This is a genomic window from Serratia sp. CoH_122_TC_1 (genome assembly GCF_058191755.1).
Genome location: NZ_JBXWLA010000003.1, coordinates 115344 through 173014, shown reverse-complemented (window position 1 = coordinate 173014; position 57671 = coordinate 115344). Strand labels below are relative to the sequence as shown.

Annotated in this window: 49 protein-coding genes and 2 pseudogenes (1 of these 51 only partly in view); 30 read left to right on the top strand and 21 right to left on the bottom strand. The window is 53.8% G+C overall.

The window, feature by feature from the left end:
• The 4 genes in view from AC2FC2_RS05175 to AC2FC2_RS05160 are tightly spaced (at most 19 nt apart) and all read right to left on the bottom strand, a layout consistent with a single transcriptional unit that may run on beyond the window.
• Nucleotides 1-804: the 5' portion of a carbohydrate kinase family protein gene (locus tag AC2FC2_RS05175; RefSeq protein WP_209633192.1), read on the bottom strand. Its footprint begins 150 nt before the window's first position; 804 of the gene's 954 nt are visible here — the first part of the coding sequence; its start codon is at nucleotides 802-804; the stop codon falls past the left edge of the window.
• 19 nt (nucleotides 805-823) lie between these two features.
• Nucleotides 824-1663 (bottom strand): carbohydrate ABC transporter permease, encoded by an 840-nt coding sequence (locus tag AC2FC2_RS05170; RefSeq protein WP_209633194.1) that lies wholly within the window; start codon nucleotides 1661-1663, stop codon nucleotides 824-826.
• The gene (locus tag AC2FC2_RS05165) at nucleotides 1653-2561 is read right to left on the bottom strand and encodes a carbohydrate ABC transporter permease (RefSeq protein ID WP_265556913.1); all 909 of its coding nucleotides are present in this window, start codon (nucleotides 2559-2561) and stop codon (nucleotides 1653-1655) included. Before AC2FC2_RS05165 ends, AC2FC2_RS05170 begins: the two co-directional genes overlap by 11 nt.
• 9 nt (nucleotides 2562-2570) lie before the next feature.
• The gene (locus AC2FC2_RS05160; RefSeq protein ID WP_490658889.1) at nucleotides 2571-3821 is read right to left on the bottom strand and encodes an extracellular solute-binding protein; all 1251 of its coding nucleotides are present in this window, start codon (nucleotides 3819-3821) and stop codon (nucleotides 2571-2573) included.
• Nucleotides 3822-3921: 100 nt separating this feature from the next.
• Here AC2FC2_RS05160 and AC2FC2_RS05155 point away from each other — a divergent pair, with 100 nt between their 5' ends.
• The 5 genes from AC2FC2_RS05155 (at nucleotide 3922) to xdhC (ending at nucleotide 11310) form a co-directional block, all read left to right on the top strand.
• The gene (locus AC2FC2_RS05155) at nucleotides 3922-5094 is read left to right on the top strand and encodes an ROK family transcriptional regulator (protein WP_209633201.1); all 1173 of its coding nucleotides are present in this window, start codon (nucleotides 3922-3924) and stop codon (nucleotides 5092-5094) included.
• 314 nt (nucleotides 5095-5408) lie between these two features.
• Nucleotides 5409-6740, top strand: a complete 1332-nt coding sequence (gene guaD / locus AC2FC2_RS05150) for a guanine deaminase (RefSeq protein WP_404759675.1) — start codon at nucleotides 5409-5411, stop codon at nucleotides 6738-6740.
• Nucleotides 6737-8167, top strand: coding sequence for a xanthine dehydrogenase small subunit (gene xdhA / locus AC2FC2_RS05145; protein ID WP_490658888.1), 1431 nt, complete (start codon nucleotides 6737-6739; stop codon nucleotides 8165-8167). The genes guaD and xdhA overlap by 4 nt, the downstream gene beginning before the upstream one ends.
• Nucleotides 8160-10553 (top strand): xanthine dehydrogenase molybdopterin binding subunit, encoded by a 2394-nt coding sequence (xdhB, locus tag AC2FC2_RS05140; RefSeq protein ID WP_490658887.1) that lies wholly within the window; start codon nucleotides 8160-8162, stop codon nucleotides 10551-10553. Before xdhA ends, xdhB begins: the two co-directional genes overlap by 8 nt.
• Nucleotides 10546-11310 (top strand): xanthine dehydrogenase accessory protein XdhC, encoded by a 765-nt coding sequence (gene xdhC / locus AC2FC2_RS05135; protein ID WP_490658886.1) that lies wholly within the window; start codon nucleotides 10546-10548, stop codon nucleotides 11308-11310. The genes xdhB and xdhC overlap by 8 nt, the downstream gene beginning before the upstream one ends.
• Nucleotides 11311-11350: 40 nt before the next feature.
• Here the strand turns inward: xdhC and AC2FC2_RS05130 are convergent, their stop codons facing one another.
• Complete coding sequence (locus AC2FC2_RS05130; protein WP_490658885.1) at nucleotides 11351-12646, bottom strand: alginate export family protein; 1296 nt, start codon at nucleotides 12644-12646, stop codon at nucleotides 11351-11353.
• A gap of 51 nt (nucleotides 12647-12697) precedes the next feature.
• Nucleotides 12698-13594 (bottom strand): VOC family protein, encoded by an 897-nt coding sequence (locus AC2FC2_RS05125; RefSeq protein WP_490658884.1) that lies wholly within the window; start codon nucleotides 13592-13594, stop codon nucleotides 12698-12700.
• Nucleotides 13595-14202: 608 nt separating this feature from the next.
• On the opposite strand from AC2FC2_RS05125, the gene dcp reads away from it, so the two are divergent.
• On the top strand, nucleotides 14203-16401 hold the full coding sequence (gene dcp, locus AC2FC2_RS05120; protein ID WP_490658883.1) for a peptidyl-dipeptidase Dcp: 2199 nt from the start codon (nucleotides 14203-14205) through the stop codon (nucleotides 16399-16401).
• 63 nt (nucleotides 16402-16464) lie between these two features.
• Here dcp and hpxO read toward each other — a convergent pair whose 3' ends face one another.
• Complete coding sequence (hpxO, locus tag AC2FC2_RS05115; protein ID WP_490658882.1) at nucleotides 16465-17622, bottom strand: FAD-dependent urate hydroxylase HpxO; 1158 nt, start codon at nucleotides 17620-17622, stop codon at nucleotides 16465-16467.
• 151 nt (nucleotides 17623-17773) lie between these two features.
• A complete protein-coding gene (locus AC2FC2_RS05110; RefSeq protein ID WP_037414954.1) occupies nucleotides 17774-18268 on the bottom strand; it encodes a DUF1003 domain-containing protein in 495 nt (164 codons plus the stop codon).
• A 238-nt stretch (nucleotides 18269-18506) separates the two neighbouring features.
• Here AC2FC2_RS05110 and AC2FC2_RS05105 point away from each other — a divergent pair, with 238 nt between their 5' ends.
• The 3 genes from AC2FC2_RS05105 to AC2FC2_RS05095 are packed head-to-tail and all read left to right on the top strand — an operon-like array spanning nucleotide 18507 to nucleotide 22503.
• On the top strand, nucleotides 18507-20714 hold the full coding sequence (locus tag AC2FC2_RS05105) for a xanthine dehydrogenase family protein molybdopterin-binding subunit (protein ID WP_490658881.1): 2208 nt from the start codon (nucleotides 18507-18509) through the stop codon (nucleotides 20712-20714).
• Between the two features lie 14 nt (nucleotides 20715-20728).
• Entirely contained in the window at nucleotides 20729-21187 is a 459-nt protein-coding gene (locus AC2FC2_RS05100; RefSeq protein WP_209633236.1) for a (2Fe-2S)-binding protein, read from the top strand.
• An 11-nt stretch (nucleotides 21188-21198) separates the two neighbouring features.
• Nucleotides 21199-22503 carry a c-type cytochrome gene (locus AC2FC2_RS05095; RefSeq protein ID WP_490658880.1) on the top strand — a complete coding sequence of 435 codons (1305 nt, stop codon included), beginning with the start codon at nucleotides 21199-21201 and terminating at the stop codon, nucleotides 22501-22503.
• A gap of 33 nt (nucleotides 22504-22536) precedes the next feature.
• Here the strand turns inward: AC2FC2_RS05095 and AC2FC2_RS05090 are convergent, their stop codons facing one another.
• Entirely contained in the window at nucleotides 22537-23706 is a 1170-nt protein-coding gene (locus tag AC2FC2_RS05090; protein ID WP_404759659.1) for a cupin domain-containing protein, read from the bottom strand.
• A 581-nt stretch (nucleotides 23707-24287) separates the two neighbouring features.
• Between AC2FC2_RS05090 and AC2FC2_RS05085 the strand changes: the two genes are divergently transcribed.
• Genes AC2FC2_RS05085 through licT form a run of 3 tightly spaced genes read left to right on the top strand, consistent with a single transcriptional unit; the run spans nucleotide 24288 to nucleotide 28429 of the window.
• A complete protein-coding gene (locus tag AC2FC2_RS05085; RefSeq protein ID WP_490658943.1) occupies nucleotides 24288-26153 on the top strand; it encodes a beta-glucoside-specific PTS transporter subunit IIABC in 1866 nt (621 codons plus the stop codon).
• Nucleotides 26150-27565 (top strand): glycoside hydrolase family 1 protein, encoded by a 1416-nt coding sequence (locus tag AC2FC2_RS05080; RefSeq protein ID WP_490658879.1) that lies wholly within the window; start codon nucleotides 26150-26152, stop codon nucleotides 27563-27565. The genes AC2FC2_RS05085 and AC2FC2_RS05080 overlap by 4 nt, the downstream gene beginning before the upstream one ends.
• 24 nt (nucleotides 27566-27589) lie before the next feature.
• Entirely contained in the window at nucleotides 27590-28429 is an 840-nt protein-coding gene (gene licT / locus AC2FC2_RS05075) for a BglG family transcription antiterminator LicT (RefSeq protein ID WP_209634196.1), read from the top strand.
• On the opposite strand, the gene AC2FC2_RS05070 is transcribed toward licT, so the two are convergent.
• A complete protein-coding gene (locus AC2FC2_RS05070) occupies nucleotides 28426-29346 on the bottom strand; it encodes a LysR family transcriptional regulator (protein ID WP_209633246.1) in 921 nt (306 codons plus the stop codon). The two genes, licT and AC2FC2_RS05070, sit on opposite strands and share 4 nt — an antisense overlap.
• Before the next feature lie 98 nt (nucleotides 29347-29444).
• On the opposite strand from AC2FC2_RS05070, the gene AC2FC2_RS05065 reads away from it, so the two are divergent.
• The gene (locus tag AC2FC2_RS05065) at nucleotides 29445-30017 is read left to right on the top strand and encodes a chromate transporter (RefSeq protein WP_490658878.1); all 573 of its coding nucleotides are present in this window, start codon (nucleotides 29445-29447) and stop codon (nucleotides 30015-30017) included.
• Nucleotides 30014-30535 (top strand): chromate transporter, encoded by a 522-nt coding sequence (locus tag AC2FC2_RS05060; protein WP_209633250.1) that lies wholly within the window; start codon nucleotides 30014-30016, stop codon nucleotides 30533-30535. Before AC2FC2_RS05065 ends, AC2FC2_RS05060 begins: the two co-directional genes overlap by 4 nt.
• 56 nt (nucleotides 30536-30591) lie before the next feature.
• On the opposite strand, the gene AC2FC2_RS05055 is transcribed toward AC2FC2_RS05060, so the two are convergent.
• The 5 genes and pseudogenes from AC2FC2_RS05055 to AC2FC2_RS05035 form a co-directional block, all read right to left on the bottom strand.
• Entirely contained in the window at nucleotides 30592-30951 is a 360-nt protein-coding gene (locus AC2FC2_RS05055; RefSeq protein ID WP_209633253.1) for an AprI/Inh family metalloprotease inhibitor, read from the bottom strand.
• A 205-nt stretch (nucleotides 30952-31156) separates the two neighbouring features.
• Nucleotides 31157-31816, bottom strand: coding sequence for a dihydrofolate reductase family protein (locus AC2FC2_RS05050; RefSeq protein WP_490658877.1), 660 nt, complete (start codon nucleotides 31814-31816; stop codon nucleotides 31157-31159).
• 75 nt (nucleotides 31817-31891) lie between these two features.
• Nucleotides 31892-32896 (bottom strand): alpha/beta fold hydrolase, encoded by a 1005-nt coding sequence (locus tag AC2FC2_RS05045; RefSeq protein WP_209633256.1) that lies wholly within the window; start codon nucleotides 32894-32896, stop codon nucleotides 31892-31894.
• 125 nt (nucleotides 32897-33021) lie between these two features.
• Complete coding sequence (locus tag AC2FC2_RS05040) at nucleotides 33022-34182, bottom strand: pyridoxal phosphate-dependent aminotransferase (protein WP_490658876.1); 1161 nt, start codon at nucleotides 34180-34182, stop codon at nucleotides 33022-33024.
• A gap of 5 nt (nucleotides 34183-34187) precedes the next feature.
• Nucleotides 34188-34492, bottom strand: a pseudogene (locus AC2FC2_RS05035) (recombinase family protein); the annotation flags it as partial.
• Nucleotides 34493-34597: 105 nt separating this feature from the next.
• Here AC2FC2_RS05035 and AC2FC2_RS05030 point away from each other — a divergent pair.
• The 4 genes and pseudogenes from AC2FC2_RS05030 to AC2FC2_RS05015 all read left to right on the top strand — a co-directional run bounded on the left by AC2FC2_RS05030 (nucleotide 34598) and on the right by AC2FC2_RS05015 (nucleotide 37754).
• Nucleotides 34598-35473: a hypothetical protein gene (locus AC2FC2_RS05030; protein ID WP_490658875.1), complete on the top strand. Its 876-nt coding sequence runs from the start codon at nucleotides 34598-34600 to the stop codon at nucleotides 35471-35473.
• A complete protein-coding gene (locus AC2FC2_RS05025) occupies nucleotides 35473-36081 on the top strand; it encodes a hypothetical protein (protein ID WP_490658874.1) in 609 nt (202 codons plus the stop codon). Before AC2FC2_RS05030 ends, AC2FC2_RS05025 begins: the two co-directional genes overlap by 1 nt.
• Nucleotides 36082-36495: 414 nt before the next feature.
• Nucleotides 36496-36996, top strand: coding sequence for a cysteine peptidase family C39 domain-containing protein (locus AC2FC2_RS05020; protein ID WP_490658873.1), 501 nt, complete (start codon nucleotides 36496-36498; stop codon nucleotides 36994-36996).
• Nucleotides 36997-37149: 153 nt separating this feature from the next.
• Nucleotides 37150-37754, top strand: a pseudogene (locus AC2FC2_RS05015) (recombinase family protein).
• A gap of 243 nt (nucleotides 37755-37997) precedes the next feature.
• Here AC2FC2_RS05015 and AC2FC2_RS05010 read toward each other — a convergent pair.
• Complete coding sequence (locus AC2FC2_RS05010) at nucleotides 37998-38894, bottom strand: LysR family transcriptional regulator (RefSeq protein WP_490658872.1); 897 nt, start codon at nucleotides 38892-38894, stop codon at nucleotides 37998-38000.
• 104 nt (nucleotides 38895-38998) lie between these two features.
• On the opposite strand from AC2FC2_RS05010, the gene AC2FC2_RS05005 reads away from it, so the two are divergent.
• A complete protein-coding gene (locus AC2FC2_RS05005; protein WP_490658871.1) occupies nucleotides 38999-40234 on the top strand; it encodes an alpha/beta fold hydrolase in 1236 nt (411 codons plus the stop codon).
• A gap of 89 nt (nucleotides 40235-40323) precedes the next feature.
• Here AC2FC2_RS05005 and AC2FC2_RS05000 read toward each other — a convergent pair whose 3' ends face one another.
• Nucleotides 40324-41229: a DMT family transporter gene (locus AC2FC2_RS05000; protein ID WP_490658870.1), complete on the bottom strand. Its 906-nt coding sequence runs from the start codon at nucleotides 41227-41229 to the stop codon at nucleotides 40324-40326.
• Between the two features lie 179 nt (nucleotides 41230-41408).
• Here AC2FC2_RS05000 and AC2FC2_RS04995 point away from each other — a divergent pair, with 179 nt between their 5' ends.
• Both AC2FC2_RS04995 and AC2FC2_RS04990 read left to right on the top strand, forming a co-directional pair.
• Nucleotides 41409-42278 carry a helix-turn-helix domain-containing protein gene (locus AC2FC2_RS04995; RefSeq protein WP_490658869.1) on the top strand — a complete coding sequence of 290 codons (870 nt, stop codon included), beginning with the start codon at nucleotides 41409-41411 and terminating at the stop codon, nucleotides 42276-42278.
• Between the two features lie 20 nt (nucleotides 42279-42298).
• On the top strand, nucleotides 42299-42736 hold the full coding sequence (locus AC2FC2_RS04990; RefSeq protein ID WP_209633267.1) for a VOC family protein: 438 nt from the start codon (nucleotides 42299-42301) through the stop codon (nucleotides 42734-42736).
• Nucleotides 42737-42804: 68 nt separating this feature from the next.
• On the opposite strand, the gene AC2FC2_RS04985 is transcribed toward AC2FC2_RS04990, so the two are convergent.
• Entirely contained in the window at nucleotides 42805-44001 is a 1197-nt protein-coding gene (locus AC2FC2_RS04985) for a multidrug efflux MFS transporter (protein WP_490658868.1), read from the bottom strand.
• 555 nt (nucleotides 44002-44556) lie between these two features.
• Between AC2FC2_RS04985 and AC2FC2_RS04980 the strand changes: the two genes are divergently transcribed.
• From AC2FC2_RS04980 to AC2FC2_RS04950, 7 genes are all read left to right on the top strand, one after another.
• Complete coding sequence (locus AC2FC2_RS04980; RefSeq protein WP_209633272.1) at nucleotides 44557-45429, top strand: MurR/RpiR family transcriptional regulator; 873 nt, start codon at nucleotides 44557-44559, stop codon at nucleotides 45427-45429.
• 18 nt (nucleotides 45430-45447) lie between these two features.
• A complete protein-coding gene (gene ddpX / locus AC2FC2_RS04975) occupies nucleotides 45448-46011 on the top strand; it encodes a D-alanyl-D-alanine dipeptidase (protein ID WP_209633274.1) in 564 nt (187 codons plus the stop codon).
• Between the two features lie 35 nt (nucleotides 46012-46046).
• Nucleotides 46047-47597, top strand: a complete 1551-nt coding sequence (locus tag AC2FC2_RS04970) for an ABC transporter substrate-binding protein (protein ID WP_490658867.1) — start codon at nucleotides 46047-46049, stop codon at nucleotides 47595-47597.
• A 258-nt stretch (nucleotides 47598-47855) separates the two neighbouring features.
• Nucleotides 47856-48872, top strand: a complete 1017-nt coding sequence (locus tag AC2FC2_RS04965) for an ABC transporter permease (RefSeq protein ID WP_209633278.1) — start codon at nucleotides 47856-47858, stop codon at nucleotides 48870-48872.
• A 5-nt stretch (nucleotides 48873-48877) separates the two neighbouring features.
• Nucleotides 48878-49765 (top strand): D,D-dipeptide ABC transporter permease, encoded by an 888-nt coding sequence (gene ddpC, locus AC2FC2_RS04960; protein WP_265556919.1) that lies wholly within the window; start codon nucleotides 48878-48880, stop codon nucleotides 49763-49765.
• On the top strand, nucleotides 49765-50769 hold the full coding sequence (locus tag AC2FC2_RS04955) for an ABC transporter ATP-binding protein (protein ID WP_265556891.1): 1005 nt from the start codon (nucleotides 49765-49767) through the stop codon (nucleotides 50767-50769). The genes ddpC and AC2FC2_RS04955 overlap by 1 nt, the downstream gene beginning before the upstream one ends.
• Nucleotides 50759-51706 carry an oligopeptide/dipeptide ABC transporter ATP-binding protein gene (locus AC2FC2_RS04950; RefSeq protein WP_265556890.1) on the top strand — a complete coding sequence of 316 codons (948 nt, stop codon included), beginning with the start codon at nucleotides 50759-50761 and terminating at the stop codon, nucleotides 51704-51706. Before AC2FC2_RS04955 ends, AC2FC2_RS04950 begins: the two co-directional genes overlap by 11 nt.
• 86 nt (nucleotides 51707-51792) lie before the next feature.
• On the opposite strand, the gene AC2FC2_RS04945 is transcribed toward AC2FC2_RS04950, so the two are convergent.
• Both AC2FC2_RS04945 and AC2FC2_RS04940 read right to left on the bottom strand, forming a co-directional pair.
• The gene (locus AC2FC2_RS04945) at nucleotides 51793-52479 is read right to left on the bottom strand and encodes an ATP-dependent Clp protease proteolytic subunit (RefSeq protein WP_209633284.1); all 687 of its coding nucleotides are present in this window, start codon (nucleotides 52477-52479) and stop codon (nucleotides 51793-51795) included.
• A gap of 187 nt (nucleotides 52480-52666) precedes the next feature.
• Nucleotides 52667-52948, bottom strand: coding sequence for a YjcB family protein (locus AC2FC2_RS04940; RefSeq protein WP_209633285.1), 282 nt, complete (start codon nucleotides 52946-52948; stop codon nucleotides 52667-52669).
• A 294-nt stretch (nucleotides 52949-53242) separates the two neighbouring features.
• On the opposite strand from AC2FC2_RS04940, the gene mrdA reads away from it, so the two are divergent.
• Nucleotides 53243-55168, top strand: a complete 1926-nt coding sequence (mrdA, locus tag AC2FC2_RS04935; RefSeq protein WP_265556888.1) for a penicillin-binding protein 2 — start codon at nucleotides 53243-53245, stop codon at nucleotides 55166-55168.
• A gap of 102 nt (nucleotides 55169-55270) precedes the next feature.
• A complete protein-coding gene (locus AC2FC2_RS04930) occupies nucleotides 55271-56989 on the top strand; it encodes a penicillin-binding transpeptidase domain-containing protein (protein ID WP_209633289.1) in 1719 nt (572 codons plus the stop codon).
• A 313-nt stretch (nucleotides 56990-57302) separates the two neighbouring features.
• On the opposite strand, the gene osmB is transcribed toward AC2FC2_RS04930, so the two are convergent.
• Nucleotides 57303-57515 carry an osmotically-inducible lipoprotein OsmB gene (osmB, locus tag AC2FC2_RS04925; protein WP_037415059.1) on the bottom strand — a complete coding sequence of 71 codons (213 nt, stop codon included), beginning with the start codon at nucleotides 57513-57515 and terminating at the stop codon, nucleotides 57303-57305.
• Between the last annotated feature and the right edge of the window lie 156 nt (nucleotides 57516-57671).

Genomic DNA, 57671 nt, shown 5'->3' with positions numbered 1-57671 from the left:
GTTAAAACTGTCGCCGGCACCAATGGTATCGACGACCTTGATCGGATGCGCCGCTGCTTGCAACAGGCGCTCTCCCCACCACATGCGAGCGCCGTCAGGGCCGCATTTCACCACACAGGCGGCATCGGTCGGTTGCTGCCGGTTCAGCGTGCGGGCGGCGGTGTACAGGTCTTCATGACCGGCCATACCGCAGGTCTCCACTTCATTAAGCAACAGAATGTCGCAGAACGGCAGCCAGTCGGCGATCTGCCCGCGTAAAGCATCGCTCCAGCCCTGAGGTGGCCAGCCGGTATCCACCGCAATGCGGTAGCCGCGCTGGCGCAAGGTTTGCAGCAGCGCCGGATATTCCGCCATCAAGGTGGTGCACAAAAACGTGCCGCACAACAACACCGTGTCGCCAGTGCCGGCGAACAGCGGGATCTGATGCAGCACGTCGTCCTGGCTCAGGCGGGTGATATGGCCCTGATTGCTGAAAAAAGTGCGCTCGTTATCGGGGTGCGTTACACCGAAGGTCAGAGAGGTTTCACAACTGTAGGTCGGCCAGTACAGCGAGCTTTCCGGGAACAGCTGTGCCAGCCAGGGGCTGAAATAGTCGTTGCCCTGGTTGGCCACCAGCCGGTAAGGGGTTTCCAGCGCCGCCAGCGCCAGTGCGCAGTTGCCCGCCGAACCACCGGGGCGCAGTTCGCTGTGATCCAGCATCGCCTCGGTGCCTTTTTGCGGCCACTGTTGCAACGTGCTCATGATCACGTCGACGTTGATATTGCCAACCACGTACAGTGTGGGTCTGGTGTTGGTGTTCATCATGTTAATTTCCCTGAATAAATTAGCCCTTGCTGCCGCCACTGGTTAAACCGCTAACCAGCGTTTTTTGCAGCCAGATGGCAATAAAAAGAGGTGGAATGGCGGCCAGAATGCCGACGGCGGCGATCAACCCGTCATCGGTGGCGCGCCCGGCAGTGAAGCCAGCAATGGTGACAGGTAGCGTCTGTGCCTGAATATTGCTGGTGAACAGCAATGCATAGAAAAATTCGTCCCAGGCCAGCAGCCAGCCAAACAGCGCGGAGGCGCCCAGTGCCGGTTTGGCCAGCGGCAGGGTGATGCGTAACAACACCTGCCATTGCCGCAGCCCATCCAACCGCGCCGCCTGTTCGATATCTATCGGCAAGGCGTCGAACTGGTTTTTTAGCATCCAGGTGAGAAACGGCAAGATCAGTGAGCAATAGACCAGCACCAAACCAATATGGGTATTCAACAAGGCTAACTGTTGCAAAATAAAGTACAGCGGCAAGACAAAAGCCACGGGGGGCACCATGTAAATGGCCAGGCTGGCAAACAGCCAACCGTCGCGTCCTGGGTAGCGTGAAAAGCTGAACGCTGCCGGGATCGCCAACAGTAATGAAATTAGCGTAGCGCCACAGGCCACCAGTAGGCTGTTGAATAGCGCGTGCAGAAACAAGGTACCCGGCTGGCCGGGCTGCAATGACAGCAGGCTGCCGTAGCGCGAAAAGTCCCACTGACGTGGCAGCCACTCCAGGGGCACTCGCGTCAGATCGGCCGAGGCACTGACGCTCATCAGAAACAGCCACAGCATGGGCGCAAGGATTGAAACTGCCAGCAGCAGCGCGGCGCTGTAGCGCAGCACCAAACGAATGTTACGCTTCATCGGCGAGGCTCCTTCGGCGCTGACGGAACAGCATCAGCATGTACAGCGCGATCAATAACCCGCACAACAGCGTCATCAACACCGCATAGGCGGCACCGCTGCCGGCGCGCAGATAACTGAATGATTCCTGATACACGAAGAAACTGAGGGTTTTGGTACTGTCCATCGGCCCGCCGCGCGTCATCACGTAAATAATGTCGAACACCTTGAAGGCGTCAATGGTACGCAATACCAGAGCCACCGCCAGCGGTGCCAGAATGGCGGGCAGGGTGATGGCGCGAAACCGCCGCCAGGCAGAGGCCCCGTCCAGCCGCGCAGCCTCGTACAAATCGTCTGGGATGGATTGCAACGCCGCCAGCGTCAGCAGGGTAATCAGCGGGTAATTCTTCCAAATATCCGCCAGCATCACCGCGTTAAGTGCCGAAGCGGGATCGCCCAGCCAACTGCGGTAGTGATCAATTACGCCAAGCTGGGTCAACAGTGCGTTGATACTGCCGTAATCCGGGTTGAAATTCAGCCGCCACATGGTGGCATTAACGATGGTGGGTAGCGCCCAGGGCAGAATAACCAGTACCCGCAGAAGGTTACGCCCATGGAATTTTTGGTTAAGCAGCAACGCGACCAATACGCCAATCACGCCTTCAAATGCCACTGACACCAGGGTGAAATACAATGTACGCCACAAGGCAGCCTGGAAATCCGAATCGGTCAGCGCATAAAAAAAGTTGTCCATACCGACCCAGGCCGGCGTTACGCCATCGCCCACCAGCGCCGCATCGGTAAAGCTCAGCCATAGCGTACGGGCCAGCGGCCAGGCGGTTAGCAGCAGCATCATCAGTAGCATGGGTGCTAACAGCACCCATGCCTGACGCCGCTCACGTTGGGGAAAAGTGAGCATTGTCATTCCTTAACGCAACCGCGCAGCGCTTTGGGTCGCGGCGTCCAGCCCGGCCTGCGGCGTGACTTTACCCTGCAAGATTTGCTGCAGCTCCTGCTGCAATCCGTTGGACAAACGGGAGTAATCAGCGGTTTCAGGGCGCGACAGCATCACGTTCAACGACTGTTTGGCTGCGGCAATCAACGGCTCCTGGCCTTTCTGTACCGCCGGATCGTCGTAGGACGCCTTCCAGATCGGCAGGCTCAGTTTGGCGTATTTGTCTTGCACCGGCTGTGAGGTCATATAACTGATGTACTGCCAGGCTTGGTCAGGGTGGGCGCTGGCTTTGGCGATGCCCAGCCCCATCGACCCATTCACCGCGGAGACCTGGCCTTCCACCGAGCCAGGCGCAGGGACGATCCCGACGTCACCGGCCACTTTACTTTGCTTCGGATCGTTGGCCATGTTGTACATGTAGGTCCAGTTGAGCGCGAAGGCGGCGTCACCGTTGGAAAACGCCTTACGCACGTCTTCCTCCAGATACTCGCGGGAGTTCGGGTTGGTTAACCCTTTGTCCAGCGACGCTTTCATATAGTCGACAGCCTGCAGCGAACCTGGCGTAGAGAAGGTGATTTTCCCTTGCTGGATAAACTGCCCCTTAAAGGCAGACACCAACGTGGTGTAGTCGCATACCAACGCCTCGGCCTGTGACCAGCTCCACACCAGCGGGTACTTGACCACGTTTTTCTGTTTCAGGATTTCGGCCTGTTGCGCCAGCTCCTGCCAGGTTTTCGGCGGGGCTGCGATCCCGGCCTTGGCCAGCATGGCTTTGTTGTAATACAGGTATTTGGTGTCCAGGATCCACGGCATACCCCAGCGTTTGTCTTTATAGGTCACGGTGGTCATGGCACCGGCAAAGATTTTATTGCTGTCGTCGGCACTAATGCGCGCAGTGACGTCTTGCAACAAGCCGAATTTGGTGAATTCCGCGGGCCAGATAGCGTCAAACAGCACCACATCATAGCCGTTACTGCCAGCACCGCGCGCGGCAACGATTTTATCGTGCAGGGCTTCGTAAGGAACAAACTCCAGGTTAACGGTGATATCCGGGTGCTGTTTGCTGAAGTCCGCGGTCATCGCGCGGATATCGTTTTCACTGTAGGCCGCCTGGGTCATAAATAACGCATTGATTTGCGTTGGGGCGGCATAGGCGGATGACAGGCTGAGGGCCAGAGCAGAAAGGGTACAGACTGCCGTAGCGGCAAGGGTATGGCTTTTCATTGTGCGTTCTCCGGTGTTAAAAAGATTCTTAAATCAATTTGATTGCTTTATTAGAGGGCACCATACTGCAAAGACGATTTCCCTTTCTGCATAGGCAGTTATGACGACTTCCGGCACTAACCTTGAACATGCTCGTGCACACAACCGGCGCGTAGTGATAGAGGCTATCCGTCTGCACGGTGAGCTGACCCGTGCCGAAATTGCCCGGCTGACCTCACTGACGCCGCAAACCGTTTCAAACATTGCAACAGAACTGGAACAGGCCGGTATTCTCTCCTCGCACCTGCCGCGTCGTGCCGGCGGGCGGGGCCAACCGGCCACGCCGTTGACCCTGAACCCAGACAGTGCGTATTCCATCGGCATCCATCTGGATCATCAGTCACTGCTGATCATCGTCGTTGATCTGTCAGGCAGCGTTCGTTTCCACCGGCTGATTATGGTGCAAAAGCCGCAACCTGCTGCGACCTTGAAACTGATTTGTGATGTACTGCAAGAAATGCGCCAGCAGCCGGATCTGAGCTGGGGAAAAATGTTGGGGATCGGCGTTGTGATGCCGGGGCCGTTTGGCGTCGAAGGTATTTCCTCCGTTGGGCCGACCACGCTGAACGGCTGGGAAAATATTGATGTAGTGGCCGAACTTAACGCGCAGAGTGGCCTGCCGGTGACGCTGGAGAACGACGCCACCGTTGCGGCGATTGGCGAGCGTTTGCACGGTATCGCCAGGCAGCTTAATTCGTTTATTTATTTGTATCTTGGCACCGGGCTGGGGGCGGGGATTTTCACCGACGGCCGAATTTATACCGGCCATGCGCACAATGCTGGTGAGGTCGGCCACATGATTGTGCAACCGGGTGGCCGGGCGTGCTATTGCGGCAACCAGGGGTGCCTGGAACGTTATGTGTCATTACAGGCGGCCTATGAGAGCTGCGGGTTGGATCCGATGCGCGCCAGACCGCAGGACTTACTGGCATTGCCGCAGGGGCAGATAGACACATGGCTGGATTCGGCGGTGCCGGCGTTACGTCAGGCGATCAACATTATTGAGTGCATGTTTGACGCTGAAGCCGTGATTATTGGCGGTCTGATGCCGGAAAGCCTTGTCGAGCAGCTCATCAAGCGGCTTGCGCCATTGCACCGCTCGGTACGCAGTAAATACCTTGACGGTCTGCGGGTGCGGCTGGGGACGACGGGCGCGGATACTGCCGCATTAGGCGCCGCAGCCTTGCCCCTGTTTGATGAGTTTAACCCACGTTATGAAGTGCTATTAAAGTAATAAATTCTATTACCCCCATTTGTATTCTTGCCCGATATTGGTGCGCGCGCTCAATTAATACAATATAAGCAAACGGTTGCTATTTAAATGCAACCGTTTGCTTATTCCTGGCTTATTTTCCTTGACTAAGAATATTGAACGACTTGTTTTTATCGCTTTGTTTTTAAATGGAAATCATCAATAAAAAACCCATTGGCACGCTGATTGCTATTCTTAAACCAACACCTGCGATCGATAAAAAAACCGCGACCACTTCCTGGCCTGAATTGACTCAGCCGGGTGTTGTGCGCGGGTCTGTAGAGAAGGAAAGTAAAATGAGCATCCCATTCACCACGGCGATCCGTGGCAATTTCTTTGATATCACTGCCTGCGTGGATAACCCGCAACAGTTGAGTCGGCAATTACGCCATCTTCCTGACGGATTAATTCTGCTGAATGAAGGCACCATTGTTTGGTTTGGTAGCTGGCAGCAGGGGGAGTCGCTATTGCCGCCGGGGTGCGAGGTTACCCATTACCGTGACAAACTGATCGTGCCGGGTTTTATCGACACCCATATTCATTATCCGCAAACCGAAATGATTGGTGCCTATGGCGATCAACTGCTGGCGTGGCTGAAAAACTATACTTTTCCGACAGAAAGCCAGTTTTGCTGTGAACAGCATTCCGACAAAATGTCGGCGTTTTTTCTACAACAACTGCTAAGCAATGGCACGACTACGGCACTGGTATTTGGCACTGTGCACCCGCAGTCGGTAGAAGCCTTGTTCAGTCAGGCAGCAGCACTCAATATGCGTTTGATCGCCGGCAAGGTGATGATGGATCGCCACGCCCCGGACGCCCTGTTGGAAACCCCGGAGGAGAGTTACCAACAAACACGTGCGTTGATTGAACGCTGGCACGGTAAGCAACGGCTGAGTTATGCCATTACACCGCGTTTCGCCCCTACCAGCACACCGGCCCTGTTGGCACAGGTGCAACGGCTGCGGGAAGAGTTTCCTGATGCCTATATGCACACCCACCTGAGTGAGAACCTGGATGAAGTGGCATGGGTGAAAGAACTGTTCCCGGACAGCCGCAGCTATCTGGATGTTTATCATCAGTATGGAATGACCGGGGAGCGGAGCGTTTTCGCCCATTGCCTGCATTTGGAAGAGCAAGAGTGGGACTGTCTATGCCAGACCCGCTCGGCGATCGCCTTTTGCCCGACCTCCAACCTGTTCCTTGGTAGTGGCCTGTTCAATATGCAAAAGGCTTGGCAAAAACAGGTGAAACTGGGCATCGGCACCGACGTTGGCGCCGGTACCACGTTCAATATGCTGCAAACGCTGGGTGAGGCTTATAAGGTTGGCCAGTTGCAGCACTATCAACTCTCCGCCTGCGAGGCGTTTTACCATGCCACGCTGGGCGGTGCACGGGCACTGTCGCTGGAGGATAAAATCGGCAACTTTGACATTGGCAAAGAGGCGGACTTTGTGGTGCTGGATCCTGCGGTGTCACCGTTGCAGAAGCTGCGCCATGAGAACAGCCGCGAGTTAGCGGAACAACTTTTTGTGCTGATGACGCTGGGCGATGATCGCAACGTTTACCGTACCTACGTCGACGGTAAAGTGGTCTATCGGCCAACCACGCACCAGGAGGCTGCATGATCCAGTTTCTGCTTAATCAAACGCTGAAAAGTGAAACAGCGCTCGATCCCAACACGACGGTGCTGAACTATCTGCGTCGCGATCTCGGCCGCTGCGGCACCAAAGAAGGCTGCGCTTCCGGTGACTGTGGCGCCTGTACTGTCGTCCTGGCGGAGCCGGACGGCAAACAATTGCGCTATCGCAGCGTTAACGCTTGCCTGACTTTCGTCAGTGCGCTGCACGGCAAACAGCTGATCACCGTAGAGGATCTTAAACAGCAGGGGGCGTTGCACAGCGTGCAGCAGGCGATGGTTGACTGTCATGGCTCACAGTGCGGTTTTTGCACGCCGGGATTTGTCATGTCTATGTTTTGTCTGCAAAAAAACAGTGAAAGCTATCAGCCTGAACAGGCGCAGCACGCGTTGGCTGGGAATCTGTGTCGTTGTACCGGCTATCGGCCGATTTTTGCCGCGGCGCAGCAGGCCTGCAATACCAAAACGCCCGACAGTTTCGAACGCGACCAGGCGCAAACGCGACAGCGTTTACAGGCGATAGGCCCAGCGACGTTGGTGGCGTCCGCGGGCAAACGCTGCCTGTTGCCACAAACCCTCGATGAACTGGCGACGCTGTATCAGCAACACCCCGAGGCCAAACTGCTGGCCGGCGGTACCGACCTGGCACTGGAGGTCACTCAGCGTCATCAGGATATCCCGTTGATGATCGCCGTTGGGCAGATTGACGCGCTCAAGCGCGTCCGTTGGCAGGATGAGCGTCTGATCATCGGGGCCGGGGCGACGTTAAGCGATGTATACCCGCTACTGGCCAGCTATCACCCGGCCTTTGACGAACTGTTGGGGCGTTTTGCTTCGCAACAAATTCGCAATCAGGGCACCTTGGGCGGCAATATCGCCAACGCATCCCCGATTGGTGATGGTGCACCGTTACTGTTAGCGCTGGATGCGAAGCTGACGTTGCGCTGCGGTAAGGCGCGTCGTGAACTGCCGTTGAACGACTTCTTCCTGGGCTACCGCCAGACCGCATTGCAGCCGGGAGAGTTTATTGAAAATATCCTGTTGCCAGCCAGCGCGCCGGCAGATTTCCGCGCCTGGAAGGTCTCTAAACGGCTGGAAGATGATATTTCTGCGGTCTGCGGTGCCTTCAATCTCACCCTTGACCAAGGTGTCATTCGTGACGCCCGTTTGGCGTTTGGGGGCATGGCGGCAACGCCGAAACGCGCCTTGCTGAGTGAACAGCAACTGGTGGGGCAGCCGTGGCAGCGCGCCACGGTGGAACGGGCTGCGCAGGCGTTGGCACAAGACTTTACGCCGCTGAGCGATTTTCGTGCCAGCAGCGCCTACCGTTTGCTGGTGGCGCAAAATCTGCTGCGTCGCTATTTCATCGCATTGACCGAGCCACAGCTGGCGATCGAGGTGACTGCCCATGAGTAATCGCAAATACAGCGAACAGACGCAGGCGCAACTGGCCGAACGCTTCCGTCAGTCATTGACCAGCGGTGTGGGACGGAGCCGTAAACACGAAAGCGCCGACAAACACGTCAGCGGAGAAGCACAATACATTGACGACCGGTTGGAGTTTCCCAACCAGTTGCATCTGGCGGCCAAGCTGAGCGAACGGGCGCATGCCCGTATAGAAAAACTGGATCTGTCTGCCTGTTACGATTTTCCCGGTGTAGTGCGGGTGATCACTTGGCAGGACGTGCCGGGCGAGTTGGATATCGCACCTTTAACCCACGGCGATCCGCTGTTGGCGAAAGAGGAGGTGGAATACGTCGGGCAGGTGATTGTGGTCGTGGCGGCGGACGATCCCGAGACCGCCTGGCGCGCTGCGCAGGCGGTCAGCGTAACCTATCAGGATTTACCCGCCCAGTTGGACGTCACGCAGTCCCTGCGAGATGGCTTTGTGGTACAGGAGGCCCATCATCATCAACGGGGTGATGTCGAGGGGGCACTGGCGCAAGCTAAGCACCGTATTCAGGGTGAGTTGCACGTTGGGGGACAGGAGCATTTCTATCTGGAAACCCAGATAGCCTCGGTGCTGCCCGTCGAAGACGGCGGCATGCTGGTCTATTCATCGACCCAGAACCCGACAGAAATACAAAAACTGGTCGCTGCGGTGCTCAATCTGCCCATGCACAAAGTGACTATCGACATGCGTCGTATGGGCGGTGGCTTTGGTGGCAAAGAAACGCAGGCCGCAGGCCCGGCGTGTTTATGTGCCGTGGTGGCGCATCTCACCGGACGACCGGTCAAAATGCGGCTTAATCGCCGTGACGACATGCTGATTACCGGTAAGCGTCATCCGTTTTATATCCAGTATGACGTCGGCTTTGACGACAACGGATTGTTGCACGGCGTGAAAATCGACCTGGCAGGCAACTGCGGTTACTCGCTCGATCTTTCGGGGTCTATCGTCGATCGTGCCATGTTTCACGCCGATAATGCCTATTTCTTGCAGGATGTATTGATTACGGGGCACCGATGTAAAACCCATATTGCATCCAATACCGCCTACCGTGGTTTTGGCGGCCCGCAGGGCATGATGGCAATTGAGCAGGTCATGGATCATATTGCCCGCTATCTGGGGGACGATCCGCTGGCGGTGCGCAAAACCAACTATTACGGCAAGGAACAGCGCAATGTCACTCATTACTATCAGCCGGTTGAGCAGAATCTGCTGCAAGAGATCACCGCTGAACTGGAACACAGCGCCGATTATCAGGCGCGGCGTCAGGCGATTCGGCACTTCAACGCACAAAACCCGATTTTGAAGAAAGGGCTGGCGCTGACGCCGGTGAAGTTCGGCATCTCCTTTACCGCCAGCTTCCTCAACCAGGCCGGGGCGCTGGTACTGATTTACACCGACGGCAGTATTCAACTCAACCACGGTGGCACCGAAATGGGCCAGGGGTTGAACACCAAGGTGGCACAGATTGTCGCAGAAGTGTTCCAGGTCGAGGTTGAGCGTATCCAAATCACCGCCACCGATACCGGCAAGGTACCCAATACCTCGCCAACGGCGGCGTCGTCAGGCACAGACTTGAATGGCAAAGCGGCGGAGAATGCCGCCTTGACCATTAAGCAACGCCTGATCGACATGCTCAGCAAACAGCATTGTGTCGATGCCGCGCAGATCGCCTTCAATAATGGTCAGGTCAAGGTAGGAGAGCACTATTTCAGCTTTGAACAGGTGGTTGAGCAGGCCTATTTCAACCAGGTTTCACTCGCCAGCACCGGCTATTACCGCACGCCGAAGATTTTCTACGATCGCGACCAGGCCCGCGGCCATCCGTTTTATTACTTTGCCTACGGTGCGGCCTGCGCGGAAGTCGTCATCGATACCCTGACCGGTGAATATAAGCTGTTGCGTGCCGATATTCTGCACGACGTGGGCGACTCACTGAACCCGGCGATCGACATAGGTCAGGTGGAAGGGGGATTTGTGCAGGGTATGGGGTGGCTAACCAGCGAAGAACTGGTGTGGGATGACAAGGGCAAGTTGCTGACCAACGGGCCGGCCAGCTACAAAATCCCGGCGATTGGCGATGTGCCTGCCGATCTGCGCGTCACGCTGCTGGAGAACCGCAAAAACCCGGAGGACACGGTGTTCCACTCCAAAGCGGTGGGCGAGCCACCGTTCATGCTGGGGATCTCGGTCTGGTGTGCCATCAAAGACGCGGTGGCCAGCCTGGCGGATTACCGCCTGCAGCCCAACATTGACGCACCGGCCACGCCAGAGCGGGTGCTGTGGGGCGTACAGCAGATGCTGAATAGTGACATTGTCACTAACTTGGCGCGGGAGAACGGCAATGGATGAATGGATTGAGGCTTTGGCCGAGCAGCGGCGGCGTGGCGAGCCTTGCATCCTGGTGACGCTGGTGGATGAGTTGGGGTCCACGCCGCGTAACCGTGGAACCAAAATGCTGGTAACCGCGGAACGGGCGGTGAATACCATTGGCGGTGGCCATCTCGAGTTTCAGGCGTTAGCGATCGCCCGAGACATGCTCAAGCAGGGCGTTGCCACGCTGCGACTGGAGCGCTTCCCTCTGGCGGCTCGGCTGGGACAATGCTGCGGTGGAACCACCAACGTGCTGTTCGAACCCCTGATACCCCCTCGACCACAGATTGCGCTGTTTGGCGCAGGACACGTGGGCCGGGCGTTGGTGACCATCCTTGCCACACTGCCGTGCCGGGTGCATTGGGTGGATGGTCGTGCTGCGGAGTTTCCTGCGCTGATCCCGGAGGGGGTTCAACAACAGATCTGTGAAGACCCGCTGGAGATGGTCGATGCCATGCCGGCTGGGAGTTATTTCATCGTCATGACGCATGATCACGCATTAGACCTGGCGCTGGCAGAACGCATTTTACGCCGTGGTGATGCCGGTTACTTCGGCCTGATCGGCTCACTGACCAAACGCAAACGCTTCGAATATAAACTGGGCCAGCGCGGTATCAGTGAACAGACGATTGCCGGTATGCGTTGCCCTCTGGGGCTGCCGGACGTGAAAGGCAAGCTGCCAGCGGAAATTGCGGTGGCGGTAGCCGGGGAGATCATTGCCTGTTATGGCAGGTAAAAAGCATCCCCTCCGGCATGTTTGTTTCTTACAGGCCAGATCAAAAACTGAAGGTACCTTGGGCCAGAAAGAAGTTCATGTCTTTCAAACCGGCGTTCTGTTCAAGGCTGCGTCCGACGTTGAAATAGACGTAAGCGACCTTGAATTGCAGCCAACTCTCCGGGGTCCAGAGGGTTTCGATCTGGTACTGATGGCCAATAAACCGACTGCCTTTTTCACTGTCTTTGACCGGTCTCATGGGCCCCAGATAGAAACCATCCGCCGAACTCTGACGCCACATGGCGTCCCAACTGAGATCCAGCGATACCGTTTCCCATGGTGTCAGGGTGATAGAGGGATGAAGGTCGATCAGGTTGGCTGGCGCGACCAAGCCATTTTCGGTCAGGTAGGGCAGCTTAGGGTACATGGCATTGAAGGTATTGAGTTGCCCGTCATGCGGGTTTTTGTCGCCGCTGGCGATGCCAGCTTTGCCGCCGAATCTTGGTTTGAGAGGCCAGCTTTCAATGGTATAACCGGCATGACTAGAAACAGACCAGGCGCGTATGTCATGTTGCTGAAATTGACCGTACTGATAGGCGGTTTCATTATCCCAATCAACGTTGTTTGCATGACCATACAAACGAGCACCGAGGGTGTAGCGCCGCTCTTCCCCCATCCCTTGCGTGTAGTGGGCGTTCTGCTGTTCAAAACCAAAGGTGTAAACATCCACTGAGGAGTTGAACGCGGTGACTGGCGTGGTGCCATAGATACCCCAAACTTTTTGACTGTTGTCGGTACTGTCGTCAAAACTGCCTTCTTTCAGCGTAATGGGATGACCGATAAAGGCATCAAGCCGACTCGTGTCCCATTGCCAACTGGCACGTATTGCGTCAAAGGCGCGACGCACGTTAGCCCCATCACGGGTTCCCATTAGGTGCAGTGCCCCCAAAGGTATTTCCTGGCGTCCTACGCGCAGTGTGCCTTCACCGTACGGGGTGGGCAACTTCAGGTCTATGTACCCTTGTCCCAAATAGGCATGATCTTCATCGGTGGGTTTGCGCCCTTGCTCGCGGGGTGTGGCCAACGATGAACCGACTTGGATGTATGCACTAAAATAGTCGGTATAGTCAAACCGACTACCGATCAATAGCCTTTGCATGAAAATGTCATCGCGGCTGGCGCCGTTCACGCCGAGATCGCGGCGATCGGTCCATTCGTAGCGTTCGCGCAGCGAACCATCAAATGACAAAAGCCTATTGTCGCCTAGGTCGATATTCTTCCAGGACGGGGATGGCGCTGCCACCGCAGAGGCGATGGGTAAACCTAGCGTAAACACTAAATAAAAGGGTAATTTCATTTTTTATGCTCAAAAAACCGCACCGTAGTGCGGTGAGAGAAAGTGTCATTATTACTGTGCAGATTGGTGAACTTCAGCTATATAGCCCCCGGGGAACTCAACCAGTGCCGCGCTTTTTGTTTCTGCGGGGTTACTATTCCAGAGAATCTTGGCACCGCTGGCGCGTGCTTTTCTGAGCGTGTCTTGCAGGTTGGCTACGGCATATCCGGTCCGCTCATGGCCAAAGGGATAAGGCAAGTAGCCATTCGTGACAAATATGCGAGTTTTGCCAAAGGCTGAGTCCAGCTTGACTTCCCGAATAGTTTTTTGCCCATTACGACCAATTACCTGGTCGTTAACTTGAGTGTCACTGACCACTTTCCCATGAGAAAATGCTTGGTAACTTTTAATAAAAGTATTTACCCGATAAGAAGAGAGATAAATACGGTTTTCCGGAATGTAGGACAGCGGTTTGTAATTCGGAGCCTTGGTATGAGAGTAAAGCTGCATATTGACGCCACCTGGCCATTGTACTATCGCATCACGACCAATTGGGTCATCGAAAGGTTCAACCAATACATCGGCACCTGAAGCCTTGGCTTTTTTGATGGCTTCATCCATGTTTTTTACCAGAAAGCCGTTGCGCTCTGTCCCGAATGGATAAGGGATCGGCGTTTGGAAATCGAATACCGAGAAAGTACCTGAGGGGGTCAGTATCAACTGGGAAAATGTTTGGCTCGGAGTTGGTGTGACATCAGCTAATACGCGTTTTGTAACGGTGCCACCGAAAGTTTTCACGATGCTGTCTACGAAGTTGTCCATTTTGCCGTGTTCAACATATACATGCGCGGTGTCGTACTGAGGGCTGACCGCGACCAGCTCAGAACCATTAGCGTACGACAAGGCTGGAGTGAGCAGGGTAAATATCGATGTCAGCATCCAGCAAGAAGGAATACGAGCCTGTGTCATTCAATACACCTCATTAACTTGGCATTAGTGAATCGTTGATATAAACGACCATGAAATCGTTATATTTGATTAAAAACTCAATGGCGTCGGCGCAGAGTCGATGCTGAATTTCATCTTACGAAGTTAATGAATAAAACATAGATAATAATTTTATACAGCTTGTTGAGTTTTTTTATCCATTTAAATACAGTTGGTTAAAATTCATTAAAGACCATTGAGTTAACGAAAAAGAACAGGGTTTTAGTCAGTGCGGAATAAAATACTAATGGCTAAAATTACCGCATCGGCGACAATGAATATTTCAATAATGCTATTTAAGAAATTCATTATCATGCGAGAAATTTCGGCAATAATATTAAGGCGGCGGTGAATGGGTACAGCTAACGTCGGGTGATAGGGCATATTGAAGTAGCAGCCGTGGATAACGCCGATGGATCACCACTATTTGTGTGATAGAGCCAAATTTGAAATGTCCATCGGCTAGTGGTTAAGCTCCCTAATCACTTGTTTTTGCTCAAACTGCCAACTGCGCCTAAGCTAGGATGTGACTCAAGGGGAGACGAACTCCCCGCAACAATTTTCTGTGGACATGGAGGAGTTTCGATTTGATGCGTTTATCGACATTGGTGCTGGCGATCGGCATGGCGCTGGGCACACAGGCACAAGCAGAAGAGACCAACCCGCACGCGGATCATAGCGCGTTGCCAAGCGGCCAGGCAAAGGAGGCTACCGTGACCGGCGAAGCCAACCAGCACGACAAAAAGAACGAAAACCCGTTCTTCTACCAAAGTCGCCTGCCATTCCAGGCACCACCGTTTAATGTGATCAAAGAAAGTGACTATGCGCCGGCGATTGACGCCGGTATCAAGCAAAAACTGGAGGAGGTGGAGAAGATCGCCAACAATCCGGCCAAGCCTGATTTTAAAAATACCTTTGTGGCCCTAGAGCAAAGTGGCGCATTGCTGTCGCGAGTGATGAACGTGTTTGGGGCCATGACCTCGGCCAACACCAGCGACGCGTTACAGAAGCTGGACGAAGAAAGCTCACCGAAGCTGGCGGCGCTGGACGACGCCATCATGCTTAACAGCAAACTGTTTGCCCGTATCAAGGCTGTGTATGAACAGCGTGACGCACTAAAACTGGATGCGGAATCTCGCCGACTGGTGGAAGTGACCTACAAGAACTTCGAGCTGGCGGGGGCCAATCTGTCCGACGCCGATAAAACCAAGCTGAAGGCGCTGAATCAGGAAGCGGCTACGCTGAGCACCCAGTTCTCCAACAAATTGCTGGCCGCAACCAAAGAGGGTGCGCTGGCGATCGCCGATAAAGGCAAGCTGGACGGCCTGTCGGAAAGCGAACTGGCTGCCGCAGCCCAGGCCGCCAGCGAACGTAAGCTGGATAAACAGTGGTTGCTGGTGCTGCAAAACACCACCCAGCAACCAGAACTGCAAAGCCTGAAGGATCGTGATACCCGCAAAGCGCTGTTTGATGCGTCCTGGAACCGGGCAGAAAAAGGCGATGCTAACGACACTCGCCAGACAATCGCTCGTCTGGCCAAGGTTAGGGCTGAACAGGCCAAACTGCTGGGCTTCCCGAATTACGCAGCCTGGAAACTGCAAAACCAGATGGCCAAAACACCGGATGCCGCGCTGAGTTTTATGCGTAACATCGTCCCTGCGGCGACCGCTCGTGCAGAACGTGAAGCCAAAGACATTCAGGCTGTGATTGACCAGCAGAAAGGTGGATTTAAGGTTGAAGCCTGGGACTGGCAGTTCTATGCAGAACAGGTTCGTAAAGCAAAATACGACCTTGATGAGTCGCAGATCAAACCTTATTTCGAACTGAATAACGTGCTGAACAACGGCGTGTTCTATGCTGCGAATCTGCTGTACGGCATCAGCTTCAAAGAACGCAAAGATATCCCGGTTTACCAACCGGACGTGCGGGTTTATGAAGTGTTCGATAAAGACGGTAAATCATTGGCATTGTTCTATACCGACTTCTTTAAGCGCGACAACAAAGGCGGTGGTGCCTGGATGAGCAACTTTGTCGAACAGTCGAAGCTCAAAGGCACCAAACCGGTGATTTACAATGTTGCCAACTTCACCAAACCTGCGCCAGGCCAGCCTGCGTTGTTGTCGTATGATGATGTGATCACCATGTTCCACGAGTTTGGTCATGCGCTGCACGGCATGTTCGCCGATCAGGAATACCCAAGCCTGTCCGGCACCAACACGGCGCGTGACTTTGTTGAATTCCCATCACAGTTCAACGAGCATTGGGCCAGTGATCCTAAAGTGTTCGCGCACTTCGCCAAGCATTACAAAACCGGGGAAGCGATGCCGCAAGAACTGGTCGACAAAATCAAAAAGGCCGACAAATTCAACAAAGGCTATGACATGACCGAGCTGCTGTCTGCGGCGCTGCTGGATATGCACTGGCACATGTTGAGTGCTGATCAACCGCAACAGGACGTGGACAAGTTCGAAGCCGAATCGCTGCAAAAAGACAAAATCGATCTCAGCTATGTGCCGCCACGCTATCGCTCAAGTTACTTCAAACATATCTGGGGTAACGGCTATGCCGCTGGTTACTACGCCTATCTGTGGACAGAAATGCTGGCGGATGATGCTTTCCAATGGTTTACCGAACACGGTGGCCTGACCCCCGAGAACGGCCAGCGTTTCCGCGACATGGTGTTGTCGCGTGGCAACAGCCAGGATCTGGAAAAACTGTATATCGACTGGCGCGGTCAAGCACCCAGCATCGAACCCATGCTGATTAATCGTGGGTTGAAAGACAAGTAATACCAGAAAGGGCCATTCATTAAGGACACAAGCTTGCTTGTGTCCTTATTAGAGAGGATAGAATCAGGCCAGCGGCCCGCCCATAATGGTTTCTTTCATGCCAGAGAGAATGCGTTCGCCGGTTTCGGTTTTCAGCTCTTCGTACCACCCGCGGGTGATCTCCATTTCTTTGCCGTGAGTCACATCGCAACGTTTGCGGGCTTTCAGCACCAAATCCTTCACGCGATAGCCGCGTTTTTCCTGATAGCGCAGCAGCGCATCTTCAATACCCAGTGAATTTGTCTGCAAGGCAATCGCCAGTACTACGGCGTCCTCCATTGCCGCGCATCCGCCTTGGCCGATGTCCGGTGTGGTGCTGTGCCCGGCATCGCCCAATAATGCCACGCGACCGCGAACCAGTTGTTCGAAAGGTTCGATATCATGGATTTCTATGCGGTTAAGGGTGTTGGGGTCGATCGCCGCAATCAGTTTTTGCACCGGCTCGGCCCAGCCAGAGAAATAACGCTGTAGATCGGCACGCGCGGTGCTGCGATCTTCCGCCAGCCCGGTGGGCAGCGGAACGTCGAAGAAAAAGTAGAAACGGTTGTCGGATACCGGCATTAACGACACGCGTTTGCCTTCGCCAACAAAGGTAGTCCATTGATCGGCTGGCGCGATGGATTCATCAATGGTCACCAGCCCGTTCCAGTTGACGTAACCGGCGTAGCGGCGATCAACGCCATGGCCCAGCACATACGGGCGAATGACGGAATGGGTGCCATCGGCGGCGATCAGGAAATCGCCGCTGACCTGGCTACCGTCTTCAAACCAGGCAGTCACGCCTTCCGGCGTTTCTTCAATGCCACTGACGCGCTTGCCAAAACGCACCTGATCCCGGCCGTAGGTCTCGAGCAACATCGCTTGCAGTTCGGCGCGGGCTACCGGGTAAGGGCGTTCGCCGACGCTGGCGATGAGCGGCTCCAGGCTAAAGCGCGTCAACGTCTGGCCGTGCCGATACTCCTGATACGCCATGTAGTGCATGGCACCGCCGAGCGCCCGCAACGGTTCTTTCATCCCCAAATAATTAAGGCATTTAACGCCGTTGGGCCAAATGGAAATTGCAGCGCCAACCGGTTTGATCTCTTTGACGGCTTCAAACACCTCGGTGTCGATGCCGCAACGCTTCAATGCGATGGCAGTACACAGACCGCCAATGCCGCCGCCAATGACGATTGCTTTCATGTTCTTCTCCTTCATAAGCCATGCTGAGGAGAAGCAATTTCCATACCAGCCCGTAAACAGGGCGCTGGCGCGGTATCAGGCAGCCGCCTGATGCTCATTGGTGCAATACAGGAAAATGGCCGCGTACTTTTGCACCAGGAAAGTCACTGCGCTAGGTGCGATCCCGGTTTGCCAACTGAATTGCCAGGTTTTCAATGCGCTCTGCCATTTGTTTCGTCAGGGCGGTTAATTCTGTGTTTTGTTTTAACAGCGCCAGTAACTGATCAGATTGCTGGGCAGCGAGCGTTTGCCTTTGCGCCATGGCCTCATCCAAATCCTCACGGTGTTGAGCATCGGTCAGAGCATGTGCCTGATCGCGCTCGGCCTGCCGGGTTTGTGCAAGCAAGATCAACGGGGCGGCATAAGCGGCCTGTAGGCTGAATGCCAGGTTCAGCAAAATGAATGGATAGGGGTCAAACTTGGTGAAGCCTGCCAGATTGAGATAAATCCAGACGGCAACGACGACGGTCTGGCCGACCAAAAACGTCGGTGTACCGAAAAAGCGGGCAAAGGCCTCCGCCTTCAACGCAAACCATTGGTCACCAAAGGTGTGGGTTAGGCTTTTCAACGGGCGATAAAAACGAAACTTTTTATTGGGTTGCGACATGGCGTTCACACTCGTGAATGTAATGAAGAAAGATGTCATTTATAGCATGGGGGCCGAAATCCCCGCGCAAGACACAGCACAAATCCACCACAGAAAACCGCGTTCGAATGTTAAACAATCAAAATAATAGACTACGCTAACTATTAGCCTGTCGCGCTAGTGCATGCAGACGGTGCGCATAAAAAGAATGATTTCGCCGCATTGATTAAGGTTGATCGGCATTTTGGAGCTATGAGCAATGAATCTACCCGAAGTCCCGCTTACCCGGCGGCGTTTTATCGTCGGCGCCAGTGCGCTGGTGATCGGAGCCTACCTGCCGTCTACCGGCGCTCTGGCCCGCTCATCCTCTGCTTCCGCGCCTGAAAACAATCCTCATGCAGCCAATGCCTTCGTGCAGATCGACCAGGAAGGGATTGTCACCGTAATCAGTAAACACACCGAGGTGGGCCAGGGCGTGTACACCGGCATGGCGACCCTGGTCGCAGAAGAGCTGGACGCCGACTGGGCGCAGGTGCGGGTGGTTGCCGCGCCGGTTGACACCAACGTCTACAAAAACCTGTCATTCGGTTTCCAGGGCACCGGGGGTTCCAGCTCGGTAGCCAATGCTTACGAGCAGATGCGCCGCATGGGCGCCATGGCGCGTGCGATGCTGGTTCAGGCCGCCGCGCAACGTTGGAAAACATCAGCGCAGGAAATTACCGTGCAGGCGGGCAAGATCCGCCATGCTGCCAGTGGGCGTGAAGCAGGCTTCGGTGAGTTTGCCCTGTTAGCCAGCCAACTGCCGCCACCCGATCCCGCCACATTGACACTGAAAGACCCCGCCAATTTTACCCTGATCGGCAAGGCCAGCGGCCTGCACCGGGTGGATTCACTAGCGAAGACCAACGGCACGGCACAATTTACGCAGGACATTCATGAGCCGGACATGCTGACGGTGACCATCAAAAAGCCGCCGCGCTTTGGCGGCAAGGTGGCCTCGTTTGATGCCAGCAAGGCGCTGGCGGTGCCGGGCGTCGTTACGGTGAAACTGACCGATACCGGCGTAGCGGTGTACGCCAAAAACACCTGGGCGGCGATCCAGGGACGCGAAAAATTGCAGGTGGAGTGGGATGACTCGCAGGCCGAACGCCGCAACACAGAACAGATCTTTGCCGAGTTTCGGCAGGTGGCCCAAAAGGCCGGCGTCGTGGCGAAAAGCCACGGCAATCTGGATGACGCTTTTAATAAAGCCGATAAGGTCATCGAGGCGGAATACACCTTCCCGTACGTTGCTCATGCGCCGATGGAACCCTTGGACGGTTACCTGTTCTGGGATGGCGAAAGCGTCAAGGCGCGATACGGCTGCCAGATCCAAACCCTCGATCATAAACAGCTGTGCGATCTGTTCCAACTGCCGCCGGACAAAGTAGAAATTGAAACCATTTTGGCTGGCGGCAGTTTTGGGCGACGTATTGATTTGGGTAACCCAACGCTGGGGCCGGATCTGGCAGCGGATATGGCGGCGGCGGCCAAGGCCATTGGCCCAGGCCACGGCGTGAAGGTGGTCTGGACGCGTGAGGATGATATTCGCAATGGGTGGTACCGCCCGATGATCTTGCATCGGATGCGCGGTGCGATCCGTGGCGGCAAGGTGGTGGCCTGGAGCGATACCATCGTCGGCCATTCCTGGACGCTTAACAGCGCGATGACGGCACTGGTGGTTAACGGCCTCGATCAGATGATGGTTGAAGGTGCCAGTGAGGTGCCCTATAGCTTTGAAAGTTTCCGTTGCGACGCGCATATCGTGCCGGGTAAGGTGCCGACGACGTCACTGAGATCGGTCGCCAGTACCCATACCGGTCACGCGGTGGAAAGCTTTATCGATCAACTGCTGCAAGAGACCGGGCAGGATCCGGTCGAGGGGCGCTTGGCGTTGATGGGAGATGCGCCGCGTGAGGCAGGGGTATTGCGTGCGGTGGCCAAAGCTGCCAATTGGCAAGGTGCGAAAGTGGTGGAGGGGCGTGCGCGTGGCGTCGGTGTTGCCAAGGCGTTCGATACGCTGGTGGCGCAGATAGCCGAGGTCTCTATCGGCGAAGGCGGTATTCCACGAGTGCACAAAGTGTGGTGTGCGGTGGATTGCGGTGTGGCAGTCAACCCCGATGTGATTCGTGCACAGATTGAGGGGGGAATTGGTTATGGCCTGAGCATCGCGCTGTACGGCAACATCACCTTGAAAGATGGCGTGATTGAGCAATCCAACTTCAACAATTTCCGCCCACTGCGCATTGATGAAATGCCGGAAATAGACGTGATTATTGTGCCTTCAACGGAGAAACCCACTGGCGTAGGGGAACTCGGTGTCCCCACGATTGCACCTGCGGTCGGCAATGCGTTGGCGTTGCTCGGGCGGCCGCGGACTTCGCTTAGTCTGCCATTTCATCGACCTAACCCCGACGCCAGCGTCTGATCAAGGAGAACAGCATGATAACTTTAACCGTGAACGACCAACCGCTGACGTTTGATGGCGATCCCCACATGCCGCTGCTGTGGTTTTTACGTGATGAAGCCGGCCTGACGGGCACCAAATTTGGCTGCGGCATTGCGATGTGTGGTGCTTGTACTGTCCACCTGGACGGTGTGCCGGTGCGTTCATGCATGACGCCGGTTTCAGCCGCTGAGGGCAAGAAAATCACCACTATCGAAGCGATCGGCGAAACGCCGGCAGGCAAAGCGGTGCAGGCGGCCTGGGTCAATCTGGACGTAGTGCAGTGTGGATACTGCCAATCCGGTCAAATTATGAGTGCCAGTGCCCTGCTGACACAGAGCAAAAATCCGAGCGATGCCGATATTGACGCGGCGATGAGTGGCAACGTTTGCCGCTGCGCTACCTACGTGCGCATTCGCGCTGCCATCCACCAGGCCGCCAAGGCGTTGGATTAAGGGAGAAACCCATGAGCAACGCCCTGAGATGGCTATTATGGTTGATTGTCGTAATCGTGGTGATAGCGGGCGGTTACGCGATCTATACCCTGTTACGCCCGGTTGGCCCCGAGCCCACAGCCCCTATCGCCGGAGCCCCGGCAGGGATGAGCGATAAGCTGGCTCGCGGTGAATATCTTGCCCGTGCCGCCGACTGCGTGGCTTGCCACACGGCGCCAGGCGGGAAACCTTTTGCCGGTGGCTTTGCCTTTAAACTGCCGTTCGGCACCATTTATGGCACCAACATTACCGCCGACGAAGAAACCGGCATCGGTGGCTGGAGTGACGATCAGTTTGTGCGTGCTGTGCGTGAGGGGGTTGGGCCACAGGGGAATCTGTATCCCGCGATGCCTTACACCTCATATACTGCGATGAGCCGCGACGACGTATTGGCGATCAAAGCCTACCTGTTTAGCTTGCCGCCCGTGAAGCAAGCCAACCCGGAAAATGGGCTGTCGTTTCCGTTTAACCAACGCTGGGGCATGAAGTTCTGGAACCTGGCATTTTTCAATGAGAAACGTTTTGAACCCAACCAGAATCAGGATGAACAGTGGAACCGTGGGGCTTACCTGGCCACGGCGCTGGGGCACTGTAGCGAATGCCACACGCCACGCAACCTGGGCTTTGGCATCAATCAAAGCAAAAACCTTAGCGGTGAGGTGATCCAGGGGTGGTTTGCCGCCAATATTACCCCGGACCCACAAACAGGTATTGGGGGCTGGAGCGAGCAGCAACTGTCGCAGTATTTGGCAACCGGTCATGCGGAAGGCCGCAGCAGCGCTTCTGGCCCGATGGCGGAAGCAGTAGAGAACAGCCTGCAGTACCTGACGCCGGAGGATAATCGGGCGCTGGTGAAATACCTGCGCAATATCGAGCCTATCGCCACCGACAGTGCCAGCGCGGTCAATCTGCAGCCGAAGGGGGCAACGTCGTCCAGCGCGATATTGCCGGGCGGGCAGGAAGATTCACTGGGACGCCGTTTATTTGCGGGGGATTGCAGTGGTTGCCACCAGTGGAACGGTACGGGCCGCCAGAGCAAATATGCGTCGTTGGTTGGCAGCACCGCAGTCAACGATCCCCAGGGCCGCAGCGTGGTGCAGGCCATTCTGAAAGGTACGCGTATCAGTATCGGTGAGCAGCACGAATTTATGCCGGACTTTGGGGCCCAATATTCGGATGAGGAAGTGGCTGCGGTAGCTAACTACGTCGTCGGTCAGTTTGGTGAAAAACAAGGGAAGGTAACGGCCAAGCAGGTCGCGGAACAGCGCAAGCAGTAGCCGTTGGCGAGGGGGTTACCCCCTCGCTATCCATCAACCTCTGCGGCGGGACATCACCAGTTTATCCTTGGGGCGATCTTGCCAGTCGGCAATCTGATTATTGAAGTTATCAGCCAGTAGATAGGCCGGCGTTTTTGCCAGCCAGTCAGACAGCGAAATATCCTGGTAAATGCCGTTATCCAGTACAATTAACACCTTAAGATCCTCATCGCCCATATTCTCAATGTAGTGACCAAAACCCTGCGGGACATAACCGACGTCGGTCGGTGCATATTCAGATGTCTGCGCATGACCGTGTGAACTAAATACCGTCATGCGACCCTTGCCGGAAATATAGTATTGCCATTCATTGGCGTTGGGGTGCCAGTGCAATTCCCGCACTGCACCAGGCTTGACGATTTCTATAATCCCGGTCATGGTGGTTGAAATAGGAAATTCTTTTGACGACACCAAATGAACGCTGCCTGCATCATTTTCAAAGAAAGGTTTTTGTTTCATTAATTCATAGCGATGGGCCAGCGGGGCGTTATTCAATCCGCCATCTTGGGTGGGAAGGGGCAACGCCGGCGGAATTGCGCCGCCGACAATATAGGCTTCACCCTGTTTGGCTTTGGAAAATACCGATGCAGGCATATTAACGCTTTTTTCCAACACCTCTTTAGGCATGTGCGCTACCCAGTCGGTAATGCTAAAAGTACCGAATTCGGAAAAATGACCGTTATCAAAGGTTAAGACAAAGTGTGCGCCGTCTGCCAGCGCCTGTATCGAGTGCCCATAGCCTTTGGGGAAGTACCAGACGTCGCCAGCGCCAAAGTCCGCCACTTCACACTTTCCGTCCGGGTCGATGATGGTAATGCGCGCATGGCCTTCCAGCATAAATGCCCACTCGGCGGCAATGGCGTGCCAGTGAAGCTCACGTACGCCGCCCGGTTCCAATGTCATATCTACCCCGGCGACGCCTTCAGAAATCGGGAATTGTTCGACGGTGGCCTCTCTGGCCCACCCCTTGGGCAGGCTGCGTTTCTTACTGTTGGCAAAGACATACTTATAAACGTTTTGTGCATCGGCGGCGGGTTGGAAAGTACTGGGTGGGACAATATTGCGATGTTCGTCGGCGCTGGCGGATTTAATCATAGCCCCCATGACGCTGGCTGCCGCTGCGCTTACCGCAGAGGCTTTTAATATATCACGACGCGATAACATATAATTTCTCCAATATATTGAGTATTGCCGAAGTATCGGCGTGTTTATTGGTTTGTTTATTGACTGCAGGCGTTTATTGCCGCGTTAAAATGTTCGGCGACGGTTAAATCATAGTGGGTTGAGCTGCATTCGTAGCGAATAATTTATTTGTTTGTGTTACCAATTGAGTGGGGTTGTAATTATTGGTTTTGTTTTAAAATAATAATCCCTCGTTACCAGTTTAATTTCGTTTTTTATTAAATGAATAATAAACAAATTTAATCCATCAAGGTGTTTTTCTTATTGCTGATGTTATTTTAACCGGTTAATTAAACCGCGGCAGCGCTAAGGTAGGGCATGCAGACAACACAGCCGTGCATTTCAGAAAATGAGTGATGTTAATCACAAAGATTGACGCAGGCTATTGCCGAAAAATCACAACTGTGACGATACTTTCGCCGCGATCTTAGCGATCGCCAGACATTTTTATTACGGCGTGTTACTGCTTCGGCAGGCAAGACCAAAATAGGAATGCACCTCTCCTTGTGATGAGGCGCATTTTGATTTTGGTCTTTTTTTTTGTTTTTTACCGGGGAAACATGATGGATTACAAACAGCTGGGGCTAGAAATATTGGCGCGGATCGGTGGCAAGGGCAATGTCAGCAAACTGACACACTGCGCCACCCGCCTGCGTATGGAGTTTAACGATGACAGCAAGGTAGAGGCGAAGGCCATTGAGGCTCTGCCGGGCGTGATCAGCGTGGTGGAGCGCGGCGGCCAGTTTCAGATCGTGATTGGCAATAATGTGCAGCAAACCTTCCGTACGCTACAAAAAGAAATTGGCGAGCTCTCTGGCCGTCAAAGCGAAAAAACATCTCCGGCACGGGGCGGGGTGATGTCGCGGATCATCAGTGTGATCTCTACCACGTTCACGCCGGTGATCCCGGCGATCACTGGCGCGGGGATGATTAAGGCACTGTTGGCGATCCTCAAGCTGACCGGGGCGATAGACGCTGCCAGCCCGACCTACCATTTGTTGGACACCATTGCCGATGCGGCATTTTTCTTCCTGCCGGTATTGCTGGCTTACGGTGCGGCGATCAAGTTTGAGTGTAACCCGATCTTGGCAATGACCATCGCCGGGGTGTTGCTGCACCCGAATCTGGCGCAGATGCTGGCGGCAGGCACTGCGATTGATTTTGTCGGTGTTCCTGTGCGCTTGGCGGATTACGCCGGCTCAGTGCTGCCGATTATTTTCACCGTATGGCTGATGTCTTATATCGAACGTTTTGCCGAGAAAGTCTCACCGACGATGATCAAATTTTTCACTAAGCCAATGATTATCCTGTTGGTTACCGCACCGCTGGCGTTAGTGGTGGTGGGGCCATTCGGTATTTTCCTCAATGACCTGGTTGCGGCCGGTGCGGCGATCGTTGATGGTAAAGCGAGTTGGCTGATTCCGATGTTGATGGGGGGGTTACAGCCGTTTCTGGTGATCACCGGCACTGCCTGGGCCATGACGCCGATTGCGACCGGGCAGTTGAGTAAGAACGGCTTCGAGATGATCAATGGGCCCGGTATGCTGGCATCTAACATTGCACAGGGCGCGGCGACCCTGTGCGTGGCCTTCCGCACGAAAAATAAAAACCTGCGCCAACTGGCGTCTTCTGCCGGTTTTACTGCGCTGCTGGGCATCACCGAGCCTTCGCTGTATGGCGTTACGCTCAAACTGCGCAAACCACTGATTGCGGCGATGATCGGCGGGGGTTGTGCAGGTATCTATGCCGGACTCAGCGGGCTGGTTCGCTATGCCTTTGTCTCCCCTGGGTTAGCGGCGCTGCCAGCCTTTATCGGTGAAAACCCGATGAATATCGTCCATGCGTTGGTCACCTGCGCTATCGCGATTGTAGTGACCTTTGCACTGACCTGGATCCTGGGTTTTGAGGATCCGGTTGATGAGCAAGACGCCAAGGCGGCAGAGCCACTCAGCGGCCGTGAACAGCAGATTTTAAGCCCGATGTCCGGTCAACTTGTGGCCTTGGATCAGGTGAATGACGACGTTTTCTCTCAGGGATTATTGGGCCAGGGCGTTGCGGTACGGCCACAGGAAGGGGTATTGCGTGCGCCGCTGGACGGAGAGGTTATGACCTTCTTGCCGTCGAAACATGCGGTCGGTATCAAGGGCGATAACGGTGCCGAACTGTTAGTGCACATCGGTATCGACACCGTCAATCTGGCGGGGCAGCATTTCACTTCAAGCTTGAAAATTGGCGACCGCGTTAAGGTGGGAGATGAACTGGTGCGCTTTGATCTGGCGGCGATCACCGGGCTGGGCTATGACATGACTACGCCGATACTGGTGGTCAACAGCGAAGACTTTCCGCAGCTGAGTTGCCGTAGGCCGGGTGCGGTGGGCTTTGGGCAACCTATCATCAGCCTTAATAATGCGCAGCAGGAGCAGGCATGATTTATCAACGACTGAATGATTTCCCCGCAGACTTTCTGTGGGGGGCATCCACCTCGGCTTATCAGGTGGAAGGCGCGTGGAACGAGGGCGGCAAAAGCCCATCGATTGTGGATATGCTCGATCATCCCAAAGAGACGGCCGATTTTAAGGTTGCCAGCGATCACTATCACCGCTTCCGCGAGGACGTAAAATTGTTCGCCGAACTCGGGTTAAAGGCCTATCGGTTTTCAATTGCCTGGACGCGAGTGCTGCCTAATGGCACCGGCGAGGTCAACGCCACCGGGCTGGATTTTTATCGCCAGTTGATTGATGAGCTGTTGAGTTATGGCATAGAGCCCGTGGTGACGCTGTATCACTTCGATTTGCCTTACATACTGGAACAACAGGGCGGCTGGTCCAATCGAGACACTATCGACGCCTTTGTCGATTATGCCGGTGTGCTGTTCAACGCCTTTGGTGACCGAGTGAAGTATTGGCTGACCATCAATGAACAAAACACCATGATCTTGCACCCAGGCGCCATTGGCATGCCCAAAGGGGGCGAATTGCCATCCAAACGGGTGCTGTATCAGCAAAGCCACCATATGCTGGTGGCTCAGGCCCGCGTGATGGCGTTATGTCACCAGCGTTGCCCGGGCGCTAAAATCGGTCCGGCGATAAACACGACCTCGATGTATCAGGAAACCTGCAATCCGCTGGACGCTATCGCCGCCCATAACTGGGAGACGCTGCGTTGTTGGAGCTTCCTGGATGTTGCCGTGCATGGCCGCTATAACCCTCTGGCCTGGCGTTATTTACTGGACCGCGAATTAGCGCCGCAGATGGCGCCAGGCGACGCGGCGCTGTTGCTGCAGGGGAAGCCGGATTATGTGGCGATAAACTACTACTCTACCGCGACCATTGCCGCCAGCCGTGGCGATGCTTCAGACGTCAGTGCGCGTGCGGGCGATCAACAAATCATGCTGGGAGAGCCGGGGGTTTATCGGGCGGCAGAGAATCCTTTCGTCGGCAAAACCCGTTACGGCTGGGTGATCGACCCGGTTGGGTTGCGGCTGACATTACGCAAAACCGCTGAACGCTATCATTTACCCATATTAATTACTGAAAACGGTATTGGTGCCCCCGATGCGCTACAGGCCGATGGTACAATTAACGACGATTACCGCATTGAGTTTATGCGCCAGCATGTTGAGCAGATGCAGTTGGCGATTAACGATGGCGTTGAACTGATCGGCTATTGCCCGTGGGCAGCGATAGACGTGGTCAGTACTCATCAGGGCTACGCCAAACGTTATGGATTTATCTATGTAAACCGGGGTGAGCAGGATCTGAAAGATCTGCGGCGTATCAAGAAACGCAGTTTTGACTGGTACCAACGCCTGATTGCCTCCGATGGCCGGCAACGCGAATAAAAAGAGAGGGTGATGGCTACGACGATGGAAGTCATTAAGGTACTCAACAATAGCCTGGTGCTATCGACGGATGGCGATAACAATGAAGTTATCGTTATGGGTAAGGGTATAGGGTTTAACAGCAAAGTGGGTGACGTTCTCGATCCGGCCGCGATCGAGAAAGTGTATGTGGTGCAAAACGGTCAAAAGGGCCGAGATTATCTGCGCTTGATAGAAACGACGCCGGAAGAACACATCGAGATTGTGCAGATGATCCTCGCAGAGGCCAATCGCCATCTCAACGGGCGGATTAACGAGCAGATCTTCTTCACGCTGGCAGACCATATCAGTTTCGCCATTGAACGCTATCACAAAGGGATTGCGATCCAGAACCGGCTGTTGTTTGAAGTGAAGCGTTTTTACCCGCAGGAGTTCGCGGTAGCGGCGCAGGCGCTGGCCTATATCAACCAGCGGCTGAATATTCAGCTGCCGGAAGAAGAGGCCGGCAACATCGCTTTCCATTTGGTTAATGGGCAAACCGATGTGCAAAACATGGAACACACGCTGCTGGCGGTGAAGATGTTGAAGGATATATTCAACATCATCAAATATCATTTTCGCATCAATATCGACACAGATTCGCTCAATTACGCACGTTTTCTGGTTCATATGCAGTTTTTTATCCAGCGAATGGTAGAAGGGCAGCAGGTGGTGTCGAAAGACGACTTTATTTTTGCGCAGGTGACCAAAGAATACCCGCACGCTTATCGCGGCGCGTTACTGATCCGCGATTACGTGAAGAATCTGCTGCAAATGGAGATGTCGAACGATGAACTGCTGTACCTGGTGATCCACCTCACGCGTATTACCGACACACAAGACTAGTCAGCCGGCTGCTCACTGACCGCCTCTGCCACCAGATCGCGAAAACGTGTGATGATGGCGGAGGCGCGATTGCTGCGTAACGCCAGGTAAAGTGGCGCACTCAGCTGGGCTTGTTCGGCAATCGTCCGATAGATAATGCCATCTCCCCCCAAGCGCCGCATCGAGGCCGGTACAATCGACAGCCCTAAACCGGCCCCCACCAGACTGAGCGTGGCGGGCAGGCGTGGGGCTTCTTGAATAACACGTGGACTGAACCCTGCGCGGTGGCAGGCAGCCAAAATGGCATCATACAGGCCTTGGCCGGCAGGGCGACGATAAAGAATGAATGCTTCGTGGGTTAACGCTGCCAGCGGCAGAGATTGCTCGCTGTTGACTGCCAATGGGTGCCCGACAGGCAGAGCGACCAGCATAGGCTCACGTAACACAGGTTCAATGGTTAGCCCCGGAATGCCGCCCACAGGCGAACGGACAAAGGCAACGTCGAGCCGCTCCTCCACCAAGGCATCCAAGAGTTCTCCGCTGCCGGCTTCTTCCAACTGGGTGGTAATACCTGGCAGGATCTCACGGTAGCGCCGCAACAGGTTGGGCACGAACGGATGCAGGGCAGCGGAGCTGGTAAAGCCGATGGCGATGTGCCCTTGTTCGCCACGAGCGGCGCGGCGCACGGCTTCGGTCAAGTGCTCTGCACGCGCCAGCAAGGCGCGCGCCTCATTGAACAGCACGCTGCCAGCCTCGGTGACGCGAACCCCACGCGGCAGGCGTTGCAGCAGTTTGACGCCCAGCTCATCTTCCAGTCCTTGCAGCAGTCGGGTCAGCGGTGGTTGCTGGATAAATAGACGTTCGGCAGCGCGGGTGATATTACCTTCTTCTACCACGGTAACGAACGCCCGCAGGCGACGAAGTTCGATCATAGCCATACCTTTTAGGTATCCTTATTGCTTCCGAAATGCATTAGACATCATGTCATGACGGCGCGCATCATACCAGTCATCACAATAAGCAATGTGGAAGGACCATGTCTGAATCTGATGCGGTAAAAAACGAACGGCTTGCGGCCCCGCCGGGCAATGGCGAGTTGTTTTGGGGCTTTTTGATGCTTGGGCTGATTGGCTTTGGCGGTGTATTGCCGCTTGCGCGCAATATGCTGGTAGAAGACAGGCGCTGGCTGAGCGGCGAACAGTTCACCGAGCTGCTGGGTTTATGCCAATTCTTGCCTGGGGGCAATGTGATCAACCTTTCGGTGGCGGTGGGGATGGAGTTTCGCGGCCTGCGCGGTGCTTTCTGCGCATTGCTGGGGCTGATCAGTGCGCCGACGGCGATTGTGGTCGGTCTGGGTATGGTTTACGCCCGCTTCCAGAATGATGCCCATGTGCAACACGTCTTTGCCGGATTGGCGGCAGCGGCAGCGGGTTTATTGCTGTCCACGGGGATCAAAATGCTGTTGCCGTTGCGCGGTAAATGGCTGGCGCTGGGGATTGTCGCACTCTGTTTGATCGCCATCGCCTGGCTGCGTTTGCCGTTGCTGCCGACCATGCTGGTGCTGGCACCGCTGAGTATTTCACTGATGTGGTGGAGGAATCCATCATGATCGGTGTTTTGATTTCGCTGGCGATCATCTTCACGGAATTGTCACTGTTGGCATTCGGTGGCGGCATGACAATTTTGCCGGAAATGCAGCGTCAGGTGGTGGAGGTTCACCAATGGATGAGCGCGCAGGAATTCAGTGCACTTTTCGCTATGGCGCAGGCTGCGCCGGGACCGAATATGATGATCGTGCCACTGATTGGCTGGCACGTGGCCGGCTGGGCCGGGCTGTTGGTGTCTTCCGTTGCCAAGTTTGGCCCGTCATCGATAGTCACGTTGTTGGTGATGGGCGCCTGGCGGCGCTTTAAGGACAAACCCTGGCGCCGCCGCGTGCAGAGTGGGCTCGTACCGGTTACCGTTGGGTTGGTGGCGGCGAGCGGGGTGCTGATCGCTGAGGCTTCTGCCCCCCGTTGGCCGCTGGCGGTGATTATTCTATTGGCCACGGTGTTGAGCATGAACAAACGCATTCACCCGCTGTGGGTATTGGCGGGCGGGGCGTTATTGGGATTGTTGGTGGCGTAATCGATGGGCGTTGGCGGCAGAAGAGTCACACTGCCGCCACGTAAACAGCGCAGTGATTATGGGCGCGGTATCAGCGTAAAACGCGCTTTGCCAGTGTGATTCATCACTTCATAGCGTTTGGGCGCGGTCAGCGCGAGAAACGCGACCATGCTGCCGTCGGCATTGGTCAGCGTCATGCCGTCCGGCGTTGGGCGCCAGGCAACCGGCAGCTCGCTAAGCGCCAGCGGTTGCAAGCACTGCGCGGAGGCAGTAAAGCGGTAAGCGTTGCTGCCTTCGATAAGTTCATCACTGAGTTCAACGTTGCAGGTAGCGGTTTTGTCCTCGGCGTCGATCAGCTGCCAGTGCCCCTTCAGTGCAGAGGGGGCCAGCAGAGGCAGTGAACTGGCAAAGGTACTGCTGCTTAACATAAGGCTCATAACAACTCCTGTCAGGGCAACGCGCCGTAATGCGCGTAAAGAGAGAAATCTCGGCATCGGCCACTCCTTACTAAAATCCGCTAATACCATAGCACGATCCCCGGCCTTGGATGGGGGAAGGATAAGGGATTTTAATCCTCGTTAAATAGATACAGATGACAAGGCTTGCCGGATGCAGAACGACCACTTTGTGCAGGGCTAGCCGCTACTTCGCCGCGCTGGCTTCCAATGCGAAAGATCCCGTGGAGATGTTACCGGCGCGCTGATAGTGCGCGATGATCACCCCACTGGGTGAGATAACTGACTTAACCAGCTTAAAGGCGGCCGGTGACGTCCCCTTGCCGAACAGGCGTTTACCGCCGCCCAGCAGCAGCGGATAGGTCAGCAGACGCAGTTCGTCCACCAAATCCTCAGCCAGCAACAATTGGATTAACTCGGTGCTTCCTTGAACCACCAGAGCCGGTCCTTGTCCGGCTTTGATCTCTCGCAGACGTGCGGCAACATTCTGGCTCAACCATTGGCTGTTTTCCCATGCCAACGTTTCACCCCGGTGGGTAGCGACATATTTGGTCGCCCGATTGAAGGTGTTGGCAATCTTTGCGTTGAGTTGTTCAAACCCCTCTGCGTTGGGATCGGTTTCGATACGCGGCCAGTGCGCGGCGAAAATGTCATAGGTTTTACGGCCCAGCAGTAAATCAAACGGCTGAGAGAAAGTCTCCCCCATTGCCGCGGCAATGCTGTCATCCCAATAGGGCACTGTCCAACCGCCAAACTGAAAGCCACCCGTCGTATCTTCTTCCGGTCCACCCGGGGCCTGCATGACCCCATCAAGGCTGATAAACGCGCCCACAATAATCTGTCGCATAGTCTTCTCCGCTGCCATTGTTACCCGTAGCGCAAAGTTTAGGCAGGCATGGGTGACAGATCCAGCCAATGACGCTTAGGGCTGCAATGCCTTAATCAGCGCATTGTTAAACTGTGTGGGTTCCTCCATCTGTGGCGCATGGCCCAGTCCGGGGAATTCGATCAAGTTGGCGTGGGGGATCAGCGTTGCCACCTGTTTGCCAAGAACGTTGTATTTGCCCAGTTTGGCTTTGACCGCAGGTGGCGCGATGTCACTGCCGATGGCTGTGGTATCGGCGGTGCCAATCATCAGCGTGGTGGGCGTTTGCAGATCCTTAAACTCGTAATACACCGGTTGAGTAAAAATCATGTCGTATATCAGCGCCGAGTTCCAGGCCACCAGGCGATGCCCCGGCCCATTGTTCAACCCGGCCAGCATATCGACCCAGCGGTCATATTCTGGTTTCCAGCGGCCCACATAGTAAGTGTTCAACTCATATTGCCGAATGCCGGCGGCGGAGGTCTTGAGTTCGCGCTCAAACCACTGATCGACGCTGCGCCACGGCACGCCCTTGGCTTTCCAATCTTCCAACCCAATGGGATTGACCATCACCAGTCGTTCCACTGCCTGCGGATACATCAGGCTATAACGGGTTGCCAGCATGCCGCCGGTAGAGTGGCCGACGATCACCGCTTTACTGATCTTCAGGTTACTCAGCAACGCGTGGGTATTTTGCGCCAACTGTTGAAAACTGTATTGATAATGTTGCGGTTTGGTCGAGCTGCAAAAACCGATCTGATCCGGGGCAATCACCCGATAACCGGCCTTGGTCAGCGCTTTAATGGTTTCCTGCCAGGTAGCCGCGCAGAAGTTCTTGCCGTGCATCAACACCGCTGTGTGGCCATTGGCTTTCCCCTCTGGCGGCACGTCCATGTAGCCCATACTCAACTGCTGCCCCTGAGAGCCGAAACTAAACTGTTGCAGTGGGTAAGGATAGTGGAAGCCCTGTAGCTCTTGGCCATATTGGGGTGTTTCTGCTGCGGTCGTTGCGAACGTAATAAGCGCTGCTGATAACAGCCAACGGCGAGAGAATCTCAGCATCCTGATGTCCTTATGAAAAATCGGCAGAGTCTCAGTATAGCCATAAGGCGTCAGCTTTTAGGATGAAAGGGGCTATAGGGATAACCGCCAGCGAACTGGCGGTAGGTTTCAGTACGCCAGGGCCACTATAACCAGCCTTTGGCGCGGAAATCATGCAGGGTTTTGGCGACAAAGGTCATCTCTTGCGGCGTGCCGAGCGAGATGCGGCACCAGGCATCGGCCGGAGGGAGCGCACGCCCAATAAGGATGCCAGCCTGCTTCATGTGCTGCTGATACGCTTTCAGCGGCACGTTAAGCTGGTGAAAGACAAAGTTGCCCTCGGACGGCAAATACGTGATGTTCAGCGCTTTTAATGCGTCCAGCAGAATCTGGCGTGACGTGTCGTTGCTCTTTTTGCTGTACGTGATGAAGGCCTGATCATCCAGCGAGGCCAATGCTGCATCGACACCGCAGAAATTGATTTTCTCACCGGCGACGTAGTGACCTAGACGGGCAATGATCTCTGGCTGCGCCACGGCGTAACCCACACGCATGCCTGCCATGGCAAAGATTTTTGAAAAGGTTTTAAGCAGGATGACATTGTCTGCTCCCTGCTTGAACAATGGGCCGACCGAGCGAAAACGTGGGTCATTGACGAACTCGGCGTAAGCCTCATCCACAATGAACAGGGTGTTGGCCGGTTTCGCGGCGATCCAGGGTTCGATCACATCTGCCGGCGTAATGGTTGCCGTGGGGTTATTTGGATTAACCAGGTAGACCAATGACGGACCCTTGTAGTTTGCCACCGCATTTTTCAATCCATCGATATCGAACTGCCAACCATCCAGCATCGGCACTTTAGTGATTTTGATACCCGCGATTTTGGCAAAATGCTCGCCGTCGCCGTAGGTCAGTTCTGGGATCACCAACTGGGTATCTAAAGTGGCGTAAGCTTCTACTGCGGCGCGGATCCCTTCGGATGAACCCGCGGTGAGCAGGATTGCCGTTTCGGGTACCTGATATTGGCTGGCCAGTTTACTGCGTAGCGCGACGATCTCGTCCTTGGCGTAGCGGTTGGCCTTTATCACGGCATCACGTGCGGCGGCCTGTGCCTTGGGTGACATGCCCAGTGGGTTCTCGTTGAAGTTAATCCGGATCGGATTATCGACGGTGGGGGCGGTGAAAGGGGCGTCGCCCGAAGAGAGGTTCGCCAGTGCACTACGATTCAACCCCACCAGCGCGATACCGCCGGCCAGGGCCCCAGAGAGGGGTTCTACGCCGGAACCCCAGATTTTTCCGTTCGCCAAAATTATCACCGGTTGAGCAGCTTTATGCCGTCAGCCGCAGTTGACCATCCGGGGATATGTGGCGGTACAGCGTTTGTAGGGTTCTCCCCAACTCCTGGCATAACGTACTGACTTTCGTCTCTGGCCTTCCCATTGATGCCATTGCCAGCCGCAGTTTTATTGGCGTCATTTTGTAAGGCCGTCCACCGTTCCGCCCCGTGGCTCTTGCTGATGTCAGGCCAGCAGTCGTTCGCTCTGCAATCAGTTCGCGCTCAAACTCGGCCAGTGCAGCAAAAATGCCAAAAACAAGCTTGCCGGCAGCTGTCGTGGTGCCCGTAAGAAACAATTGCTTTCACTTATTGACAACTTGAATACATATGGCAAAATTCACACAAAGATAACGATAATCATTATCAACAAGGGATGTTGAAACAACATGAAGCGACGCGTTTGTTCTTTTACACTATTGGTCATGTGCCTAGGAACTGATTTTGCTTATGCAGAAAACCCGCCAAATCTGGTAATGGGCGCAGGGGGAAATATCTACAAAGTTGAAGATTTCTTGCCAGAGAAAAACAAATGGACTATCAGTTCTGGTATATCTATTTATGAAAACAACAAGTCCAGCACGTTTCCTCAGTATACGTTAAACATCACATCTCTAGGCTCTTTCTTCCTCGATAATTCAGTGTCAGTCGTTAACAATAAAACGAAACAGCTTAATGGGTATGCTTCCTTTAAGTATGGCTTAACAGATAATTTTTCTTTTCGGGGAACTTGGTTCGGTAAATATACTAGAAAGGATACATCAGATTCACAGCTAAACCTTAATTCAGAAACAAAAGGAAATGCAGATAATTACAATTTCGGATTATCATATCGCCTTGATAATTTCTACCCATTAACGGTGTTAAGCGTAGGGACAGGATTTAAGGCGGGGAATGTCAACAATATTACACTATCATCCTCATTTAGCTGGGTTATGGACCCCGTAGTTCTCACACTCTATCCGTCTTATATTGATGGGATATCCAGCAAGAAAGATGATATGAAATACCGCTATTTTTCTACTGCAGGTATACTCAGCATTGCTTTAAATAACGATGTGGATGTCAAGTTTGGAGCATCCAAAGATGTATTTTCCACAAAAAAAAGAAATCCGCATACTCCATCCTGGGATACATCAAGTGCGTTAATAAGTGGCGTAACGTTTAATAGTTGGAAGGATTTTGTTGTAGACTTTACGATTGATCATGAACTTGGCGGTATGAATTCCAACACGTTTTCTCTTGATTTCTCATGGAGGGTATAATGAAAAAAGCCATTATTTGCACCTTGCTTTCAACAATATTTTTTTCCAACAATGCATTGGCAAAAACATCATTGTGGAAAATTGACAATCTGGAATACTTGCCTCATCAAGTGATGACTGATGCTGAAATGGCAAACACAAAAGGCAAAGCTATTCCTGTAGTTTTAGTTCCATTGCTATGGGGGGCCGCACAAGGCATGGCAATTAGTTTAAGCTCTTATGCCGCGATGCTAGCTATTTCAGGAAAAGATTTTAACACTACTGATGCAGTCATTGCTGCGGCTAGCGGAGCCTTTAGTGGAGGGGTCTCTGGTGCGACAACAGTAACAAAATTTATGCTAATGGAGTCTGGAGGTTTGTTCTTTGGAGGCTTGGCAGGCGAAGGAGCACTTGGACAAAATAAACATAAAATAGGACCTCCACTTGACGCGGTTCCTACTCAGGCAGAGTTAAATACCATACTTAACAATCCAAACTGGGCAAAAGAACACTTAAAAAACATGCCTGGCATGCCACCATCGAAAATGGATGATATATTTAGGAAAGCCATTGACGATCCATCTTCATGGAAGAAAGTAATGAGAAGTTCATGTGTTCAATGCCATTAGTTTAATTGGAGTGTAAATATATCAACATGTTTATTGATAATCATTTCTACGAAATAATGACAAGCAGGCATAAGTGAAAAAAATGTTAAACTAGTGATGGATTGTGAGGAGGTAATCTTTGAATGTCTACTTGTACGCTACACCATTGTTGATGTTTATTTGGTGTGTTATTTCTATAATTATCAAGAGAAGAAATAAAAAGGCGCCCAGAAAAATAGACTCTTCAGTAAGTTTTTTCATCGCAATTCCAGTTACCCTGGTAATTATTGCTGTATATTATTATTTCTTCGAGGGAGCATGATCATGCTTAGTAGGCATGTTTTTTTAAGAAAAATTTCATTAATCATTACACTATGTTTATTCTCTACACAGACGTACCCTCAGAGTAAGCCAAGAGAGATGATAAAAAACACAATGGTTGACTACCGTACAAATGGGGTTGAGCCACAACTTATGGATAACTCTTGTGGTATCGCCTCACTAGCCTATGTACTTAACATATTTTTTAATAAGAATACTTCAGAGAAGAATCTATTTTTTTTTATCGGTCTAAAACCTGAGTATTCACTGCTGGATTTGTTCGTTACATCAAAGAAATTCGGCATATCAAGTGTGGGTTTAAAATTGACCATGTCTGATCTAGAGAATATTAATTCGCCAACGATACTTAAAACAAAAACTAACGGTGGTCATTTTATTGTTTACACTGGCTACAAAAATGGATGGTTCCAAGTTATTGATCCAGCTCGAGGTAAACTTAACTATTACAAGGAAGAACTCAGTAAATTATTTATTGAACCAACAAAAGAATACGGAACAGCTCTCATATTCATTTCGGAAAATAAAAATAAATTCATCGAAAAAAAACTCTATAAAAATAGTACTAACAGGCTGTGGCTAGAGAGGCCTTATTAAAGGCCCAGTAAAATTCTGAAGGTAAAATCTCTCCATGCCTCTAGTGCCCTCCTTTTTTATTAAGGGGCTGTACACTTGAATACGTTACCCCAATTTCAACCGAGCAACCAGCTCATCCAAGTCAATAATTTCATCGCTGCTTTGGAAGGTATAATGCCCGTTCAGCAAAATGTGTTGCCAAGCCACCGGCGATATCCGGGCCAGGGCCTTAATGCGCTGATCGCTGCCGGCGTTGACGCTGCCCATCTTTATGAAGACCGGGCATCGGGCAAGCGAGAAGATCGCCCTGGACTTGTTGCCTGTCTGAAGGCCCTACGGCCAGATGACACCCTGATTGTATGGAAACTGGATCGACTCGGTCGCGACCTTCGTCATCTCATTAATACGGTGCATGACCTTACCGGACGCGGGATCGACCTGAAGGTACTGACCGGTCACGGAGCGACTATCGATACCACGACAGCTGCCGGCAAGCTTGTTTTTGGCATTTTTGCTGCACTGGCCGAGTTTGAGCGCGAACTGATTGCAGAGCGAACGACTGCTGGCCTGACATCAGCAAGAGCCACGGGGCGGAACGGTGGACGGCCTTACAAAATGACGCCAATAAAACTGCGGCTGGCAATGGCATCAATGGGAAGGCCAGAGACGAAAGTCAGTACGTTATGCCAGGAGTTGGGGAGAACCCTACAAACGCTGTACCGCCACATATCCCCGGATGGTCAACTGCGGCTGACGGCATAAAGCTGCTCAACCGGTGATAATTTTGGCGAACGGAAAAATCTGGGGTTCCGGCGTAGAACCCCAGAGAGTTTTAATAACTGCCTACGTTTAACGTTTAAGGTGTTGCTTTCTTGCATGTGCCCGTTCTCCTTTTTATAAAGTTGCAAAGAGAACAGGCAGAAAACATGCCAACTTTTAATATATTGATTTTATTAAAATTAAATCTATTCAGTGCACTATAGTGCACCAGCGTGAGTCGTTAAGTGCACCAGACGATGTTTTTACTTATGCCACCGGGTATCTGTTGCCTTGAAAATATCCTGCAAAAAACCGCTGACCGCTCGCACGCGTGCTGAGACACGAACGTCAGCATGCGTTACCAGCCACAATTCTTCTGTGAATACCTCTTGTGGTGTCAGCGTTTGAACCAGCGGATCATTATCCATCACCATAAAACAGGGCAAGACGGCTAAGCCGATCCCCATTTTTGCTGCGGAATATTGTGTTGCGACACTGCTGGTGGTTAATGCCGGTTCTTGGCTATGTCCATGCTTTTCTAACCACTGTGCGGCCGGCAGATGTGCAAAGGTTTTATCCCAGCAGATGAAGCGCCTTTCTTCTGGTGCGGACAGGGCAAGGTAATCCTGGTTGCCATAGACAGCAGAGGGCATATTCCCCAGCTTTTGGATGACTAAATTGCCGTGACCAGGTCGCACCAAGCGTAATGCCAAATCTGCCTGATAGCGGGGGAGATCAACCATGTCGATGCTGGTGATCAACTCTAGTCGTAGTTTGGGATGGCGTGCAGCCAATAACGGCAATGCAGGAATAATGACATGAGTGGCCATTGTTTCTGCAGTGGCCAACCGGACAACCCCGGCAACTGTCGCGTCCAGGTTTGATGCATCTTTTTCCAATTCAAACACCCGGGCTTCAACGCGTTCGGCTTGCGTTAAAACGTCCTTCCCATTATCCGTCAGGAAATAACCCGTTGCATGACGCACAAATAGCGCAGTACCCAGGCTCTCTTCTAATGCGGCAATACGTCTTGCGATAGTGGACTGGCTGACACTCATTTCTTGTGCTGCGCCGGTCAGGCTTGCATGCCTGGCCACACAAAGAAAATAACGCAGATCGTTCCAATCCATATTTTTCATTTTTAGAAAACCTATTGGCAATTTCTTCTGTAGTTATGCATAAAAAGAAATCCAATAATACCCCTCTGACGCCCTTTGTTCGAGTTTTGACGGCGGGTTTTATTATTTCTTAAGAGGATCATGACATGACTAACCTTACCTCACCTCATACCGAAGTTGTGCAGCGTTACATCAGCGCTTTTGGGGCGGGCGACGTTGATAGCGCATTACAACTGCTGACCGATGATGTGGTGTGGCATGTTGACGGGGTCACACAGGTTTCAACCGTTGGCATATTGAAAGGACGCGAGTCGGTGCGTCAGTGGTTGCGGTCATTCCCTGAAAACTTTCAGCCACGGGTTTTCCGGTTGGATAACTGGTGGGTTTCCGATGATAGCGTCATGGTGAAAGGGTATTTCCGCCACCGGGTGGTTTCTACCGGCCGTACTGTAGGCAGCGATTTTGTACTGCATTTTCAAATCCGAGAGGGTTTGATTGCGCGTTATCAGATTTTTGAAGATTCAGCGTTGCTTGCACGAGCTTTTGATTCTACCTGCGATGATGAGAAATACAGGGTACGCCTCAATCACACAGAATATGCCTATACGGATCGTGGTGAAGGACCTGTGCTCATGTTTGCCCATGGACTTTTTGTCGATGGCGATATTTTTACCGAGCAGATGGCAGTACTGGCAAAAAATTACCGCTGTATTGGGCTTGATATGCCAGGCCACGGGGAAAGCAGTTTCAATCACCGGGGATGGAGTCTGGATGATATTGCTGACGATCTGGCGTTGATGATTAACGAACTCTCTCTGGGGCCTGTGGTATTTATTGGGCAAAGTCAGGGCGGAATGGTGGGGATCCGGTTGGCGGCAAAGCACCCGGAATTGTTGTCCGGTTTGGTGTTAATTGGAACCAGCGCCCGTGAAGAGGATCCCCAGCGCTACGGGACGTGGGAGCGTTTAAAAACGACACTCCTGCAAGGTAGTCATGAAGATTGCGAGGCTGCTTTCATCAATGTGCAGCAACACGTCAATGCGCCAGCCTGGCGACGTAACAATCCGCAGGTCATGGTGAGAGACCGGGCTATCATGCTGAAGCATGACCGTAAGGGGCTGTCGTTGGCGATAGATGCGGCGGTCATCGAACGTGGAGATTGCCGTGCGTTGTTACCGCTGATAACGACCCCGACATGGGTTATTTGTGGGGAACAAGACGTAGCCACACCGCCAGAGCTCAGTGGGGAAATTGCTGAGGGGATTGCTAACGCCCGTTTATTAATGATACCCGGTGTTGGGCACCATCCCCCACGGGAGGCCGCCAGCGAACTGGCGCAGGCGCTTGAGTGTCTCATTGGAACGTTCACCGAGATTAACTGACCGGTTATTAATGGCGGAGTAACCAAAAAAACTCGCTCTGGGTGATGGCTGATAACCAGAGGGGCGCCTTCCAGTAAGGCGCTCTTTACTTAAACGGCCCGCTTGTGCCATAGCGCACTGAACCTGCCCGGCTTCGCAAACATCACCAGATTGCCGAGTAAAATCATGCCTAAACCCATCACGGCATTGAGGTGCCATTGGTAGCCTTCATAGAACGTTGAAATGCTGAGTGCGACCAGCGGGAACAACAGTGTGCTGTAGGCGGCAGCCCCGGCGCCAATGCGGCCCAGCAGACTGAAGTAGGCCGCGAAGGCAATCACTGATCCAAAAATGGCCAGATACAGCAATGAGCCAATATAGCGGGTGCTGAATTCAATCTGGAACGACGCTCCTTGAGACAGCGCGATCAATGCCATCAGTATTGCGCCGTAGCTCATGGCATAGGTATTGGTGGAGAGAATATCCAGCCCGCGCCGCTGGTGGCGAGTACTGATCATATTTCCCAGCGAAAAGCCGTAAGTACCGAGCGCACTCAGTCCAATGCCTTTCAACAGTTCGGGGGCCATTTGCGTGGCGGCCAAATCTTGCCAGAACAGGGCGACGATCCCGGTTAATCCCAGCACCGCTGCCGGCAACAGGTTCGGACTGGGGCGTTGACGAAAGAAAATCATGCCGTTAACGGCATTGAACAGCACTGCCATTGAAAAAATTACCGATTCCAAACCACTGCTGATATAAGCCGCAGCATGGTAAAAACAGTAGAAGTTAAAACCGAAAACGCAGCAGCCTTGCAGGATGCAAAACACATGGTCACGTGGGGCAATGCGGCGCAAGCGGCGCATCAACAACAAGATGACAAACATCGTCATGGCGGCAACAACAAAACGGTAGCTGATGGAAACAGGAATGGCCACCGGGCCTGCTTGTTGTAAGGTAATTGCAATCCAGGTGGTGCCCCAAATCAGTACCACGGCCAGGTACAACAGCGTGTTCATAATTGACTCCGACAAAAATAGACTGGGGCAGTATCCGTCGTGGCTGGGTATCGCGCTTTCGGCGCATTGCTCGCAATTGCATATTCTTGCGCTTTTTTTGGCAAAAGCGAGGGTTAGCGTCTGGTGTGGTACGGCACCTCTCTCTACACTGGAAACATTGGAAAAAGCGGGGGCGGGTGATGTCCAGGTACAAGGCGTTTGAAACGCTGCGGGAGCATAACGCGCAGTTGCACAACAATGTGCAGCTGGGGTCCGGTGTGGAAATTGCGGCCTGGTCCAACCGTAACGATCGCATTACTCAGGAAAGTGCCGATCACCATACGCTGAGTCTGTATGTCGCAGACGGGTATGAGTGCTATCAGAAAGTGCCCGGCGGTTGGAAAAATGGCGGAGGGCCAGACCGCTTCTGCATTATGCCCCGTCAATATGAATCTACCTGGGATGTGCGCAGCGATTTATCTTTCGTACACCTTTATTGCACCGATCGGCATCTGCGTCAGGTGGTGGAACACACCTGGGATCGGAGCCCCGCCGCGATTAACCTCGATCAGCTCGCGTTTGGCGAAGATCCCAAGATTACGTTGCTGTTTCGCCAGTTTATCCTCAACTGTAACTGGCAGGAGAATGCCAATCAGCTGGCACTCAGTAGTGCGACGACCTTTTTGATGTCGCATTTGGTGCAGCATTACAGCCAACTGCATTGGGTGTTGCCACAGCTACGGGGCGGTTTGGCCCCCGTGGTTGCCCGGCGGGTGAAAGCCTACATAGAGCAGCATCTGGACCAACCGTTGTTGCTGTCAGATTTGGCTGCAGAGGCCGGGTTGAGTGAATTCCACTTTGCCCGTATGTTCAAACATGATACCGGTATGGCGCCGCACCAGTTCGTGATGCGTGCACGGTTGCAACAGGCGGAAAGGTTGCTGTGCCACAGCGTACTGTCGCTGACGCAGATTGCGTTGGAGTGCGGCTTTAGCTCGTCCAGCCACTTTAGCAATCGCTTTAAAGCGGCCTACGGATTTTCCCCAACACAAATGCGCCAGGGGCGTTGATGTCCTTTACAGGAGAGAACATGGAACAGCAGTTCGCAGGACTGGGTGTGTTATTTATCGCTGGATTTGGCCCGATTACTCAAGAGACGGATCACAGCAAAGCCTTTTATGTTGACGCCTTGGGATTGCCGCTTAAGCCGATGGAAGGTAATCCAGACTATCTGTTAACCGAGCATGGCGCGCTGGAGGGGGTAAAACACTTTGCCCTGTGGCCGCTGGCGCAGGCCGCACAATCGTGTTTCGGTAGCGATCAATGGCCCGTTGATCTGCCGGTGCCGCAGGCCTGGATGGAATTCGACGTCGCCGATATCGCGCTGGCGACTCAAGGGCTGATTGATCGCGGCTATCGCCTGTTGGTTGCCAACCGTGAAGAGCCGTGGGGCCAAAGCGTGACCCGCTTACTCAGCCCGGAAGGGATGTTGATCGGCGTGACCGTTACCCCTTGGTTGCGGGATTAATCGCTGTTTATTACCGCCCTCAATGACAGTACTTCCTTTTATCAGGGCCGCTGCTGCGGCCCCATTGATCACGCCTGGTCACGCTCAACTTTTTTAAACTGACGGCGAACCTGCAGGCAGTTGAACAATACCAGTACCGCCGTTACGGCGAATACCCAGCGGAATCCCATCAGTGCCGAAACACCAGAGCCAACCAGCGGGCCGACCACATTGCCAAGGTACATAAATGACTGGTTATAACCAAAGATACGGCCAGTGACCTGATCGGAAGAATACTTCAGCAGCAGCGTCTGTACTGCAGGCATCAAGGCCCCGTCAGCAAACCCCAGCAGAAAGCGAAGTATCCCCAGTTGGAGTGGTGTTTCCACCCAGGCCATGATCGCGAACAGCACCGTTGTTAACCCCAGTGCGGCCAACAAAATACGTGAGGTGCCGATACGGTCGCCAAGCCGGCCAAGACGCGGGGCGGAAATCAAGGCCGCAACGCCGGGAACGGCGGCAATCATGCCGCTAATGAAAGCAATATTGCTGCTATCACTGGATAAGTCCTTAATAAAAAGCGTCAGGATTGGGCTGATGGACGAATTGGCTACCTGGATCATCAGCGTACTGACAAACAGCGTTACGATCAGCGCTGGATAGGGCAGCGACTGGAATACCGCCTTACCGGTCAGCCGATCCGCTTTTTTCACCTCAATGCGACGTTCTTTTATCAGGAACAAAGTGATCAGGAAGCTGACGAACATCAGCCCGGCAGTGACAAAAAACACCACGCGTAAGCCAAGGTGGTCGGCCATTAACCCACCCAATAGCGGACCGACGATCACTCCGGTCACCGGGCCGGTGGACAACGTACCCAGTGCCCAACCGCTTTTATCGCGTGGCACCTGCGAGGCAACCAATGCCATCGCATTGGGGATATAACCGGAGGCTAGCCCCATCAATGCGCGTAGCGCGAACAGTTGATAAACGTTGCTGACCAGGCCTTGCAGCGCAATCACGATTGCCATCCCCAGGGACGCACGCAGCAACATCAGTTTTCGGCCTTTGCGGTCCGCCAGGCTGCCCCACAGCGGCGATACCAATGCGGAGACCAAAAAAGTACCGCTGAATACCAAACCGGACCACATACTCAGCGACTGGTGGCCGGTAACACCGAGCTGTTCGACATACAGCGGGAGAAAAGGGAGGATTTGGCTCATTGCCAGCCCGGTAAAGAAACAGCCGAGCCAGACCGAAATCAGATTGAGTTTCCACGCTTCCATCAGCTTGTCGTACCACTTTGAATTAGGAGGGAATTATTGAGCAGAATAATAATAACACCGGTTATCAGGCTGTGCCGGGGGAAATAAGTGAACAAAAGTAAAACCCGCCGGGACATGGCCCTGATCAAGCCTTGCTGCGGCCAGTGTGTGCGGGTGGATACACCGCTGGACAGTGGACTTAGCGAAGGGGTGGTCAGGCGGGGTCTGCCCTGTATTGATACGCCCACGATCAGGATCCGAGGCGAGCCTCATAGACCGGATTACGATCTTGCACCGACGTTTGCATTGGTTTCGCAAGCGCTGTCATAAAATTGAAAATCAGTGGTTCATGGCAGTGCATTGCCAGATGCATTGCCCAATTGTTGTGCAATAGTTATCAACTGATGACTATGTTGTAACCGTAGGTTCTGCCGTCCCTGCGTTGCCCTACGGCGCCGTGTGTGAATTTCCCCCAGCCGTTCGCAATTGGCACAGGCCATGCATAGCCATCATCAGCGTCTGTTACCTGAGTAACAGAAGGTGGTTTAGTGACAACTCAACAACAGTGGGCAGAATATGGCAGAGCACCCTGATGTGATCGCACAAATCGAAGCGTCATTTGCGGTTCAGACCCCAACGGGCAAGCGTATCGCCGGATATCTGCTGGCCAATTTGGCGCAAGTTCCGTTTGAAACGGCCGACAGTATCGCCCGCAGCACGGCCACCAGCGGCATATCAGTCGGGCGCTATCTGCGTAGTCTGGGGTACCGCAATCTTGAGGACTTGAAACGCACGTTGCGTGAACAGGGCACCGCGCTGTATCAGCCCTGGGGCGTGACCGATCGTCTGGGTGCCTACCGACAACGTCGCAAACAGCCACAGCCTCAGAAGCTGCGCCAGGCGTTAACGCTGGAACTGGAGGCGATAGAACACGTTTACCAATTGGCGGGTGGCGAAGCTTTTGCCCAGATCAGCCGCCAGTTGGCACAGGCAGAGGCGGTATTTGTGATTGGCGTCCAGTCGACGCGAGGGATTGCTAACGCCTTCTACAGCCATCTGGAATACCTGCGGCCCAAGGTCTATTACGCCGATGGTCTGTCCGGCACCTACGTAGAGTCACTCAATTCAGAATTCAATTCCCCCTATCTGGTGCTGACTGATACCCGCGCCTATTCCACTATCGCCCAAAAATACTGCCAGGCGGCATGCGCACGCGGGCTGCGGTTGGCACTGGTTACCGATATTTACTGCCCTTGGGCACGAGATTATCCCATTGACCTGCTGCAGGTGAAAACTGACACCGGCCAATTTTGGGATTCATTGGCACCGTTCAGCTGCTTGTTCAACTTGCTGCTGTCCTCCGTGCTGGAACAAGGGGGAGCGGCGGTAGAACAACGGCTGGCCAATAACCGCATCCTGCAAAAAGAACTGGGGCAATTTGAATCTTAATCGCTATGGGAAAATGCAATGAGTGACAATGTAACCTTAACCGATCTGGCAGCCACGTTCCCCGACTTGCCTATCGATCTGAAGTACGCCACCGCTGACAACCTGACGGGGCGGGCAATCTACCGTGAAAGCCGCTGCTTGCTGCATCCCGATGCGGTGGCAGGGCTACGGCGCTGTTTATTGGCTGCGCGGCTGGCCGGTTTTTCTCTGCAGGTGTTTGATGCTTACCGTCCACAGCAGGCGCAGGCACTGTTGTGGCTGGCGTGTCCCGATCCGCAGTATGTCACCAGCACACAAACCGGTTCGCACCACAGTCGCGGCGTGGCGATCGATGTGACGTTGCTAGACGCCAGTGGCACAGCGCTGGATATGGGCACCGGATTTGATGAGATGAGCGAACGCTCTCACCCGTTTTACCCTGATTTCTCTCCGGAGGTGCAACGCAATCGGCTGCTGCTGAATGCGGTGATGGCTGCCGGAGGTTTTCGCGGCATTGCCAGCGAATGGTGGCACTTTGAACTGCCTAACGCCGGTGATTACCCGCTGCTGGCCGATCGTTTCGGCTGTTTTTCTTACGATTAAAACAACACACATTCAACGCATCAGGAGCTTTGTTTATGAATAAGATCAAATACGCCGCTCTGGCGGCAGCAGTGACGTTGGGCATGGTCGTCATGGGGCAGGCACAGGCCGCCGTACCCAAAGACATGTTGGTGATTGGCAAAGCCGCCGATCCGCAAACGCTGGATCCGGCGGTGACTATTGATAACAACGATTGGACGGTGACCTATCCGGCTTACCAACGGCTGGTACAGTACAAAACCGAAGGCGGGAAAGGCTCGACTCAGGTTGAAGGCGAACTGGCCGAAAGCTGGACGGCTTCTGATGATCAACTCGTCTGGACCTTTAAGCTTAAGCCGGGCAACAAATTTGACGACGGTTCGGATGTCAATGCAGACGCCGTGAAGTGGTCGTTTGAACGCCTGATGAAAATTGGCCAGGGGCCGTCCGAAGCCTTCCCGAAAGACATGCAGGTCACGGTGGTGGATCCGCTCACCGTGCGCTTTACCTTGAAAACCCCGTTTGCGCCGTTCCTGTACACCTTAGCCAACGACGGGGCCGGTATTGTTAACCCGGCTATCGCCAAGGCCAATCCGGCCGATGAAGGTAAAGCCTGGCTGTCGAGTCACAGTGCCGGTTCGGGCCCGTACAAGCTGGATCGTTGGCAGAAAGGACAACAACTGGTGCTGGTGCCGAACCCGCATTACAACGGGACAAAACCGGCGTTTAAGCGTGTGACGGTCAAAATCATCGGTGAAAGCGCAACCCGCCGTTTGCAACTGACACGTGGCGATCTGGACATTGCCGAGTCACTGCCGATCGACCAGCTCACTGCATTAAAGAGCGAAAACAAGGTGGCGGTAAATGAATATCCGTCGTTGCGGGTGACCTATTTATACCTCAACAACGGCAAAGCACCGCTGAACCAGGTGGATCTGCGCCGGGCCATTTCTTACGCGGTGGATTATCAAGGCATGGTGAAAGGGATCCTCGGCGGTAACGGCAAACAAATGCGTGGCCCGATCCCGGAAGGCATGTGGGGTTACGATGCCAGCGCGCAGCAGTACAGCCAAGATGCCGATAAAGCCAAAGCAGCGCTGGCGGCGGTGAAGGATAAACCCGCGTCGCTGAACTTCCTGTATTCGGTCAGCGATCCCAACTGGGAGGCGATTGCGCTTTCGGTACAGGCCAGTCTGGCGACCGTGGGCATCAACGTCAAGCTGGAGAAATTGGCTAACGCCACCATGCGCGATCGCATCGGTCAGGGCAATTACGACATCGCAATTGGCAACTGGAGCCCGGACTTTGCCGACCCCTACATGTTCATGAACTACTGGTTCGAGTCCGACAAGAAAGGGCTACCCGGCAACCGCGCGTTCTACAGTGATCCGCAGGTCGATGCGCTGCTGAAGAAAGCGGTATCGGTGTCCGATCAACAGGTGCGCACTGCTGACTATCAGGCCGCGCAGAAAATCGTCATTGACCAGGCGGCCTACGTCTATCTGTTCCAGAAAAACTATCAGGTAGCGATGAACAAAGATGTGAAGGGCTTTGTATATAACCCGATGCTGGAGCAGGTATTCAACGTTGGGCAGATGAGCAAGTAAGTTGTTTGGGTGCTTCAGACAGCTAACAAAGCCAGTTATTAGGGAGAGCGTGCCGAAGGGGTCGTAACGGCCTTGGCCGTCGACCCATTTGCCGGGAGCAAATGGGAACGACGTCGAGTCGGCCCGTAGGGTGGGACACACGGATGTGTCCCATAATGGCCCCTCGGTGCGCCAGGCCCGAGTATCTCTGGTTTGAAGACAATATTGCTATCCAACTCGGGCAGCCGTTTGGCTGCCCATGCACCATGGGAAACCACTATGAACGTTTGGAGCCTTATCCGTCAGCGCTGCTGGGGACTGGTGCTGGTGATGTTCGGGGTGTGCGTGATCACCTTTACCATCTCACACCTGATCCCCGGCGATCCGGCGCGGCTGTTGGCCGGTGACCGGGCCAGCGAGGAGATTGTCCAGCATATTCGCCAACAGCTGGGCCTGGATCAGCCGCTATATGTGCAATTCGGTCGCTACGTGCTGGATTTGCTGCACGGCGATCTGGGGACATCTATCCGCACCGGGCGACCGGTGCTAGAGGATTTACGCGCTTTCTTTCCCGCGACGTTAGAGTTGGCTTTTTGCGCGTTGGTATTGGCGATCGCGTTGGGCGTTCCACTCGGGGTTGTGTCGGCGGTTTACCGTAATAAATGGCCCGACCATCTGGTACGGCTATTGTCGGTGACCGGCATCTCTACCCCGGCTTTCTGGCTGGGGCTGGGCGTGATCATTTTGTTTTATGGACAACTCAATCTGTTACCCGGCGGTGGTCGGTTAGACGACTGGTTAGATCCACCCACGCATATCACCGGATTCTATCTGCTTGATTCACTTCTGACCGGCAATGGTGAAGCGTTCTGGAACAGTCTGCGGCATCTGATTTTGCCGGCACTCACCCTGGCGTTTGTTCACCTCGGCGTGGTGGCGCGGCAAATCCGCTCGGCAATGCTTGAACAGTTGGGGGAAGACTACATCCGTACCGCGCGGGCCAATGGCCTCTCACACTGGCGTGTGGTGCTGGGCCATGCGTTGCCCAATGCGTTAATCCCTTCGGTGACGGTGTTGGGGCTGGCGCTGGGGGATTTGCTGTACGGTGCGGTGCTGACTGAAACGGTATTTGCCTGGCCAGGTATGGGGGCTTACGTCGTGGACTCCATTCAGGCATTGGACTTCCCGGCGGTGATGGGCTTTGCCGTCGTGGTGTCTTTTGCCTATGTAATGGTGAATTTGATCGTCGATCTGCTCTATCTGTGGATCGACCCGAGAATGGGGCGCGAGGGATAATGACGATGATTCAAATCGAACAACCGCCCGTGGCGGAGGCAGCACTGCGTTTTGTCAGCCTGCGTCGTGCCTGGTACCGGGTACGCCGCAGCCCGCTTACGCTGTTGGGTGCTGCCATCATGATTGCCGTGCTGTTTCTGATGCTGTTTTCACCGTGGTTGGCACCGCATAACCCAGACGCTATCGATCTTACCGCCCGGTTATTGCCGCCTTCGGCAGCGCATTGGTTCGGCACCGACGAAGTGGGCCGAGACCTGTTCAGCCGGGTGCTGGTCGGCAGCCGTCAGTCGGTGGCCGCCGGATTGGCGGTGGTGGTGCTGGCGGGCGGAATTGGCTCGCTGCTCGGCTGTTTCTCCGGCGTGATGGGCGGTACGGTGGATGCGTTGATCATGCGCTGCATGGACATCATGCTGTCAGTGCCCTCGCTGGTGCTCACGATGGCATTGGCGGCAGCGCTGGGGCCCAGCCTGTTCAACGCCATGCTGGCGATTGCCGTGGTACGCATTCCATTCTACGTCCGATTGGCACGAGGGCAGACGTTGACGCTTCGCCATCAGGCCTATATGCAAGCGGCACGTACCTTTGGTGCCTCACGCTGGCACCTGATCGGTTGGCATGTCCTTCGCAACGTGATGCCGCCGCTGGTGGTGCAGGCATCGTTGGATATTGGCACCGCGATTCTGATGGCCGCCACGCTGGGTTTTATCGGGCTGGGTGCGCAGCAGCCGACCGCCGAGTGGGGGGCGATGGTGGCCAACGGCCGGAACTATGTCCTCGACCAGTGGTGGTATTCGGCGTTTCCCGGAACGGCGATCTTGATCACCGCCACGGGGTTCAATCTCTTCGGCGATGGTCTGCGTGACCTGCTTGATCCTAAATCCCGGGGGCGTTAATGAGCGAAACTACGGTGTTATCCATTGATGAGTTGCAGTTGGAATTCCCGGTTTACGGCGGCAGTATCAAAGCGCTCAACCGGGTATCGCTGCAGGTCAAGGCTGGCGAAATTGTGGGCGTGGTTGGCGAGTCCGGCTCCGGCAAGTCGGTGACGGCGATGATGACGCTGCGTCTGTTGGCTGAAGACGGCTACAGCGTTACCGGCGGTTCTCTGGAGATGTTGGGCACTGACGTGCTTAACGCCAGCGAGCGGCAAATGCGCCAACTGCGCGGCGCACGGGTGTCGATGATTTTTCAGGAGCCGATGAGTGCGCTAAACCCTACGCGCAAAATTGGTCGGCAAATGTGTGAAGTGATCCGCCTGCATCAGCAGCTATCCCCGCAGGCGGCACGAGACAAGGCCGCCCAACTGCTGCGTGAGATGCAAATTGCCGACGCGGAACGGGTGATGGAGCGCTATCCGTTTGAGTTGTCCGGCGGCATGCGCCAACGGGTGTTGATCGCCATGGCGTTTTCTTGCGAACCGGAACTGATTATCGCCGATGAACCGACGACCGCACTGGACGTCACGGTACAGCGGCAGGTACTGCGTTTGCTGCAACAAAAAGCGCGCGCCAGCGGTACGGCAGTGCTGTTTATCACTCATGATATGGCCGTGGTTTCGCAGCTGTGTGACCGGGTGTACGTGATGTATGCCGGGCACGTGATAGAAAGTGGTACCACGGGAAATGTGATAGAAAATCCCCGTCATCCCTACTCGATCGGGTTGTTGTTAGCGGCACCGGAACGTGCCGAGCCACGCAGTCTGTTACGTGCCATTCCTGGCACGGTGCCCAATCTTGGTGCCTTGCCGCCAGGGTGTGCTTTCAGTAATCGCTGTAGCCACGCTGACGCTCAGTGCCTGCAAACGCCACGGCTGGTGCCATTAGCCTCTGAACCGGCCCAACACGTGGCCTGCTGGCATCCGCAGTCTATTGATTTGGAGGCGCGAAATGAACGTTGAAGCACTACTGGAGTTGCGCGATGTGCGCCTGCGTTTTCCTGCCAGTTATAACTGGCGTGGCAAACCACAAGAGTATGTGCATGCGCTCAATGGGCTGGATCTCAACATCATGCGTGGCGAAACGTTGGGTATCGTCGGTGAGTCCGGCTGCGGCAAAAGCACGTTAGCGCAGTTGCTGATGGGATTGTTAAAACCGAGCAGTGGCGAACTGGTACGTGCTCGCAACGCGGGTTCTTGGTTTGGCAGCGGTATGCAAATGGTATTTCAGGATCCGCAGTCGTCGCTCGATCCACGCTTGCCAGTGTGGCGCATTATCACTGAGCCGGTGTACGTGCAGCAGCATAACAGTGTGGCACAGCGGCGAGCACTGGCAACGGAGCTGGCACAGCAGGTTGGCCTGCGGCCGGAGGCGATCGACCGATTGCCGCATGAGTTTTCCGGTGGCCAGCGCCAGCGCATCTCCATTGCACGTGCGCTGTCTTCGCAACCGGATATCATCGTGCTGGATGAACCGACCTCTGCGTTGGATATTTCGGTACAGGCGCAGATCCTCAATTTACTGGTGGAATTGCAGCGCGAACGCAATCTGACGTACGTGCTGATTTCGCACAACGTTTCGGTGATCCAGCATATGAGTGACCGGGTGGCCGTGATGTATCTGGGGCAAATCGTCGAACTGGGGCCGACCGCACAGGTACTGCGCCAGCCGCAGCACCCCTATACGCGGCTGCTGCTGGATTCTGTGCCGCGGGCAGGCCGCTCACTGAGTGACAGTGCGATTGAAGACCGTAAGGGCGAACTGCCGGGCAACCGCCAATTACCGCCAGGCTGTTTTTTCCGCGAGAGATGCCCGTATGCGGGGGAAGGGTGCCAACTGCCACAAAGTTTACGGGTGAATTTAGGGGGATCGGCGGTGCGTTGCCACAAGGTGGCATGATGCATGACATTCACAGCGTTCCCTTTTTAAATTCAGGGGCGCTGTGAATATAGGGGTGTTGAACAGTGGCTCAGGGTGAAACGCAATCAGTTATTGGTTTCTTCATTCAAGATGTAATAAGACACTGGAACAGTTTCCATCTTATTGGCTTTGTCGGTCGTCATCTTCCTTGCCAATGCAGTATCGAGATTAATAAGTTGGCGGCCATCTTCATTGAACAGCATTTTACTTATTTCTTCATCATTATACGTGGTGCATTGTTTATATACGTTACGGAACAACGCATTGTAACCGTCGGAGAACTGCTTGATTTGCGCTATTTCGTTAGGCTTCAGATAGTCTTGCTTGATGTTTGACGCAGCCGCAGGATGCAGCATAAAGCTGGCGGCGGGCATGGAGAGTCTTTCTTTACCGGCACAATAGAACAGGGTTGCCGCTGAACCGACAAACGCCGAGTTAACCGTGGTAATGGGGACTGGCGAGCTCTTGACCGCTTCATAAGCCATGTAACCGCTGGCCATATCACCGCCGCCGCTATTGATATACAAATACAGGTGTTTTAACGCGGGGTAGCTGGCGTTAATTTCATCGATGGAGGCAATGAGTTCGGTGACACTTTTTTCCGTGACATCGCCGACATACAGGATTTTGGCGGATTCAACGTTATTGTTTTTTACATTGCTCTTTTTGACGACGGATACGGTCGCAAAAGAGGCCGTCGAAAATACCGTGGCGCAGAAAAGTGTTATTATTTTAAAGGTGTTTCTATGCATTTGAATATTCCTTATTCAATAAAGTGGTGCGCTATTGTAAAACGAGTCGATGAACCGTTTTGGAATGAATCAGGTTGGTTTAGCGTTTATTTACCCCTACGAACAACGCGGAAAGAATATAACATCGAGGCTGGAGCCGATATTCCCGGCAGGTAAAGCGCGTCGCACTCTACCTGCCGGGGCGATTTCAGGGCATGGGCCAGTCGACAGGCGTGTTGCTCACCACGTCGACATACATATCCCACGCGTTTGACCAAAATTGCACAAATCCTTCCTGGCTGACGCTGATGCCCATCAGGCCCATAACGAACCAACAGGTGGTGAATAGCCCCAGGCTGCTGAACATAAATGCCATACCGTTACGGCTAGTCTTACGGCACACGACATTTAGCTGGCTGGCCAAAAACATCATAACAGCGCTCAGTAACTCCCAGCGCATCATAATAAAACCTGTGGCTATGGTACTCATCGAACATGATCCTTGGTGGAAAAGCCGCACCCGGCGGTGCGTCGGGAAATCAGTGCGGGCAAGGGTAAATTAGTGTGATCTTCGTCACATTGTAGCATCGCTGCAAATCACTGCTCAATCCCTGAACGGGGGAAAATCGGCATTTGGTAACATTCAAACATGCTGAAACATTTATGCCATTTCATTAGCAACCTTTTCGTGGGGACCGTTAGCCAATAACGCTATGCTTGCCGACTTTTCACTGCCCTGATTTATCTTGGGAAAATGTGACGTCAGACAGGTAACTTGCCACGTATGGCACTATTAAAAGATAAAATCCGTGACCATTCCGCTGAGGAAATGCTGTTTATCCGCCGTGCTGGCGTGGCGATGGTGTTGGTTGTCGCCTGTTTTGGCATTTTGATTGTTAACCTGTACCGTCTGCAGGTTAAACAGCATGCCTTTTACCAAACGCGGTCCAACCAAAACGACATTAAAATGGTGCCAATTGCACCCAGCCGAGGGCTGATATTCGACCGCAATGGCATTCCTTTGGTGCGCAACATTACGCTGTACCAGATCCAGATTACCCCCAGCAAAATCGACAATATGGCTGCGCTTTTGCAGGCGTTGACGCCGATTGTCGATCTGACCCCCGAAGATATCACTGCTTTTCGCGATGAAATGCATCACAACGGCCGCTATAAACCGGTGACGCTGAAAACGGGTCTGACAGAAACCGAGGTGGCACGTTTTGCGGTAAATCAGTATCGCTTTGACGGCGTGACCATTGATACCTATCAGCAGCGGGAATATCCCTATGGGGCAGAATTAGCCCATGTCGTGGGTTACGTCTCGAAAATCAATGACGGTGATTTAAAGCGGCTGGATAAAGCCGGTCTGAGCGAGAACTATGCCGCCGACCACAATATCGGTAAGCAGGGCATCGAGGCTTACTACGAGTCCGAATTGCATGGCACGACCGGTTATCAAGAAGTGGAGGTGGACAACCATGGTCGCGTGATACGCCTGCTGAAGGAACAACCGCCACAGGCCGGTAAAAATATCTATCTGACGCTGGACCTGTCTCTACAACAGTACATTGAGTCGGTATTGAAGGGGCAGCGTGCGGCGGTGGTGGTTGAGGACCCGCGCGATGGTGGCATTTTGGCCATGGTTTCCAGCCCCAGTTACGATCCCAATCCTTTTGTGAAAGGCATCAGCTATAAAGCTTATAAAACACTGCTGACCAACCCCGACTTACCGCTGATTAACCGCGTCACGCAGGGGCTGTATCCACCGGCCTCCACCGTGAAGCCTTACATGGCGACGTCGGCGCTGTTTGCCGGTGTGATTACCCCCAATACCACTTTCTTCGGCGCGCCGACCTGGACATTGCCAGGCACCGAACGCCGTTACCGTGATTGGCTAAAGAGCGGCCACGGCATGTTGAATGTGACCAAGGCCATTGAAGAATCTGCCGATACCTTCTTCTATCAGGTGGCGTACGAAATGGGCATTGACCGTATTCACAGTTGGCTGAGCCAGTTTGGTTACGGCCAGGCGACCGGGATCGACCTTAACGAGGAGTATCGTGGCGTGTTGCCAAGCCGTGAATGGAAACAACGGGTACATAAAAAGCCCTGGTACCAGGGTGACACCATTTCGGTGGGTATCGGCCAAGGGTATTGGGTCGCCACGCCGATCCAGATGGTGAAGGCATTAACCACGCTGATCAATAACGGTAAGGCGAAAACGCCGCATTTGCTGTACTCCATGCGCCAGGGCAATCAGGTAAGCCGCTACCAGCCGCCGGCAAAGGCCACGCAGATCGGTGATGCCAAATCGCCGTATTGGGGCATCGTGCGTAATGGAATGTATGGCATGGCCAATCTGCCGAACGGTACAGGCTATAAGCTTTTCCATACCGCTCCGTATCAGATAGCCGCCAAGTCCGGGACGTCACAGGTCTTCGGTTTGAAAGAAAATCAGACGTATAACGCCAAAATGATCCCGGTGCGATTACGTGATCATATTTTCTATACCTTGTTTGCTCCTTATAAGAATCCGCGGGTGGCAATGGCGCTGATTCTGGAAAACGGCGGGGGGGATGGCGTAGTGGCTGGGCCGACCGCGCGGGCAATTCTTGACCACATTTTTGACCCGGCTAACGCACCGCAGCCTGACGCGGACCAGAAAGGTAAACCGGAGTTAAACGATAGCGCGGATGTGCAACAGTAAACGCGTTTGTTTTTACTTTCTTACAAACTGCAATCTTCTAAAGATTTCCGTCAGGTTAGACTGAAATAATTACATAATCCGAATAAAAACGCAGGGTTAACAGTGGCGCCTTCAACAAAAAAAAGCGGTAAAAATTATTCAAGCCTTCGCTTTGGCTGGATTTGCGGCGGGATACTGGTGTGCTTTTTTCTGCTGGCGTTCAGGGTCGGTTATTTGCAGCTGATGGAGCACCAGCAGTTGGCCGATCAGGCGGACCAGCGGTCGATCCGCACGCAAGTGGTGCCGACCAATCGGGGAATGATCACCGACCGCAATGGCGAAGCTTTGGCGGTGAGTGTGTCATCACGAGATATTGTGCTGGATCCCAAGCATATTCTGGACACCAACACCGACCTCAGCAATGAGCGTTGGCAAAGTATGGCCAATGTACTGAAAATGCCGCTGAGCGACGTGCAGAAGCTGATCCAGACTAACGCCCATAAGCGCTTCGTCTATCTGGCACGTAAGGTAGAAGACGATAACGCGAACTATATCAGCAAATTGCATCTAACGGGCGTGAGCACAGAGCAGGATTTCAGTCGCTTCTACCCGATGAGCCAGGATGCTGCCGGGCTTATTGGTATTGTTGGCCAGGACAACCAGGGGCTGGAAGGCATTGAGCTCGGCTTTAACCACCTGCTACAGGGCAAAAATGGCCTGCGGGTATATCAGAAAGACGGCAGCGGTGCGGTGATTGGCGTAATCAAAAGCGTCGATCCCGTACCGCCACCGAACGTGACACTGAGTATCGATAAATTCATCCAATATGTGTTGTACGCACAAATTCGCGACGGTGTGGTGGCTAACCAGGCTGATTCTGGTTGTGCGGTATTGGTGAAAGTAAACACTGGCGAAGTGTTGGGGATGGCAAGCTACCCGTCGTTCAACCCGAATAATTATGCCAATACGCCGGCCAAAGATATCCGCAACGTGTGCAGTAGCGACAGTTTTGAACCGGGCTCCACGGTGAAACCGGTGGTGGTGATGGTGGGGCTGGAACACCACTTAATCAAGCCGGATACCGTGCTGGACACCACGCCTTATCGCGTGAATGGCCACTTGATCAAGGACGTGGGGCACTGGTCGAAACTGACCATTACCGGTGTATTGCAAAAATCCAGTGACATCGCCGTGTCCCACATTGCGTTAGCCCTGCCAGCCACCGTACTTCCCGCAGTGTACAAGAGCTTTGGTCTGGGTTTGCCGACGGATCTGGGCATTGGGAACGAAAGCAGCGGCTACTTGCCACAGCACCGCGAGCGTTGGGCGGACATTGAACGTGCGACCTTCTCCTTTGGCTATGGCCTGCGCGTAACACCGCTGCAGATGGCCCGTGAATACGCCACTATCGGTTCCTATGGCGTTTATCGGCCACTGTCGATTACCCGGGTGACGCCGCCCGTTATGGGGCAACGCATTTTACCGGAAGATACGGTAAAAACGGTGGTGCACATGATGGAAAGCGACGCCTTGCCGGGCGGCAGTGGGCTCAGTGCCGCCGTGCCAGGTTACCGGTTGGCGATTAAAACCGGCACGGCAGAGAAGATGGGGGCTAACGGTAAATATGACGGGGGCTATATCAACTACACCGCCGGTGTGGCACCCGCTAGCGATCCGCAAGTCGCCTTGGTGGTCATGGTCAATAATCCGAAGGCCGGTAAGCACTTTGGCGGCTCGGTGGCAGGCCCTGTGTTTGGCAAGATTATGGCCCAGGTATTGGAACATATGAATATCCTGCCTGACGCGCAACCGCTGAACGTGGTATCCCAGGTTAAGGGGTAGCGTGAACCCCCTCTGCGGAGGGGGATTCCAGCCGCTTTTCAATGATTGTAGATTGACCTGCATTGATAGGGTGCCCCGGACGAGTATTCCCTTATCTCATCGATAAAAGCCAAATGTGTTGTTGCGGTAAACAGGACGAGGTTATTAAATAGGACGTGTTTTTAGCGTACGAATAGGGTTTTTGCGGAAATATTTATAGGTGCGTTAATCTGTTTAAATTCACGGAATATAAAATACACCCATTAATCTCTATGGATGTTTAAAATAGATCAGGCCGGGTTCTTTTCAAGAAAAAGTGCCCGGCCTGGAAATATTAACGGCTGGTCTGGTGACCGATGATACCGCCCAAGGCCGCACCACCCAAGGTTCCCAGCGTACTGCCGTCGGTCAATACGGCACCGCCCAGCGCGCCGACACCAGCGCCGATAGCGGTGTTGCGATCGCGGTGAGACATATTCCCACAGGCCGTTACGGACAGCGTTGCCATGATAACAACCATTACGCCTGCGGCACGTTTAAGGTTCATAAGATCTTCCTGGTAAATTGCCTAATTAACAGACAAAGAAAGTACTGATTAATCGGCCAGTAAAAGTTGAGATGAATGTATTCTTCCGGAAGAAAATAGAATAGGTAAATATTCTTAATTTTGAGAAAGCGTTTTTATTTCGCCGTTGCTGATGGT

Excerpts from the sequence above, each read along its gene's own strand:
- AC2FC2_RS05170 (WP_209633194.1), bottom strand. The coding sequence starts at position 1,663 with ATGAAGCGTAACATTCGTTTGGTGCTGCGCTACAGCGCCGCGCTGCTG.
- AC2FC2_RS05165 (WP_265556913.1), bottom strand. The coding sequence starts at position 2,561 with ATGCTCACTTTTCCCCAACGTGAGCGGCGTCAGGCATGGGTGCTGTTA.
- AC2FC2_RS05160 (WP_490658889.1), bottom strand. The coding sequence starts at position 3,821 with ATGAAAAGCCATACCCTTGCCGCTACGGCAGTCTGTACCCTTTCTGCT.
- AC2FC2_RS05155 (WP_209633201.1), top strand. The coding sequence starts at position 3,922 with ATGACGACTTCCGGCACTAACCTTGAACATGCTCGTGCACACAACCGG.
- guaD (WP_404759675.1), top strand. The coding sequence starts at position 5,409 with ATGAGCATCCCATTCACCACGGCGATCCGTGGCAATTTCTTTGATATC.
- xdhA (WP_490658888.1), top strand. The coding sequence starts at position 6,737 with ATGATCCAGTTTCTGCTTAATCAAACGCTGAAAAGTGAAACAGCGCTC.
- xdhB (WP_490658887.1), top strand. The coding sequence starts at position 8,160 with ATGAGTAATCGCAAATACAGCGAACAGACGCAGGCGCAACTGGCCGAA.
- xdhC (WP_490658886.1), top strand. The coding sequence starts at position 10,546 with ATGGATGAATGGATTGAGGCTTTGGCCGAGCAGCGGCGGCGTGGCGAG.
- AC2FC2_RS05130 (WP_490658885.1), bottom strand. The coding sequence starts at position 12,646 with ATGAAATTACCCTTTTATTTAGTGTTTACGCTAGGTTTACCCATCGCC.
- AC2FC2_RS05125 (WP_490658884.1), bottom strand. The coding sequence starts at position 13,594 with ATGACACAGGCTCGTATTCCTTCTTGCTGGATGCTGACATCGATATTT.
- dcp (WP_490658883.1), top strand. The coding sequence starts at position 14,203 with ATGCGTTTATCGACATTGGTGCTGGCGATCGGCATGGCGCTGGGCACA.
- hpxO (WP_490658882.1), bottom strand. The coding sequence starts at position 17,622 with ATGAAAGCAATCGTCATTGGCGGCGGCATTGGCGGTCTGTGTACTGCC.
- AC2FC2_RS05110 (WP_037414954.1), bottom strand. The coding sequence starts at position 18,268 with ATGTCGCAACCCAATAAAAAGTTTCGTTTTTATCGCCCGTTGAAAAGC.
- AC2FC2_RS05105 (WP_490658881.1), top strand. The coding sequence starts at position 18,507 with ATGAATCTACCCGAAGTCCCGCTTACCCGGCGGCGTTTTATCGTCGGC.
- AC2FC2_RS05100 (WP_209633236.1), top strand. The coding sequence starts at position 20,729 with ATGATAACTTTAACCGTGAACGACCAACCGCTGACGTTTGATGGCGAT.
- AC2FC2_RS05095 (WP_490658880.1), top strand. The coding sequence starts at position 21,199 with ATGAGCAACGCCCTGAGATGGCTATTATGGTTGATTGTCGTAATCGTG.
- AC2FC2_RS05090 (WP_404759659.1), bottom strand. The coding sequence starts at position 23,706 with ATGTTATCGCGTCGTGATATATTAAAAGCCTCTGCGGTAAGCGCAGCG.
- AC2FC2_RS05085 (WP_490658943.1), top strand. The coding sequence starts at position 24,288 with ATGGATTACAAACAGCTGGGGCTAGAAATATTGGCGCGGATCGGTGGC.
- AC2FC2_RS05080 (WP_490658879.1), top strand. The coding sequence starts at position 26,150 with ATGATTTATCAACGACTGAATGATTTCCCCGCAGACTTTCTGTGGGGG.
- licT (WP_209634196.1), top strand. The coding sequence starts at position 27,590 with ATGGAAGTCATTAAGGTACTCAACAATAGCCTGGTGCTATCGACGGAT.
- AC2FC2_RS05070 (WP_209633246.1), bottom strand. The coding sequence starts at position 29,346 with ATGGCTATGATCGAACTTCGTCGCCTGCGGGCGTTCGTTACCGTGGTA.
- AC2FC2_RS05065 (WP_490658878.1), top strand. The coding sequence starts at position 29,445 with ATGTCTGAATCTGATGCGGTAAAAAACGAACGGCTTGCGGCCCCGCCG.
- AC2FC2_RS05060 (WP_209633250.1), top strand. The coding sequence starts at position 30,014 with ATGATCGGTGTTTTGATTTCGCTGGCGATCATCTTCACGGAATTGTCA.
- AC2FC2_RS05055 (WP_209633253.1), bottom strand. The coding sequence starts at position 30,951 with ATGAGCCTTATGTTAAGCAGCAGTACCTTTGCCAGTTCACTGCCTCTG.
- AC2FC2_RS05050 (WP_490658877.1), bottom strand. The coding sequence starts at position 31,816 with ATGCGACAGATTATTGTGGGCGCGTTTATCAGCCTTGATGGGGTCATG.
- AC2FC2_RS05045 (WP_209633256.1), bottom strand. The coding sequence starts at position 32,896 with ATGCTGAGATTCTCTCGCCGTTGGCTGTTATCAGCAGCGCTTATTACG.
- AC2FC2_RS05030 (WP_490658875.1), top strand. The coding sequence starts at position 34,598 with ATGAAGCGACGCGTTTGTTCTTTTACACTATTGGTCATGTGCCTAGGA.
- AC2FC2_RS05025 (WP_490658874.1), top strand. The coding sequence starts at position 35,473 with ATGAAAAAAGCCATTATTTGCACCTTGCTTTCAACAATATTTTTTTCC.
- AC2FC2_RS05020 (WP_490658873.1), top strand. The coding sequence starts at position 36,496 with ATGGTTGACTACCGTACAAATGGGGTTGAGCCACAACTTATGGATAAC.
- AC2FC2_RS05005 (WP_490658871.1), top strand. The coding sequence starts at position 38,999 with ATGACTAACCTTACCTCACCTCATACCGAAGTTGTGCAGCGTTACATC.
- AC2FC2_RS05000 (WP_490658870.1), bottom strand. The coding sequence starts at position 41,229 with ATGAACACGCTGTTGTACCTGGCCGTGGTACTGATTTGGGGCACCACC.
- AC2FC2_RS04995 (WP_490658869.1), top strand. The coding sequence starts at position 41,409 with ATGTCCAGGTACAAGGCGTTTGAAACGCTGCGGGAGCATAACGCGCAG.
- AC2FC2_RS04990 (WP_209633267.1), top strand. The coding sequence starts at position 42,299 with ATGGAACAGCAGTTCGCAGGACTGGGTGTGTTATTTATCGCTGGATTT.
- AC2FC2_RS04985 (WP_490658868.1), bottom strand. The coding sequence starts at position 44,001 with ATGGAAGCGTGGAAACTCAATCTGATTTCGGTCTGGCTCGGCTGTTTC.
- AC2FC2_RS04980 (WP_209633272.1), top strand. The coding sequence starts at position 44,557 with ATGGCAGAGCACCCTGATGTGATCGCACAAATCGAAGCGTCATTTGCG.
- ddpX (WP_209633274.1), top strand. The coding sequence starts at position 45,448 with ATGAGTGACAATGTAACCTTAACCGATCTGGCAGCCACGTTCCCCGAC.
- AC2FC2_RS04970 (WP_490658867.1), top strand. The coding sequence starts at position 46,047 with ATGAATAAGATCAAATACGCCGCTCTGGCGGCAGCAGTGACGTTGGGC.
- AC2FC2_RS04965 (WP_209633278.1), top strand. The coding sequence starts at position 47,856 with ATGAACGTTTGGAGCCTTATCCGTCAGCGCTGCTGGGGACTGGTGCTG.
- ddpC (WP_265556919.1), top strand. The coding sequence starts at position 48,878 with ATGATTCAAATCGAACAACCGCCCGTGGCGGAGGCAGCACTGCGTTTT.
- AC2FC2_RS04955 (WP_265556891.1), top strand. The coding sequence starts at position 49,765 with ATGAGCGAAACTACGGTGTTATCCATTGATGAGTTGCAGTTGGAATTC.
- AC2FC2_RS04950 (WP_265556890.1), top strand. The coding sequence starts at position 50,759 with ATGAACGTTGAAGCACTACTGGAGTTGCGCGATGTGCGCCTGCGTTTT.
- AC2FC2_RS04945 (WP_209633284.1), bottom strand. The coding sequence starts at position 52,479 with ATGCATAGAAACACCTTTAAAATAATAACACTTTTCTGCGCCACGGTA.
- AC2FC2_RS04940 (WP_209633285.1), bottom strand. The coding sequence starts at position 52,948 with ATGAGTACCATAGCCACAGGTTTTATTATGATGCGCTGGGAGTTACTG.
- mrdA (WP_265556888.1), top strand. The coding sequence starts at position 53,243 with ATGGCACTATTAAAAGATAAAATCCGTGACCATTCCGCTGAGGAAATG.
- osmB (WP_037415059.1), bottom strand. The coding sequence starts at position 57,515 with ATGAACCTTAAACGTGCCGCAGGCGTAATGGTTGTTATCATGGCAACG.